The 41531-nt window shown below is 65.3% G+C and carries 38 protein-coding genes and 1 pseudogene; 16 read left to right on the top strand and 23 right to left on the bottom strand.

What is annotated here, in order from left to right:
* Together I0Q12_RS17070 and I0Q12_RS17065 are read left to right on the top strand one after the other, a co-directional pair.
* On the top strand, positions 1-649 hold a 649-nt coding region (locus tag I0Q12_RS17070; RefSeq protein WP_307846301.1), incomplete at its 5' end, for a TRCF domain-containing protein.
* On the top strand, positions 646-1536 hold the full coding sequence (locus I0Q12_RS17065) for a MazG family protein (RefSeq protein WP_197253027.1): 891 nt from the start codon (positions 646-648) through the stop codon (positions 1534-1536). The genes I0Q12_RS17070 and I0Q12_RS17065, both read left to right, overlap by 4 nt.
* A gap of 21 nt (positions 1537-1557) precedes the next feature.
* Here I0Q12_RS17065 and I0Q12_RS17060 read toward each other — a convergent pair whose 3' ends face one another.
* The 3 genes from I0Q12_RS17060 to I0Q12_RS17050 all read right to left on the bottom strand — a co-directional run bounded on the left by I0Q12_RS17060 (position 1558) and on the right by I0Q12_RS17050 (position 4129).
* Positions 1558-2457, bottom strand: coding sequence for a glycosyltransferase family 2 protein (locus I0Q12_RS17060; protein WP_197253026.1), 900 nt, complete (start codon positions 2455-2457; stop codon positions 1558-1560).
* Between the two features lie 4 nt (positions 2458-2461).
* Positions 2462-3448 (bottom strand): hypothetical protein, encoded by a 987-nt coding sequence (locus I0Q12_RS17055; protein ID WP_197253025.1) that lies wholly within the window; start codon positions 3446-3448, stop codon positions 2462-2464.
* Positions 3449-3529: 81 nt separating this feature from the next.
* Positions 3530-4129 (bottom strand): methyltransferase type 11, encoded by a 600-nt coding sequence (locus I0Q12_RS17050; protein ID WP_231610854.1) that lies wholly within the window; start codon positions 4127-4129, stop codon positions 3530-3532.
* A 195-nt stretch (positions 4130-4324) separates the two neighbouring features.
* Between I0Q12_RS17050 and I0Q12_RS17045 the strand changes: the two genes are divergently transcribed.
* Positions 4325-5578 carry a glycosyltransferase family 4 protein gene (locus I0Q12_RS17045; protein ID WP_197253023.1) on the top strand — a complete coding sequence of 418 codons (1254 nt, stop codon included), beginning with the start codon at positions 4325-4327 and terminating at the stop codon, positions 5576-5578.
* Positions 5578-6615, top strand: a complete 1038-nt coding sequence (gene gmd / locus I0Q12_RS17040) for a GDP-mannose 4,6-dehydratase (protein ID WP_197253022.1) — start codon at positions 5578-5580, stop codon at positions 6613-6615. The genes I0Q12_RS17045 and gmd overlap by 1 nt, the downstream gene beginning before the upstream one ends.
* Before the next feature lie 11 nt (positions 6616-6626).
* On the opposite strand, the gene I0Q12_RS17035 is transcribed toward gmd, so the two are convergent.
* Positions 6627-7568 (bottom strand): GDP-L-fucose synthase, encoded by a 942-nt coding sequence (locus I0Q12_RS17035; protein ID WP_197253052.1) that lies wholly within the window; start codon positions 7566-7568, stop codon positions 6627-6629.
* On the opposite strand from I0Q12_RS17035, the gene I0Q12_RS17030 reads away from it, so the two are divergent.
* Positions 7533-9551 (top strand): WecB/TagA/CpsF family glycosyltransferase, encoded by a 2019-nt coding sequence (locus I0Q12_RS17030; protein ID WP_307846299.1) that lies wholly within the window; start codon positions 7533-7535, stop codon positions 9549-9551. The two genes, I0Q12_RS17035 and I0Q12_RS17030, sit on opposite strands and share 36 nt — an antisense overlap.
* Entirely contained in the window at positions 9544-10395 is an 852-nt protein-coding gene (locus I0Q12_RS17025; RefSeq protein ID WP_197253020.1) for a glycosyltransferase family 2 protein, read from the top strand. The genes I0Q12_RS17030 and I0Q12_RS17025 overlap by 8 nt, the downstream gene beginning before the upstream one ends.
* Before the next feature lie 24 nt (positions 10396-10419).
* Here the strand turns inward: I0Q12_RS17025 and I0Q12_RS17020 are convergent, their stop codons facing one another.
* From I0Q12_RS17020 to I0Q12_RS16980, 9 genes are all read right to left on the bottom strand, one after another.
* The gene (locus I0Q12_RS17020) at positions 10420-12132 is read right to left on the bottom strand and encodes a DUF4082 domain-containing protein (RefSeq protein ID WP_197253019.1); all 1713 of its coding nucleotides are present in this window, start codon (positions 12130-12132) and stop codon (positions 10420-10422) included.
* 58 nt (positions 12133-12190) lie between these two features.
* Positions 12191-13588, bottom strand: a complete 1398-nt coding sequence (locus I0Q12_RS17015) for an O-antigen ligase (RefSeq protein WP_197253018.1) — start codon at positions 13586-13588, stop codon at positions 12191-12193.
* The gene (locus I0Q12_RS17010; protein WP_197253017.1) at positions 13585-14340 is read right to left on the bottom strand and encodes a hypothetical protein; all 756 of its coding nucleotides are present in this window, start codon (positions 14338-14340) and stop codon (positions 13585-13587) included. Before I0Q12_RS17010 ends, I0Q12_RS17015 begins: the two co-directional genes overlap by 4 nt.
* Positions 14341-14481: 141 nt before the next feature.
* Positions 14482-15705: a hypothetical protein gene (locus tag I0Q12_RS17005; RefSeq protein WP_197253016.1), complete on the bottom strand. Its 1224-nt coding sequence runs from the start codon at positions 15703-15705 to the stop codon at positions 14482-14484.
* Positions 15702-17003, bottom strand: a complete 1302-nt coding sequence (locus tag I0Q12_RS17000) for a Wzz/FepE/Etk N-terminal domain-containing protein (protein ID WP_197253015.1) — start codon at positions 17001-17003, stop codon at positions 15702-15704. The genes I0Q12_RS17005 and I0Q12_RS17000 overlap by 4 nt, the downstream gene beginning before the upstream one ends.
* Entirely contained in the window at positions 17000-17689 is a 690-nt protein-coding gene (locus I0Q12_RS16995; protein ID WP_248674951.1) for an SGNH/GDSL hydrolase family protein, read from the bottom strand. Before I0Q12_RS16995 ends, I0Q12_RS17000 begins: the two co-directional genes overlap by 4 nt.
* 302 nt (positions 17690-17991) lie before the next feature.
* A complete protein-coding gene (locus I0Q12_RS16990; RefSeq protein ID WP_197253013.1) occupies positions 17992-18648 on the bottom strand; it encodes an SGNH/GDSL hydrolase family protein in 657 nt (218 codons plus the stop codon).
* The gene (locus I0Q12_RS34925; protein ID WP_197253012.1) at positions 18645-19796 is read right to left on the bottom strand and encodes a glycosyltransferase; all 1152 of its coding nucleotides are present in this window, start codon (positions 19794-19796) and stop codon (positions 18645-18647) included. Before I0Q12_RS34925 ends, I0Q12_RS16990 begins: the two co-directional genes overlap by 4 nt.
* 3 nt (positions 19797-19799) lie before the next feature.
* Complete coding sequence (locus tag I0Q12_RS16980; RefSeq protein WP_197253011.1) at positions 19800-20348, bottom strand: WcaF family extracellular polysaccharide biosynthesis acetyltransferase; 549 nt, start codon at positions 20346-20348, stop codon at positions 19800-19802.
* Between the two features lie 73 nt (positions 20349-20421).
* Here I0Q12_RS16980 and I0Q12_RS16975 point away from each other — a divergent pair, with 73 nt between their 5' ends.
* From I0Q12_RS16975 to I0Q12_RS33055, 3 genes and pseudogenes are all read left to right on the top strand, one after another.
* A complete protein-coding gene (locus tag I0Q12_RS16975) occupies positions 20422-21690 on the top strand; it encodes a hypothetical protein (RefSeq protein ID WP_248676281.1) in 1269 nt (422 codons plus the stop codon).
* Positions 21687-22595, top strand: coding sequence for a glycosyltransferase family A protein (locus tag I0Q12_RS16970; protein WP_197253010.1), 909 nt, complete (start codon positions 21687-21689; stop codon positions 22593-22595). The genes I0Q12_RS16975 and I0Q12_RS16970 overlap by 4 nt, the downstream gene beginning before the upstream one ends.
* Positions 22592-23482 (top strand): annotated as a pseudogene (locus tag I0Q12_RS33055) (oligosaccharide flippase family protein); the annotation flags it as partial. The gene I0Q12_RS16970 and the pseudogene I0Q12_RS33055, both read left to right, overlap by 4 nt.
* Positions 23483-23882: 400 nt before the next feature.
* On the opposite strand, the gene I0Q12_RS16960 reads toward I0Q12_RS33055, so the two are convergent.
* Positions 23883-24497, bottom strand: coding sequence for a serine acetyltransferase (locus tag I0Q12_RS16960; protein WP_197253009.1), 615 nt, complete (start codon positions 24495-24497; stop codon positions 23883-23885).
* A 10-nt stretch (positions 24498-24507) separates the two neighbouring features.
* Positions 24508-25005: a YdcF family protein gene (locus I0Q12_RS16955; protein WP_248676282.1), complete on the bottom strand. Its 498-nt coding sequence runs from the start codon at positions 25003-25005 to the stop codon at positions 24508-24510.
* A 229-nt stretch (positions 25006-25234) separates the two neighbouring features.
* On the opposite strand from I0Q12_RS16955, the gene I0Q12_RS16950 reads away from it, so the two are divergent.
* Positions 25235-26407: a glycosyltransferase gene (locus I0Q12_RS16950; RefSeq protein WP_197253008.1), complete on the top strand. Its 1173-nt coding sequence runs from the start codon at positions 25235-25237 to the stop codon at positions 26405-26407.
* Here the strand turns inward: I0Q12_RS16950 and I0Q12_RS16945 are convergent.
* Genes I0Q12_RS16945 through I0Q12_RS16930 form a run of 4 tightly spaced genes read right to left on the bottom strand, consistent with a single transcriptional unit; the run spans position 26404 to position 30924 of the window.
* Entirely contained in the window at positions 26404-27885 is a 1482-nt protein-coding gene (locus tag I0Q12_RS16945) for a lipopolysaccharide biosynthesis protein (RefSeq protein ID WP_231610859.1), read from the bottom strand. The two genes, I0Q12_RS16950 and I0Q12_RS16945, sit on opposite strands and share 4 nt — an antisense overlap.
* Positions 27886-27930: 45 nt before the next feature.
* Complete coding sequence (locus I0Q12_RS16940; RefSeq protein WP_197253006.1) at positions 27931-28866, bottom strand: TIGR03621 family F420-dependent LLM class oxidoreductase; 936 nt, start codon at positions 28864-28866, stop codon at positions 27931-27933.
* Positions 28867-28909: 43 nt separating this feature from the next.
* Positions 28910-29815, bottom strand: coding sequence for a hypothetical protein (locus I0Q12_RS16935; protein WP_197253005.1), 906 nt, complete (start codon positions 29813-29815; stop codon positions 28910-28912).
* Positions 29812-30924: a methyltransferase domain-containing protein gene (locus I0Q12_RS16930; protein WP_197253004.1), complete on the bottom strand. Its 1113-nt coding sequence runs from the start codon at positions 30922-30924 to the stop codon at positions 29812-29814. Before I0Q12_RS16930 ends, I0Q12_RS16935 begins: the two co-directional genes overlap by 4 nt.
* 14 nt (positions 30925-30938) lie before the next feature.
* Between I0Q12_RS16930 and rfbC the strand changes: the two genes are divergently transcribed.
* Positions 30939-31493: a dTDP-4-dehydrorhamnose 3,5-epimerase gene (gene rfbC, locus I0Q12_RS16925; RefSeq protein ID WP_197253003.1), complete on the top strand. Its 555-nt coding sequence runs from the start codon at positions 30939-30941 to the stop codon at positions 31491-31493.
* On the opposite strand, the gene I0Q12_RS16920 is transcribed toward rfbC, so the two are convergent.
* From I0Q12_RS16920 to I0Q12_RS16905, 4 genes are read right to left on the bottom strand one after another with little or no spacing between them, the layout of a single operon-like run.
* Positions 31477-32505 (bottom strand): NAD(P)-dependent oxidoreductase, encoded by a 1029-nt coding sequence (locus I0Q12_RS16920; protein ID WP_197253002.1) that lies wholly within the window; start codon positions 32503-32505, stop codon positions 31477-31479. The two genes, rfbC and I0Q12_RS16920, sit on opposite strands and share 17 nt — an antisense overlap.
* A gap of 3 nt (positions 32506-32508) precedes the next feature.
* The gene (locus tag I0Q12_RS16915; protein ID WP_197253001.1) at positions 32509-33162 is read right to left on the bottom strand and encodes a PIG-L deacetylase family protein; all 654 of its coding nucleotides are present in this window, start codon (positions 33160-33162) and stop codon (positions 32509-32511) included.
* The gene (locus I0Q12_RS16910; RefSeq protein ID WP_197253000.1) at positions 33159-33953 is read right to left on the bottom strand and encodes a glucose-1-phosphate cytidylyltransferase; all 795 of its coding nucleotides are present in this window, start codon (positions 33951-33953) and stop codon (positions 33159-33161) included. The genes I0Q12_RS16915 and I0Q12_RS16910 overlap by 4 nt, the downstream gene beginning before the upstream one ends.
* Positions 33950-35206, bottom strand: a complete 1257-nt coding sequence (locus I0Q12_RS16905) for a class I SAM-dependent methyltransferase (RefSeq protein WP_197252999.1) — start codon at positions 35204-35206, stop codon at positions 33950-33952. Before I0Q12_RS16905 ends, I0Q12_RS16910 begins: the two co-directional genes overlap by 4 nt.
* 248 nt (positions 35207-35454) lie before the next feature.
* Here I0Q12_RS16905 and I0Q12_RS16900 point away from each other — a divergent pair, with 248 nt between their 5' ends.
* The 5 genes from I0Q12_RS16900 to I0Q12_RS16880 all read left to right on the top strand — a co-directional run bounded on the left by I0Q12_RS16900 (position 35455) and on the right by I0Q12_RS16880 (position 41311).
* Positions 35455-35934 (top strand): GyrI-like domain-containing protein, encoded by a 480-nt coding sequence (locus tag I0Q12_RS16900; protein WP_197252998.1) that lies wholly within the window; start codon positions 35455-35457, stop codon positions 35932-35934.
* A 56-nt stretch (positions 35935-35990) separates the two neighbouring features.
* On the top strand, positions 35991-36356 hold the full coding sequence (locus I0Q12_RS16895; protein ID WP_231610852.1) for a hypothetical protein: 366 nt from the start codon (positions 35991-35993) through the stop codon (positions 36354-36356).
* A 234-nt stretch (positions 36357-36590) separates the two neighbouring features.
* A complete protein-coding gene (locus I0Q12_RS16890) occupies positions 36591-37202 on the top strand; it encodes a hypothetical protein (RefSeq protein WP_248676286.1) in 612 nt (203 codons plus the stop codon).
* Entirely contained in the window at positions 37199-39328 is a 2130-nt protein-coding gene (locus I0Q12_RS16885) for an Rv1355c family protein (RefSeq protein ID WP_197252996.1), read from the top strand. The genes I0Q12_RS16890 and I0Q12_RS16885 overlap by 4 nt, the downstream gene beginning before the upstream one ends.
* A 96-nt stretch (positions 39329-39424) precedes the next feature.
* Positions 39425-41311, top strand: a complete 1887-nt coding sequence (locus tag I0Q12_RS16880; RefSeq protein WP_197252995.1) for an EAL domain-containing protein — start codon at positions 39425-39427, stop codon at positions 41309-41311.
* Positions 41312-41531: the final 220 nt, after the last annotated feature.

The following is a 41531-nucleotide window of genomic DNA, read 5'->3' as shown; positions in this document are numbered from 1 at the left end:
CCGCGGCGCCGGAAACGTTCTCGGAGCCGAACAGTCCGGTCACGTCGCCGGCGTCGGCTTCGACCTGTACGTGCGCCTGGTCGGCGAGGCCGTCGAGGCGTACCGCGCCGCGGCCGACGGCACCCCCATCACCACCGAGGAGACGCCCAAGGAGGTAAGGGTCGACCTGCCCGTCGACGCGCACATCCCCGCCGACTACGTCACCTCCGACCGGCTGCGCCTCGAGGCCTACCGCAAGCTCGCCGCCGCACAGGACGACGCGGCGATCGCCGCCGTCGTCGAGGAACTCGTCGACCGGTACGGCCCGCTGCCCGAAGAGGTCGGCCGGCTCGTGTCCGTCGCGAAGCTGCGGCTGCTGTGCCGCGAATACGGGCTCGAGGAGGTCGCGGTCGTCGGCACCCAGCTCAAGATCTCCCCGATGGAACTGCCCGACTCGAAGCAGATGCGACTCAAGCGGATCTTCCCGGCCGCCCAGTACCGCGCCACCAGCGGCATCGTGCAACTGCCGCTGCCGCGCACCGGCGGGGTCGGCTCCGACCGGGTCCGCGACGTCGAACTGCTCCAGTACATCGCGGACTTCCTGCTGGCCATGGACGGCAAGGCGCAGGGGTCGGTGGACGTGCGGGTCGCGGCGGGGGTGAGCGCGTGAGCGTCGTCCTCCTCGACCCGCGCCGGCCAGGGGTCGTGCCCGCGGCCGCGGTGCGCCTGCTGCGCGGGCCGGTCGAGTACGGCGACGAGGTCCCCGACGAGGTGCGCGCTGCGCTCGGTCTCGACCACGAACCGGGAGCCGACGTGCTCGTGGTTCTCGACGCAGGCAGCGACGCCGTGGCGGCACGGACCGCGCGCGGGGAGACCGTGGTCGCGGCGGACCCGGTGCCCGGCGACCGGTTGCTCGAGGCGGTCGACGTCATGGACCGGCTGTGGGGGTTCGGCGGCTGGGAGGTCACCCAGACCCACGATTCGCTGCGGCGCTACCTGCTCGAGGAAACCTACGAGCTTCTCGACGCCATCGACGAGGACGACCGGGCCGGGCTGCGCGAGGAACTCGGCGACCTGCTGCTGCAGGTGCTGTTCCACTCCCGGATCGCCCAGGAATCACCGACCGACCCGTTCGACGTCGACGACGTCGCCGGCACCCTTGTCACCAAACTGGCGCAGCGGAGCCCGCACCTGACCAACGGTCACACCGGCCCGCTCGACGTCGCCGAGCAGGAGGCGGCGTGGCAGGCGGCCAAGGCGGCGGAGAAGGCGCGGGAGTCGTGCCTCGACGGCATCGCGATGGCGCAGCCGGCGTTGGCACTGGCGGAGAAGGTGGTGTCCAGGAGCGCGGAGGCGGGGTTGCCGGAGGATCTGGTACCCGACTCGCTCGGGACGATCCGGATCGGCGGACAGTCCAGCGCCGAGCATCGGCTGCGGAAGGCCGTGATCGAATTCGCCGGCCGTATCCGCGAAGCCGAGAACGCCGCCGAAGCGAATCGTGGTGAACGCCGGTCGCTGTCGCCCGACGACTGGCACAGGTTCTGGCCACGAGGCTGAGAATCCCGGCGGCCGGTCGTCTCACCGACTCCGGCGACCTGTCGCTTCGCCGAGCATCCGGGCGAGTCGGCGGCCGACCCGGACGACCAGATCCTGTTGCCGCTGTACGTACAATCCTGCCACCGCAAGCCGGGCCGCACGCCGCTGCTCCGAGTCGAGGTGGTGCTCGGCCAGGGCACGCAACATCTCCCGGCACTCGAGGGTGGTGGCGCAGTGCGCCTGCCAGGACGGCACATCGAGCTTGCGTGCCAGTGCCGTGGGCGTCGCGTGTGTCAGGTTCCTCCGCCCGAGTACTTCGGGAACGTGTGCCCACGGTCCCGTCAGTGCCAGTTTCGCGGCGAACACCTCGTCCTCACGCAGCATGTTCCTGCGTTCTATCCGGAGCGCCGGTTCACGACGGATAAGGCTGTACACGGGATCGACGAGGGGAACGTTCTCGTTCAGCATGCCCAAGAATGCGGCAAACCGGGTGACGGGATCACACGAACCGAGGGCAGTGTCGTTGTATCGGGCACTTCGGATGAGGCCCTCGGGAGTGAGGTAGTCCATCCGGTGGGTCACCAGCACGAGCCGGTCGTCCGCGGCGAACGCAGCCAGACTCCGTGAGATGCAATGCGGTGCGAGCCAGTCGTCGTCTCCGACCCACCGAAAGAACGTCCCGGTGGCCAGCCCCAGCACACTGATGTAGTTGTTGAGCACGCCGACATTCACGGGATGCCGGTGGTAGACGATCCGGCGGTGACGCTCGCGGAGATCGCGGCATACTTGTTCGGTGTTGTCCGTGGAGGCGTTGTCGCAGATCACCAGTTCGAGATTCTCGTGATCCTGCGCCAAGACGGACCGCACCACGTCCTCGATACGATCTGCACCGTTGCGCACAGGTAACCCGACCGAGACCAGCGTGCCGGACGCCGATGTCATGGGGTCACACCCGTTCGAGCCAGATCTCCCGCCAGAACGGTACGAACTCGCGCGGGCAACTGACGTTGTGCGAACCGTTGCAGGTGATTCCTTCGAGGATGATGCAGGGATTCTTCATCGTCAGCAGCTCCCCGGTTCTCTCGTCGATGCATCGGGTCACGCGTGCCTGCACCCGGGCGGTGCGGCCGCAGTGGCGTGCCATTTCCTCCTCGAAGCCCATGCCCCGGTTCAACCGATCTTCGTTGAGGGTCTCCATGATCTCGCTCTTGGTCTTGATCCGGACCGTTTCGCCGGGTTGCAGCTTCAGGTGGGCGGTCGGTGTCCTGCCCACCGCCCGGCCCTGCACGAAGCCCCACGGCAGTCCGTTGCGAAACCACAGTTTGCGCGGGAGGAGTCGCCGACTGATGTCCTGTATCCGGTTGAACAGGCCTACGAGGAAAGCTTCGGCGGACTCGACGGGTCGGACGTTTCCGGTTTTCACGTCCGTCACATACTGCCCGAGATCGCGGAACGGAAGGCATGTCGGCGCGGCGCGAAGCAGTTCGGTGGCTTGGCACGAATAACGTGACGTGCCGTCCGGGCCGGGCTCCTTGCGGGTGTTGGCATCGAGCAGTGGAATGTCGACGCATGACGATCGGGGCGGGTTCGGCATTCCCGGCTCCACGCGTTTGAGCCATGCCTCCTTCCAATACAGCGAACACGAAGTCTGGCAACCTCCGTGAGCAGATCCGTCGCAACGTGAGTCGGTCAGGTGGACGGCGTGCTCCATGCGGTGGATGCCGGTTCCGGAGATCGTGTCGCAGAGCTTGTACGCAACCTTGTGCACGGTCAGCCGACGACCACAGAACCGGAGCATTTCCGGCATGAACGGAAGGTTCTCGAGCTCTCCGTTCTCATCCAGGGTTGCGAGAATCTCTTCGGCGCTTCGCACCTCGACGAGGTCACCGACGCGCAAACTCGGAACAGGTGTCCTGGCCACGGACTTCGTCATAGGGATGCCTCCTTCCCCGGTGGCCGCAGGTGCTGTGGAATTGTGGTCGGCCCGGGTCCCGGGCTCCTCGTCGGTATGCCGCTACGAGTCCGTCGCAATGATCGATTTCGTGAGACCGAATATGCGTTCGTGCAAGATCATTGCGTTCGGGAAGTAGTCCCGCATCTCCGTGATGCCGATCAGTTCGGTCCACAGAACCTCGTGGCGCGCCTCTTCGGTGCTTTCAGGACGTGTGTGTACCAGCGGCCAGTGTTCGGCGATGGCGACTCGGGCAGCGGCCGGCATGAACTGCATTCCGGGAAAAAGCCAGTGCGGTTCGACCGGAAAATACCGGTACGGCGTCTGGACCCAATAGCGTGGTGCGAGCTCTCGGACCTGACGAGCCAACTCCGTTCTCCGCGCGTGTCCGCCCACGTGCTCGATGAGCGAATTGGAGAACACGACGTCGAAATGGGTGTCGGTCTTCGCGTCTGCGAGAACTCGTGCGGCATCGCATGCGTCACCGAGGACCGGGGTGATCCACCCGTCGTCGGACTCACCGGGCTCGAAGAGATTGAGTACGGTGACGCGGCCCGGCCTGATCGGGGCGCGGCGCCAGGTCTCCACCGTGCCACCGAGGTCGAGAACGTGTGCCTTCTCGATCTCAGGGAACGCCTCGGTGAACATCTGCCAACGCCGCATCCTCGCCTTCGCACCGAGAGATGTCGGAGAATCCACGACCATGCGTCGTATCCGGGTGCCGTTCACGCGATCCCTCCGGCGGTGTGGCTCTCGAGGTTCGTGAAGGACCACACTATCACCGTCGGGTGAGTAGGAGACCGATCTCGACACCGTTCGAGGGGGACGTCCCCGGCCGGGGGTATTACTCTCGAATTCATGACCCGACAAAGGGTTCGTATCGCAATCGTGGGTATCAACTATGCCCCCGAGTCGATCGGGATCGCGCCGTACACGACTCTTCTCGCATCCGGACTGGCTGCCCGTGGACACGACGTTCGGGTGTTGACCGGCTTCCCGCACTATCCGGAGTGGATCCGCCGCGAGGGGCGCTTCCGTCTTCGATCCGAGGAATTCGCGAATCACGTTCGTATCGGCCGTTTCGGTCACTACGTTCCGCGGCGAGCGACGGCGTTCGGGCGTGCCGTGATGGAAACCACCTTCGGGTTGCAGGTTCTGCTGGCACGATGGAACGACCCCGAGGTCGTTCTGTTCGTGAGTCCGCCATTGCTTGCCGCAGGGATGTCGGCGTTGCGAGCGCGATTGTCGCGGTCGCGGCCGGCGGTCGGAGTCATCGTTCACGACATCTACAGCCGCGGGGTCGCGGAGACCGCGGCGATCGAAGGGAGGTCGGCTCTGGCGGTTCAAGCGCTGGAGGCGGCAGTCGTCCGGCTGGCGGACGAGGTCGTGGTGATCCACGAGGGGTTCACGGAGATCCTGGAGCACCTCGGTATCGAGCGCGGCCGGATCCGCACCATCCGGAACTGGAACCACGTCGCGCCACCGGATCCTGCGGCGAGCGCGGTGTTCCGCGTGGAATCGGGATGGGACCCCGACGAGGTGGTGGTCCTGCACTCGGGGAACATGGGGGCCAAGCAGGGCTTGGAGAACGTGCTGGCGGCTGCGCGACTGGCGAGTCTCCAACGACTCCGCGTCCGGTTCGTTCTGCTCGGCGACGGAAATCAGCGCGCCCGTCTGGAGTCGGAGGGTGCGGGTATCGATACCCTGCAGTTCCTGGATCCGGTCGGTGACGAGGTCTTCCCTTCGGTCCTGGGAGCTGCGGATGTGCTTCTGGTGAACGAACGTCCCGGTGTGGCGCAGATGGCGGTTCCCAGCAAGCTGACCTCCTATCTCAATTCCGGGAAGCCCGTCCTTGCCGCGACGGACGAGGACAGCTTCGCCGCGACGGAGGTTGCCGCGTCGGGCGCGGGTGTCCGGGTTCCGGCCGACCGGCCGGACCTACTGCTTCGTGAAGCGGTGCGGCTGGGTACGGACAGCGTGCTCGCAGCTCGGCTTGCGGAGTCGGGACGGCGCTACTGCGCCGGCACGCTGTCCGAGCACGAGGCCCTGGATCGCTACGAGGAATGGATCCTGGATCTCGTGCGTGCCCCCCACGGGTTGGGAGCACGTTGATGCCGAAGCGGGCATTCGTGACCGGCATAACCGGGCAGGACGGGTCCTATCTCGCCGAGTTCCTGTTGGACAAGGGCTACGAGGTGCACGGAGTCATTCGCCGCGCGTCGACGTTCAACACGCACCGCATCGACCACCTGTATGTGGACCCTCACCAGCCCGGCGCAAGGCTCTTCCTGCACTACGGAGACCTCGTGGACGGGGCGCGGCTCGCAACATTGCTTTCGACGATCCGTCCTGACGAGGTGTATCACCTGGCGGCGCAATCTCATGTCCGGGTCAGCTTCGACGAGCCGGAATACACCGCCGAGACAACAGCATTCGGAACTCTCAGATTGCTGGAGACCATTCGTCGGATCGGCCTCGACTGCCGCTTCTATCAGGCCTCGAGTTCCGAGATGTTCGGGCCGTCGCCGCTGCCGCAGAGCGAAACCACTCCGTTCCATCCGCGTTCACCGTACGGCTCGGCGAAGGTCTTCGCTTTCTGGACGGCGTGCAACTACCGGGAGGCGTACGGACAGTTCGCCGTCAACGGCATCCTGTTCAACCACGAATCGCCCAGGCGAGGAGAAACCTTCGTCACGAGGAAGATCACGCGCGCGGTCGCGCGTATCCGGGCTGGGCTCGACCGTTATCTGTATCTGGGCAACATCGACGTGATCCGTGACTGGGGATACGCGCCCGAATACATCGAGGGAATGTGGCGGATGTTGCAGGCCGACACCCCCGACGACTACGTCCTCGCGACGGGAACGGGATATTCCGTGCGCGAGTTCCTCGCTCTCGCCTTCGATCACGTCGGACTCGATTGGGAGAAGTACGTGCGATTCGATGACCGGTATCTTCGTCCTGCCGAGATCGATGCGTTGGTCGGCGACGCGGCGAAGGCCAGATCCTGCCTCGGCTGGGATCCTCGGGTGCGGACCCCGGAACTTGTGAAACTGATGGTCGATGCCGATATCTCGGCGCTCGAGGCCGGGGAGCGGCACTGGATCGACAGGCCTGCGCTTCCGGGTTGGAGCACTGCACCGAGTTGACCACGGTCGGGTCAGCGGCGATACGTGTCCTGGTGTGCGAGAAACCACTCGTAGGTCGTTCTGATTCCTTCTGCGAGAGGAATCTTCGCGGACCACCCGAGGTCTGTGAGGCGCTTGGTGTCGAGCAGTTTGCGGGGGGTCCCATCGGGTTTGGATGCATCCCACCGAATCTCCCCGTGATAACCGACGGTGTCGGCGATGATGCGTGCGATCTCCGCGATCGTGACATCGGAACCCGAGCCCACATTGATCGGGCGCTCTCCGTCGTAGTGATCCAGCAGGAAGTGGAACGCGTCAGCGGCGTCGTCGACATGCATGAGATCGCGCCGAGGCAGTCCTGTGCCCCAACAGGTCACGTGTGGAACATCCGCGAGCATCGCTTCGTGGAAGCGCCGGATCATCGCGGGTACGACGTGGCCGTCGTGCGGAGAGAAGTTGTCGCCCGGACCGTAGAGGTTCGTCGGCATGGCGCTGATATAGGGCAGCCCGTGTTGCCTACGGATCGCGGTGACCTGCGCGACCCCGCCAAGCTTGGCCACCGCATAGCCTTCGTTCGTCTCCTCCAGTGGGCCGGTGAACAGGGCCTCTTCACGGATCGGCTGCGCTGTCAACTTCGGATAGATGCAACTCGAACCCAGGAAGAGGAATCGCTCCACCCCGTTCGAGACCGCGCTGTCCAACAGGTTGAGCTGTAGCCGCAGATTGTCGGAGAGGAAGTCCGCAGGTCGAGCGGCATTCGCCGCGATTCCGCCGACCCGCGCCGCCGCGTCGACCACGACCTCCGGGCGGACATCGCGGAAGAAGGCTGCGGTCGCGTGGGCGTCGCGAAGATCCAATTCCGATGAATCGAGTCCGATGAGGTTCTCGAATCCACACGCAGCGAAGTGGCGCCACAGGGCTGAGCCGACGAGACCCTGATGCCCGGCGATATAGATCCGGGTGCTCGGCGACATCGATGGGAAGCTGGTCACGGTACGACCGTATTCGACGCAGCGCGGCGCATTCGGCGATTCACCATGCACAGCGCGCTTTCGTTCCCGAGCGAAGGCCGATCAGGCGTGCGCACAGCACTCCTTCGATACAATTCCGAGAACGGAGAAGCCCTGAGATGCACGGATTGGGCAGAAGCAATGCCGCTCACAAAATCCGAGAATCGACGCGATCCGCCTCGGCCGCATCCTGCGCCGTGGCCCCGTATGGTCGTGGACGCAGTCCCGATCGACCTGATCGATCGCGAACTGGCGATGTCACTGATCATCGATGCACTCACCGCACCGGCTCCGCTGGTCGTCGCCTCGGCGAATCTCGACCATCTTCATCATTTCGGGGGCGACGAGTCCTGGGCCGCGAGGCCACCCGCCGTATCCGTGGGGGCGGCACCGGAGGGGTTGCGTTGGCTCACGCTCCTCGACGGGGTGCCTCTCGTCCGGAAGGCCGAGGCGCTCAGTGGCCGGGACTGGCCGAAACTGTCGGGTAGCGACTTGATCGGCCCGATTCTCGAGTATGCGGCGAGGCAGGGTACGCGCGTCGGTTTTCTGGGTGGAACCGCCGGAACACACGAGCGTCTCCGTGCGGCGCTCAGCACACGTCTTCCGACCTTGAACATCGTCGGTACCTGGTCACCGGCGAGATCCGAACTGCAGGATCCTGCCAGTTCGGCGGCGATCGCCGGACAGATCCGTTCCGCCGGCGTGGAGATCCTGGTGACCGGACTCGGAAAGCCCCTGCAGGAGAATTGGATTGCGCAATTCGGTAAGGAAACGGGCGCTCGGGTGCTTCTCGCCTTCGGCGCAGTTGTGGACTTCCTTGCCGGCAGGGTGCGCAGGGCGCCGAGGTGGATTGCCGACAGCGGGCTCGAGTGGGCATGGCGGCTGATGCTGGAACCTCGCCGGTTGAGTCATCGCTATCTCGTCGAAGATCCACCGGAGTTGCTGAGGCTGATGCGCAAAGCCCGGACTGTGCAGCGTGGATCGATGATGTTGATCCACGACGCGAGCGCAGCGCGCGGGACGTTCGTCGCGCCCGGGCGAAGGGCCGTCGTCACCGTTGTGGTGGTGACGCACAACAGTGCTGACGATATCTCCAGGTTGATCGACGACCTGAGCCTCGCGGCTCACGAGCTGTCCATCCGGGTGGTCGTCGTCGACAATCGCTCCTCGGACGGCACACCCGCGTTGGTGCGCCTGCACCCCGATGTCACACTCGTCGAAACCGGGGGCAACCTCGGTTATGCCGGTGGAATCAATGCGGCTCTCCCGTTCGTCGATCCTTGTGACGCCGTGTTGATCCTGAACCCCGATCTGACACTGGCGGTCGACACCGTGACACGTCTGATGGCCTCGCTCCGCTGCGACGATCGTATCGGTGCGGTGGTGCCACTCATCTTGGACGAGAACGGTGAGCTCTATCCCTCGATTCGTCGCGAGCCGTCGCTCATGGGTGCGGTCGGTGACGCATTGTTCGGCGGCAGGTTGCGCAAGAGGCCGCGGTTTCTGTCCGAGATCGTCTACAACCCAGAAGATTACCTCGACGCACACGATGTCGACTGGGCGACGGGAGCAGCGGTGCTGATCCGGGCGTGGGTCGCGCGAGAGGTCGGCCCCTGGAACGAAGAGTTCTTCCTCTACTCGGAGGAAACGGACTACTTTCGCCGCATCCGAAAGGGAGGACACCTGGTTCGGTTCGAACCGTCCGCGATCGTGCAACACCGGCAGGGGGGATCGGGCACATCGCCCGCCCTCACGCGACTCATGACCGTGAACCGCGTTCGCTACGTGGAGCGTCATCACGGCGGCACGTACTCGATGCTGTTCCGATCTGTAGTTGCACTCTCCGAAGCGCTGCGCGCCTACGATCCGGAGCACCGGCGCACACTGTCCACCGTTCTGAGGCGCAGGAAATGGCGAGAACTACCTCACGCAACCACAGATGACTGAATCACTTTCCGGCCACACTCGACGCGGCGCTGTGATCGTTCCTGCATACAACGAGGCAGGGGTGATCCAACGGACGCTCGTGCCGCTCGGCCCGCCCGCAGCGGAGGGATACTTCGAACTCGTCGTGGTGTGCAACGGCTGTACCGACGACACCGCCGCGATCGCCCGAAGAATCCCGGGCGCGCGGGTGGTCGAGTTGGCGGAAGGATCGAAACCAGCAGCTTTGAATATCGGCGACCAGGTTGCTTCGCTCTGGCCTCGACTCTATCTGGATGCCGACATCCGGATTTCGGCTGCTGCCGTGCTGGACGTCCTCGATCGTCTCGCCCGCGGTGACGTTCTTGCCGCACGTCCGCCGTTCCGCTACGACTTCGGCGGCGCCGATCCGCTGGTCTGCAGTTACTATCGTGCCCGACAACGGATTCGACGGAAACCTGTGTTGTGGGGGGCCGGCGTGTACGCCCTCACCGAAGCAGGACACTCGAGATTCGGGTCGTTCCCGAACCTGATCGGAGACGACCTCTTCGTGGACGAGCAGTTCGATCCGGACGAGAAGGCCGTCGTCGATACGGAACCTGCGGTGGTGAAGACTCCGAACGACATCACGAGTTTGCTCGCGATTCTGCGGCGCAGCCGGCGCGGCACAGCCGAGGCCCGTCCGGGTGTCGGCAGCGCGGGTGGCACGGGTACGGCCACCGCGCTCGCGGTGTTGCGGTCGGTCCACGGTCCGAAATCTGCCGCAGATACATTGGCGTACATTGCTTTTGCGCTCGCCGCTCGATGGGGTGCGCGCCGAAGGACCGTCGGCTGGGAACGCGACGAAAGTAGTCGGTCTCTCGGCTGATGCCTCGTCACTGCTGGTGCCTCGTCATTCGAAGGCGCAGCCGGCTCCGTCGAGGCGGTAGAGATGAACTGCGTTTCCGTCGACGAAGAAATCGCGAAAGGTCTTGTCGACGACGGGGATCGTGCGGCCTTCGTCCAGGACCTCCACCTGGGTCGCATCGCCGCACGAGAGTGTAATCGTGGCGTCGCCGCCCGAGTTTCGGGTGGATCCGGCGAGGATGTACAGATTGCCGTCGTGATATTTCGTAGCCGCGTCGACGGGCCCGTCGGTCTTGGCGAATCCGTCGACGAACGGCGCATTGAGCACTGGGGCGAGACTCGTGATCTGATTGTTGACCGCCGATACCTCGCCGCGGATGGCATCTCCGCACCGGTCCCGGAAAAGGTTGTACGACAGGCAAGGACCTCCGAAGTTGTGGGCGAAGTAGATGATGCCCCGTGCGCCGTTGATGATGCTGCTCCAGACCGCGGCTCTGATCTGTGGGCCGGTGATCCCGGCCTCCGCGCTCTCCGAGAAGGGCTGCCCCACTTCGACGAAGTTCCACACCGGCATGGCCGCGCGTGGCTGGACCAACGAACGAACGTGTCGCGTCGTCACGCCGTAGTTCGCAGCCAGTTGGCATTCCGAAGGGGGGAGATCGGTCTGTCCGTTCGTTCTGAGGACACCACCCTCGTTCGCCTGACAGATGCTCTCGTCGGTGAACCAGTAGTTGTCCGCGGAAACGACATCCTGGAAATCGTTGACGAACCGCTGGGCCGCATCCCGGGTATCCCAGAATGTAACGCCCTTACCGTAATTCGTGAACGCAAGGATGTCCGGAGGTATCCTGTCTCTGAAGGCCGACATCACCGTGTAGCCGCACTCGGCGTCCTCGGGCATGCAGATCGGCCCTTCCCCCGGCAATCGGCCTGTCCACGGTGCCTCGCCGGCTCCTGCCCACATGTCCGCCTCGTCCGTGGTGAACTGACCGGCCATCAGGGGGTCGGCCCGACTGGGCAGCGCGAACATTCCGGCGTCGCGTATTGCGCGAACGTTGCTGTCCTCGGTCAATTCCACATAGGTGTTCAGACCGAGTGCGCGATCGCTGCCGGCCTCCTCGGGAGAGGTCACCTTGGCGAACCAGATTGCGAGCGGAAAGAAGTCCGAGGACGCCGGTAGTGAATTGTCGAACATGTCGTAGTAGTTGTCGCCGCCGTCGACCGGACGTAACGACGGACCCGATGGTTCGAAGACGACATCGACGAAATAGGCGGTGCCGCCGTCCGACTGATCGGGGATACCGCTGCCGTATGTGAACAGCCCTCGGAGTGCGGTCAGCCAGCCGGTTCCTACGGTTGCACCCCCATCGAATGCGTCGGGATCGGCCGAATGGTTTCCCTGCGAGGCGCGATAGGAGATCACGTAGTTCCTGTCCGCCTGTATCGGAATCGGAGTGTCGAAAGGAATCTCTCGCCAACCGTCCGGCCCGGCGGGTATGGGTGTGGTTCCCAGGACGGTGCCGTCGGTCGACCACAGGGTCGCCGTGACCGGGGCAGTGTTCGCGGACCCTTGGAAAAACCTTGCTGCCGTGACGGTTCCGTTGCTGGATGCGGAGAACTCGGTGCCGAGCTCGATCGATCGACTGTTCGGATCTGCGATTACCGGCGGTACGGATCCGTCGGGCCACATGCTTTCCGCCGCCGTATCGACGACTCGAGGCTCCTCGGACGGGATGCGCGTGCAGGAGGCGCAGATCATCGCGACGAGAATCGGAGCCACGAGCAATCGTGCGATCGATCGTCGGTCGAACACTGTTCTAGCCTTCCGGCGGCCCGGCGGTATCGTGCCCGACGAAGTGGCGGCCGGGCGTGGCAGGTTCCGGTACCGCAATGTTGTAGGTCGACCAGAGCAGGCCGAACACGATGAAGAACGTCAAAGTCGCCTGTTGGTAGTAGAACAGGTCGAAGGTGGTGCTGGAGACGAGGATTCCGACCATCACCGACCCCATCATGTAGGCCTGATCGCGTTCCCGAGTCGAGTCGGCGCGGCGTAGGCCCGCCGAGATGGCGAAGATCGCACCACCGGTCAGCAGGATCATCGCAGTGAGGCCTACGGCGCCGCCCTGGACGAGCATCCGCAGCCATTCGTTGTCCAGGAGCGGGTATGCACTCGGGGGCGCGCCCCCGAGACCGAGGCCGAAGATGGGATGTTCACGAAAGGTCTGCGACACTGCGGCATAGTCGGCCGTACGTGTCAGAATACTGTCGTCTTGTACCGATCCGGTGATCGTTCTCCACAAGGCATCGAACGTCTCCGGGAAGTACGCGATGTAGCCGAATATTGCGATAGTTCCGGCGACGACGGCAACGAGGAGTTGGCGCACCCGGAACGCGAACATGTAGACGAGCAGGCACGCGAGCAGAGTAAGCACCCCGGTGCGGGAGATGGCGGCAGGCATGGAAACCAGTGCCACACAGCAGGCGACCGCCGAAGCCCAGCGCAGCGTACGGTTCGTGGCAAAGCGCGCAAAATGAATCGTCATCGGCACGGTCACGGCAGCGAGAACGGAGAACTCGATCGCGTGCTCGGACGTTCCGAGCACGCGGACGGTGCCCATCCGCTCCGTGAGAGAGAGGTACTCGGACTCGAGGTTCGCCACGAAGCCCGGTGGCATCAGCAGAAAGCGAAGATCGAGCGAGAGCATGCTCTGGAGCAAACCGACAGAGCACGCGAAAGTGAGCCCGGCGGTGAGACAACCGAGGATGATGGTGCGCTGGCGAACAGTGTGGACTCGCACGAGGACGAACAGGGCAACCCCGACGTTTGCGATGAGGCCGATGATGGCCCGAGTCTTGTTCGCCTCCACGAGGGCGTCGCCGGTGCGGAGCAGTCCGACCCCGTAGACCAGTGTCAGCAGCAGGAAGAAGAGGAGTACGACGATCACGCCGGGATTGACGGTGCGGTGATCCGTATTGCGCCGCAGCGTGAGGAAGCCGAGAACAGCGAGTCCGAAGAGCATCACGGCGATCACGCGGGCGGGTGAGCCGTTGCTCTTGAGCGGCCCCGGCGGAACTGCATAGGCAGGCAGAGCAGGGATGAGGAGGCACAGGAAGCAGAGCAACCAAGGAGTGCGTTCCCGCTGCCCGGATGTGCCGGCCACGTCCGCGTAGCCGCCGGTATGCCGACCGAGTGCAGCGAACGAGGTGGTTTTCATCGGGCATCGACCGCGTCGTCGTCCGGAGCTGCACGCCCGCGCTCCGCGTCGGGGTCGTATGGGGTCGCACCGTCACCCGGTGTCTCGGAGATCGGCGGTCTCGGTGTTGTCGACGCGGCCGATCTCCGCCGGGTGATCAGGACGTCGACAAGCACGGTAACCAGGATCGAGAGGCCGGTACCGGCACCGAGGATCGCGACGGTCGACCGCGTGCGGGTGGGCATCGCAGCGGCCGGCGTTCCCGGTGGTGTGACGACGAACGGCGTCACCATTTGATCCTCGGGTACACGCGCCTGCTGCTGCAGGGTCCGCAGCGTCACTTCGGCCTGCGCCGCCACCAATTCGAGGGTCTTCGTCACTTCGGCGGGGTCCGACGAGGTCTGCTCGACGAAGACCATGGGTAGTTGGGGATTCGGGGGTGGGGTTGGAAAAGCTTTCGCGGTGTAGTCGGGTGAGCCTCCGGCTGCCACAACGCGGTCCACCACAGCCGGCTCTCTCAACCCCAATGCTGTCAAATTGGCCACCAGTGAGGCTCCGCCGACATCGAGCAGGCCGTTCCGCCGGACCTCACCGCCGGCCGTGGGCGCGTCCTGCCTGACACTCGGGGGAGCCAGACCGATAATCGTGTTCGCGTAGTAGACGGGCTGCACGGAACTGTAGACGCTGTAGCTGTACCACGCCGTGATTGCCAGTAGCGGAAGCAGGACATACCACCGCCGGAAGCACGACCGCGCGACATCGAACAGGTCCACGTCAATGCTCCCTCGTCATCGGTTCAGCCACCACGTGATACGCACGCAACGTCGAACCGCACTCGACGACTCGGCCACCCTCAGGGCTCCGACCAGCATCAACCCTACCGAACAGAGCCCTGTGTGCATGTCGATTCCGTCCTAGTCGACTCCGCTTCGGTCGACTAGGACGACACCCACCGGAGAAATCCCACAGTCGCGGAGACTTTCGGTCGCTCGGGCCAGGTCCCGTCTGCGGGTCTCGGCCGGTACGACGATCAGCAGCACTCCATCGGCGTACCCACCGACTATCGATGCCGTGCAGGTTGACAGGACAGGGCTCACCGCGACGACGACGGTTGTTCCGTCGATACGCAGATCTTCGATCATCGATTCGGGATCGGCACCCCGGAAGCCGCTTTCACCGGAGGGAGGAGAATCGGACAATCCGCGTGCAGAGGGTCCTCTCGACTGTTCTTGTAGGGGGGACCGATCTCGAATCGCGCTCTCGTCGTAGTCGAGAACGACCGCACGGTCACCGGCCGAGATCATGACCTGACCGAGATTCGACGCGACCACTGCCGTATCGGCCTCGCCGTTCGGGGACGCCAGGACCCAGACCGCCGACCGGTCGTCCGGCCCGGCACGTCGCCGGGTGAAGGAGCGCAGACGCAACCGCAGTCGGCGATACTCGTCGAGTTCGTCGTCCGTCGGCGTACCGGTACCTTGGACGCGTACGAGCACCGGAGCGCCGGATACTTCGGCGGCGCAGCGCGCGGTTCGTACGAGCGGGTCGGTTCGAGCCCGGATCCATGCCGCGACGCTACCGAGTAACAGACCGAAGAGCACTACTGCGGTGGCGAGACCTGCGCGTTCGGTCCACGACTGTCGTGGCTCCGATGCTGTCGAAACGATCGTGGTTTCGACTTTCTGATCGTCTTCACCGGTGGGTGTCTCCAGAACATCGACGTATCGGACGAACTCACGTGTGACCGTGTCGGCCAGAAGGCGCGCTCGTTCGGGGTCTTCGTCGGTGACCGCGACGTCGATGAGGGAGGTCTTCGGTGGGACGATCGTTGCGCTGACCTTGCCGGCCACCTGCTGAGCGCTCATCGGCACAGCGAGCGCGTCGACGACGAGATTGCTTACGACTTCGCTGGTCAGCAGAGCGACATAGGAATTCACTCTTCCGGAGACGACCTCGTCGTTCTGGTAGGCAGTTGCCGTCGTGGAACCTTCGATCGACACCATCAGCCTGGCGGTCGATACGTATCGGCTCGGGGTCAGCAACAGCCACACGGCACCGATGGCGATCACGACTATCGTGACGACGACGAACGTCCTCCGGTAGGGCCTCGTTTCGGCGAGGAATGCATTCGATCTCAATCTGTGGCCTCGATCCGCTTGTCGGCCTCGGATTTACGGATCGAATTCGACCGAGCCCGCGCGTCGAACAGCACGACCGTATTCGCCGGCAGTAGTGGTGAGACCTGCCGGAGCTGTTCCTCCGTGGTGGCATTCTCTCTTACCGCGAGCACTGCCACATCGGATTCGGCCTCGATCGTCGCGGCGGTCGTCACCGAAGGACAGGCCAGCACCACGAACGCGTACAGCTCACGAAGCTCGTGGAGCGTACTGCGAAGCGCGGCGGACGCCGCAGGACTCCCGAGATCGCCCGGTGTGGTGCCCACGCCCACGAAGTCGCCGGCCGGTGTTCGGACAACGGCGTTCGACGCTGCCGCGTCCCCACGCGCGAGGTCGGAAATTCCCGGCACATCGAGCCCGGACAGCAGCGAGGTCGAGTCGGCGTCTCGGAAGTCGAGATCGACCAGGACCACCGAATCACCGTGCGCGGTGAATACCGACGCCAGGGCGACGGCCGAATCCGACGTGGTCGGGCCTGGGCCGGCGCCGACCACCGTGATCACCCCGCGTCCGGGCTGCGGTAGGGCGGCGAGCAAACGATGCAGGATCGCCCGCACCTCCGGCGTGAGTTCGTCGGCGGGACCACCGCGGATCGAGCCGATCAACGGCCGCCCGGAGATTCGTGCGGCATCGAGCGGGTCTCGGATCGAACGGTCGAAAAGCGAACGTAGCACCGCTGCGGTCGCGCCGAGAACCAGACCGGCCACAGCCGCCGCGAGCAGGGTGACCGGGACCGTCGCCCCGAGGAACACAACGCGGGCGGCGGGCGTCGGCGTGTCGACCACCACCAATTCGGCTCGGGGAACCAGTGATCCGGGAACCGACTCCAACGTGCGAACGGTTGCCGCCAGTTCGGAAAGTAGTACCGTCGCGATCCGATCGGCCTCGGTGGGGGAGCGGGCTCCGAATTCGAAATCGATGAGCGCGGTCCCGGACGGATTGTGTGCCGTCACCCGCTCCGACAGCTCCGTAGGGGTGACCTCGAGTCCGAGATCGGCGACCACGCGGGCCGCGAGGTCATTGCTGCGGGCCAACGCGGCATAGGTGCGGGCGCGTCCCTGGGCATAGGAGTCGCCTCCGTCGAGAACCCGGCTCACGTCTCCGGGTGTGCGAACGAAAACGGTTGCGTCGTAACGGTACAGAGGAGGTCGGATGAACAGGAACAGGGTGGTCGCGGCCAGTGCGAGCAGCGCACCCCACACGAGCCAGCGCCATCGCTCGCGTAGTACCCGGACGTATTCGGCGATCGGTCCTGTCATGGCCGGACCTGCTGTTCGAGAGGTTCGAGCGATTCGGTCAGTGCCGCGCCTATCGCCTGGGATCCCAGCGCGTTCGGGTGCCTACGGTCTTCGGCGAGCAATCTCGACGTGTCCCGATCGATCATCGATGCGATGGGATCGACGAACAGCACGTCCTGGGCGGCAGGTTCGGTGGCGAGCCGAGCGATGAATGCGTCGTCGAATCCGAGATCGTCCGCGGGATCGGTGAGGAAGCGGGGCCTGACGAAGACCACCGCGGCCTCGGGCCATGTCCGCCGGACGTCCTCGATGGTCGCCACCATTTCCCGGTAGACGTCCTCCGAAGGCGGAAAGAGATCGTTTCGACCACCGTCGAGCACGACGACATCGGGATCGTGGACGGTGGCCAGCCGGGGGATACGTTCGGTGAACGAGGTCGATCGGCCCGAGTACTCGTCGACGACGAATCTGTTGGCCGGACCGCCGCTGATGTACCCGGTTCCCGGTACGGCGGAGAGATTGCACAACCAGCCCATCTCGACCGCGGTGGTACACGCGTAGGACATCTCGGCGAGCCCGTTCCCTGCAGTGTACGAATCGCCGATGAACAGTGCGGAGGGACGGTTGTACTCTGCGACCTGTTGCCGGGTGACGTCCGTGGACGCGGCTGTGGCATCGGTCGTGACCGTCGGTCCCGCGACGATCACGACGCCGACGGCGATCGCAGCTGCCGAGACGAGCGCGGCCAGGTCCCAACGATTGAGCCGGCCCGTGGTCCGGCCATTTCCGGAAACCGGTCGTCGTCCGGAAACCGCCCGTGGTCCGGAAACCGCCCGTGGTCCGGAAACCGCCCGTGGTCCGGAAACCGCCCGTGGTCCGGAAACCGGTCGTCGTCCGGAATCCGGTCGCCGCACGCGTCGGGCATCGGCTCGGCGGCGGACCAGGACGATGCCGAGCAGGATCACTACAGCGAGCACAGTTGCGGCCACCGCCGTCCGCCGGCTGCGGGTCATCGGGAGACCTCCGTACGCACCCACGCGGCGATACTGTCGGCGAGCTCGGACTGCCCGGCGTCCGTGGGACCACTGAGATCGGGCCACATCCGATCCTCGGTCAGCAATGGGGGATCGAGCGCATCGAAGTAGGGGACCCCTGCCTGCTCGGCGGTGGCCCGCAGGGCCTCGGACACCCGGATCACCGATTCCGGAGGCGGCGACTCGAACCACGATGGCCCGACGACGAGCGTTCGCTTGCCTGCGAGAATGCTCTTGTTGATCGCGTCGATCGCCCCCACGGATATCGCATCCGTCTCCGGGAGGCCGGTATCCGCGAGTCCGCCGACGATCAGGACGACGTCCGGGTCGTCACGTAGCGCTCGGTCGACCTGGTAGGTGAAGGCGTGCCCACCCTGCCCGTCGGCGACGTAGCCGGAGTCGGGAAGAGCGAAGTTGGCGACCGACCATCCCGTTCGTTCGGCCATGAGCGTCGGCCACACCACCCGGTTGCGGAACCCGGCCGACCAGTCGTCCCCGACCACCGCGACCCTGAGCGGGGAACGGTCCGCGTCGCTGCGCGTCGCGAGCCCCGACGCGGCGAGGAGACCACCTATCAGGACGACGGCGACGACTGTCGCCAGAATGCGGGGGAGGGTGACGACGTGTTTCATCGCGTGCCCACCAGGTTGTCGTACGTGTCGAGCAGTCTGTCGGCGACTGCGGGCATGCCCTGGTGAACCTGCACGGTACGGCGTCCGTTCTCGCCCATCGCGCGTGCCAGGGAGTCGTTCGTGAGCAGGGTTGCAACTGCTTCGACCAGGGCTGGAACCGCAGGGTCCGCGACGATACCGCTACCGGTTCGCTCGATCAGGGGTGCCAGTCCGCAGTCGCGTGTCACCACGACGGGAAGGCCGACGGACATCGCCTCCAGCACCGACATCGGGTACGGCTCGCGGACCGCGGGCAGTACGTACACGCTCGCCTCGGCCATTCTGCGGGGAACATCGGCAGGGTCGAGAGCTCCTTCCCACGAGATTCGGGCATCCGGCGCGGCCGCGAGTGCGGTGCGCAACGCCCGGCCGTCGCCTCCGTCGGGCCCGATGAGGGTGAACCGCGCGTCGACTCCCGAGGACAGCAGCGCTCTCGCAGTCTCCACGAACGCCGTCGGGCGCTTGCGTGCATGGATGCGCGCAACGAAGAGGACCTCGGGAGGTTTCGTGTTCGATCGGGGAGGGGTGTTCGATGGGCGCGGCGGATAGATGGGGACGCCGTTTCCGAGTTCCACGAACCGGGGGCGGGCGGGAACGGACCTGGTTCGCGTCACGGCGTCCAACTGGTCCTTCTCCAGCGGCGTCAGGTGGAACACCGCCCCGGCGGCCAGCAGCACCTTGCGCGTCCACACGGCGTCGAGCGGACCGGCGAGCGGATGGCGGGACGGAATGATCATGCCGTGGGTCTGGACCGCATAGGGGATTTCGTGACGTCGCGCGCACACCGCCACGGGAAGAACCACGAGATCACGACCGAGGTGGATGTGGACGACATCGAAGCCGGTCCGGTTGTGGTGGAACCATCGTTGCAGACCGGGCGCGCCGACACCTGCGAACCCCGTTCCGGGAACGAGGGTTCGAGCAGTGAAGAGGCGTACCGGAACGCCGTCGACCCGGTTCGGTGGCACCCGGTAGCCGCGGGTGCCGGCGGCGACCGTCACTTCGTGGCCCCGGTCGATCAGTTCCGCACTCTGGTTGAGCGCGACGCGGGCCGGTCCCCCGTATGCGCCGTCGGGATCGAGAAGCGTGACAACCTGGAGGATGCGCACGAATCATCCCGGGGTGACGATCGCACGAGGAGCACGCACGAGTGAATCGGGAGGAACGTCCGACGTCACGAGTGCCCTTGCGCCCACGACCGAATTCGCGCCGACGGTCACTCCCCGCAGGACGGTGGCACCGGCGCACAGCCAGACCCCGTCCTCGATGACAATCGGACCGTTGTCGAATTCGAAGGTCGGCGATTGCCGGTCGTGGCTTCCGGTACACAGATATGCGTACTGCGAAACGCAGACATCCGAGCCGATGACGATCTCGTCGAGGTTGTAGAGGTCGGCGTTCGTTCCGATCCACGAATCGTTGCCGATCGTAAGCTTCCAGGGCCATTGGACATTCACGCGATGCCTGATGAGCACGCCGGTACCGATCTCGGCGCCGAACAAGCGCAGCAGGGTGCACCGCAGGCGGGCCGGACACCACACCTGGGTGAAGATCAGCGTCGATACCACGACCCAGAGGGCCTGGGCCGCGAAACCGCGGCCCTTGTCGTAGGAGTGACCTCGCCGGGATCGCAACGATCGCTTCGATTGTGCAGCGGACACACACACCTCCGCAGGGCACGGCACTACACTTCGAGAGGGTACGCCGTGTTCGGCTCCGAGCGAGGGGCATTACGTGACAGTTCTCGCGAGAGCATCCGTCCGCACCGTGGCGGAACGGCGGACCGCCCACATCCGGGTGCTGGCCCGGGTACTGCTGTTGGCCGCCGGTGCCACGTCGGGCATTCAGCTGGCGAACTTCACCGTCACCGGATTGTCGCTGGTCTGTCTCCTGCTCGCACCCGGATTCCTGCTGATGAAGCATCGGGGAGTCGATCTGCTCCCGATCGTTCTGGCTCTCGTGGGATCGTTGTCGTTTCTCGTCTCGTGTGCTGTCAACGACGTAAGCCTGCTGTGGCCGAATGCAACTGCGTTTCCGGCAATTCTGCTCTACCTCGTCGGCCTGACGGTTCTCACCGCGCGTTCGATCGATGCGATCGCCACGGTCCTCGCCGGAATCGCCACCGGCACAATGATTTTCTTTCTCACTCAGGGCATCGAACTGACCCGGACCGGAAGCATTCCGGACCTGTGGAAATACGGTATCGCTCATGCGGTGACGATTCTGGTGCTCTTCGGGATGACGACCGCCCGCGTACCTCCCTTGCTGCAGGGGGCGGCACTCATGGTGCTCGGGCTGGCGAGCCTGGGGCTGAATTTCCGGTCCCACGCCCTCGTGTGTCTGCTCGCGGGCGCAACGGTCTGCACTCGGCAGATCCTCGGCTCCCGGATCGGCCGCGTCTGGCAGTTCCTGGGAATCGGAGCGTTCGGGCTCGTCTTCGCCCAGGTGATGCCGATCGCCGCTCGAGCGGGGCTTTTCGGAGCCGCCTTGCAGCAGAAGACACTGGAGCAGGAAGCCACGAACCTGCCGTTGCTGTTGGCCGGACGCACCGAACTGCCGATGAACATCACGGCGATTCTCGAGCGACCGTTCCTGGGATGGGGCAGTGCGTTCAACCTGACTCCGGACTTGTACACACAGGCCGAGCACCTGGCGATCAGGATGGGCTTCGACCCCGGGTTTCCGTTCGACCTCTACTGGCGTCTACCGCCGAGCGACTACTCGGCAACGCATTCGATCCTGCTGGGTTCGTGGGTGGAGGGCGGCGTCCTTGCGGTTCTGCTGCCGCTGTGGCTGCTGGTCGCCTGCCTCGGCGTGGTGTGGAACAGCTCCCGCTTCGGACGGTGGACACCGCTCGTGGTGACAGTAGCCTTCCAGGGAATCTGGGATCTGCTCTATGCGCCCTGGACATACAACATGATCGCGGAGTTCGCGTGCATCGCGCTCTTCTACTGCGCTGTGCACTTCCGCCGGTCCGTATCCGTCGCACCGGATTCGTCGTGAGACCGACTGTGAGCGTCGTGATTCCCACCTTGTCCCGGCCTTCTCTGGACCGGGCGGTGCGATCCGTCCTCGAGCAGACATATCCGGTCGACGAGATCATCGTCGTGGCCGATACCGAACTGCCGGTGACGGTGCCTCCCGACGATCGCATTGTGCTGCTCCGCAGCGGGGGTAATGCGGGACCCGCCCGGTGCCGGCAAATCGGTATCGCCGCCACCCACGGTGAAGTCATCGCGCTACTCGACGACGACGACGAGTGGTGCCGGGTCAAGCTCGAACGCCAGTTGGCAGCCGTCGCGAACGATGTGGGGGCGGGGACACCCTGGATCGCATCGTCACGGATGGTTGTGGTCGGTCCCGGAGACCGGCGGCGCATCTGGCCGCGTCGCCTGGCGTCATCGGACCAATCGATAGCGGAGTACCTGTACCGGTTCACCGGATTCACGATGGGTGGCGCCGCTCTGCAGACCTCGACCCTGTGCTTTCCCAAAGAGCTCGTGCACTTCGTGCCGTGGGACGTGGATCCGGACGCGCCGCACGAAGAGGCGAGCTGGCTGCTGCGGATCCGGCGCGCTGTCCCCGATGTGCGCCTGATTCATCATCCCGAAGTGCTGAGCACCTACAACGTGGGCGACCCGTCCTTCTCCCGGGCTTCGACGGACCGCACCGACGAGTATCTGGCCTGGGGATTGAGGTATCTGGGCGGGGAATCAGCGCGTGTGCGCGGTGACTATCTCAGCACGAGTCCGGTGAGTGCAGCGGTGTCGGCGCGATCGTTTGCCGGAGTGGGACGCTCGACGTGGTCGGCGATCCGATACGGGAGACCCGGGCCGTTCGCTGTCTCGTATGCGATCCTCGGTGCCGCACGCACACTCGTGCGCGCCGTCCTCGCGCCGGTTCGATGATGGCGACGGGCAGCGACCGTCTCACGCACGACGAACGCCGTGCCCTCGTTCGCGGAACGCTCTACCGCATCGTGGGTACTCCGGTGGTCGCCGTTCTGGGGCTGGCCAACACGGCCGTGATCGCGCACGAAACCGGGTCGGCGGTCTTCGGATTGGTGTCACTCGTCGCCACGATCACGTTGCTGGTGCCGTTCGCCGACCTCGGTATCGGCGCGACGGTGCTGAGTGCCGGTTCGAGACTTCAGGACAACGGTGACGATCCGGGTGCGGCCGATGTGATCAGGCGTGCCTACCGCGTCCTGTTCGCCGTTGCGGGCGCGACGGTGGCCGTCGCCCTGATCGTGATGGCACTCGACGGTTGGACGGTATTGGTGGGCATCTCCAGCGGCCCGGCGGATCGCTGGGCGATCACGGTCGCCGCATGTCTGTTCGCCTTCACGATTCCTGCCGGTCTCGGGTTGCGGATCCTGATCGGCATCGGCCGGATTCCTTCGGCGACAGTGATCCAGATGAGCTGCCCGGCCGCTGCTCTGGTCATCACCCTGACGCTGTACGCGATCCGAGCGGACGAAATCTGGTATGCGGTCTCGGCATTGGGCGGCCTGCTAGCTGGGCAGATCCTTGGAACCGTACTGGCGCTGCGCGCGAGCGGCCTGGGATGGTCGGCCTTTGCGCGGGTCTCTGCATCGAACACCGGAACCCGGTTGCTTGCGGGGAGTGGATGGCTGTTCGTCGTCGGGGTCGGTACGGCGGTCGGATTACAAACAGGTCGGGTGCTTCTGGCGCATCTGTCCACGCCGGCGGACCTGTCGGAGTACGCGGTGATGGCGCAGATCTACGGTGTGGTCTGGTCGGTGATCTCGACGGCCGGACTGGCCTATTGGCCGGTCTTCGTGAAGCGGCAGGGCGCCGCCGAGGGGACGATCCGGATGTGGTGGCGGCTCACGGCAGTTTTCGCCGTGGGCGCCGCGGGCGCAACCATCGGACTGACGCTGCTCGGTCCGTGGGCGGCGGACGTCCTCTCCGGCGGGCAGATAGACGTGCCGGCGATGCTCGCGTTGGCATTCGGCCTGTTACTGGTGGCGCAGGCCGTGCATTTTCCGGCGAGTGTACTGCTGGTCATCCCGGGGGAAGCCCGGTGGCAGGCGTTGTGGACGGTCGTGATGGCGGCGATCGGCGTGGGTCTGGGGTGCATGCTCGCGGGGCCGTTCGGCGCTGTGGGAGTCGTGTGCGCCGCGGCGCTGGGCGTCTACCTCGCGCAGGTGCTTCCGGATCTCTTGTGGGTCCCTAGGCTTGTTCGTCGTCGAATGACCGACGGTGCAGATCGAGCGGGGTGGCAGGTGGGGCCACGACGGTCGTACCGGGAGGCACGTCGTGAATCACGGTCGCGTTCGCACCCACAACTGCCCCGTCGTGCAGGGTGACGGGCCCGATCACGATCGCGCCCGCACCGACCCGCACATCGTTGCCGAGAGTGGGTCGTCCCCGTGCGTCGTGGCCGATGGTGACTTGCTGGTTGATCCAGCAATGACGTCCGATCGACTCGGCGGTCACGATCGTGCCGACGCCGTGCTGGATGAACAGGCCCGGCCCGATCCGGTTCGCCTCGAGGGTGAGAGTCGGTGCGGGGCGGTACACCGCGCGCATCACCATCTGCACCAGTAGTGGTGTGGACCGAAGACGGAAATGGACGAGCGTTCGGAACTCGGTGAGCGCGCCGGACAGATAGGCGAACCGCGAGTAATCGTCGAGCCTCAGCAGATCGTCGTTGTCGATGCAGCGCATCCACCAGTCGACGTCCTCGGCGATGGTGTCGGCCGCGTCGGAGTGGGCACCGACCCACCACAGCGGGTATGCCCAGATTCGTGCACACCGTATGAGCAGCGCCCGGTTCCGTCGCATCGTCCGGCCCTCAGCATCCCGGCTCGAGTTCGGCCTTGAGGAATCCCGCTGTCTGATACACGTACTCGGATGCCCATCGCCAGGGCGGCAGATCCGCCGGGCTCGCGATCATGATCAGCTCACCGTCGAAGCATCGCTCGAGGATGAATCTGGCGCGGGAGATGTGCGGTACGAACGTCACCACGATCACCCGATCCCAGCCGTACTGCTCGGCCATACGGCCCAGTTCGCGTGCTTCGCCGCGCGTCGTCGGTGGATCGGGAAGGAAGCAGTCCAGTTCGAAGCCGGGAAACTCCTTTCCGCAGTTCTCGGCGGCCCAGTCTTCGCCGGGTCCGTCGGGATGGGACAGAACGACTCTCGGGGCCCATCCTTCCATTCCGAGTTCGACACCGAGAGTGTGGCGGCGCCAGTCGTCTCCGCCGAGGACGAAGATCGCGTCGGCGGGCCGCAGCGAATCGATCTGCGGTCGTACATAGACCGGCAACCCGGCGATCAGTGAGGCGATCACCAGGAAGCAGATCGATGCCGCCGCAAGTCGGAGGCGAGACCGTGTGTTTCGAAGCGTCACCCACGTGTTCTCCGTTCCGAGCCGAGGTCGGTGACTCCCGGCCAGTCTAACGACCCCGAACAGCCGATTACTTCGGATGCGCGTCGAAACCGGAACGCACAGGCTCGCTCTCGCGGTCGCGGCACGATCTGCGACCGTCCCGGACGCGATCGACCTATCATCGGAGGGTATGGAGCCAAGCCATGAGGCGTCTCCTCGGCCGGATGTGTTCTTCGGGTTCTCGTACGAGATGTTCGACGACGCGGTCGGTCGTGAATTCTGCCGGCCACCGGACCAGACGCTGCTGGCGCTTGCTCACGATTCGCGGATCGGACGATTGATGGTCGCCGATCCCTGGCGTTCCTACGTGGTGTCGGCGGCGCGGCGGCGGCCGGTTCGGCTCATCGAGGACATTTCGGTCGCGGGGCGGGACGCGATTCGTGTTCGGCCCCACCGGCTGCGGACCGATGACGCATCCGATATCGGCACCGTCGAGCGTTCCTATCGACGTTACGGTGAGGTGCTCGGCCGTGCCCTGGCCCGCAGTCGCGGTGAGCGGGAGCCCGCCCCCGATTCGGCGGCCCTGGTCACCTATCACCCGTTCGCGGCGGCGTTCTGTGACTCCGCGTGGATCAGTCGGATCGTGTACTTCGGACAGGACGACTGGGCGACCGGGGAGGGGGTGGCCAAATGGTGGGACGTCTATCGGGAGGCCTACCGGCGCATCGATCGTCGTTGCGCTGCGATCTTCGCGGTATCCGAGGAACTGGCGGACCGTCTGTCGCCGCGAACGGAGGTCGTCCCCAACGGGGTCATAGCCGATGTCTGGCGCCCGAGGCGCCCTGCCGCCGATCGCATCGCGTCATTGCCTCGGCCTCGCGTGGTCTACACGGGCACGATCGACGACCGCCTCGACCGTGCCCTCGTGGAATCGACGGCGAGCATGGTGGGTTCCGTTGTCATGATCGGGTATCCCGGGGATACGCAGACCATCGAGTGGTTGCGTTCCCTCGATCGTGTGCACGTGTTCGACCCGGTGGGTCAGGACGAACTGGCTGCGATGGTGCAGGCCTGCGACGTCGGAATGATCCCGCACCGCGACGACCCCTGTATCCGGGCGATGTCCCCGCTCAAGCTCTACGAATACCTGGCCGCGGGTCTGCCCGTACTGTCGGTCGATCTCCCGCCTGTCCACGGCGTCGACGATGAACGGGTGCGCATCTGCCGGCGGGAAGACTGGGCGAAGAGCCTGACACAGGTCCTCGGAATGGGCAGCGCGACGGAGCAACATCGCCAGGCGTTCATCGACGCAGTGTCGTGGGAACGGCGGATGCGACCGGTGGTGGACGCCGCTGTCGGCTAGCTGCGCGTCGACTGTTGCGGCACCGGTGCGGGACGGTCTTCGACGCCCAGCACCCGTCCGATGATGTGTCGAAGCTCGGCGTACTGCGCCGGATGGGCAAGGCGCAGAGTAACTCCACCTGCGGCTGCGGCCGCGAGTGATCCGAACCCGAGCACCACGAGTTCATGGCCGGGTACAGCGATGGCGATCAACAGGTACGTCGCGCCGACCCACGTGGCCGTGTGGGCGCCCGGAATCAGTAGTCCGATCTGATCCCGCAGGCCGACAGCGAGAAGCCGCCGCCGGATCAACCACTCGACCGGGACGAGAAACGCGGTGGCGAGACTGTATCCGGCGGCGACTCCGAACGGGCCGAACGGCAGTCCCGCCACGATCCCCGCCGTGGACACCGCGGTGGTGAGCCACGCGTATCGAAGGTTGAGGGTGGCGTGTCCGAGTCCGAGCATCAGCGGCGCGGTCGACGGCTGATAGATCGCCTGCATCGCTCCGGCGAGAGCGAGAACCTGGACGATGGATACCGCCGGGTTCCACTGCGGACCGAAGAGCACGAGCACCAGTTGGGGCGCAGCCACGGCCGCGAATGTCATGACGGGCAATGCCAGGGTGGCGTCGGTACGGGTCGCTCGTGCCAATTCCTTTCGCAGTGCAGCGAGATCGTCTGCGAGCCGGGAGAAGACGGGAAACAGCACGGCGCCGACGGTGATGGAGGCGAGCTGGACCGGCAGCAGGAGCAGTCGATATGCCAAGCCGTAGAAGGCGAGTGCCTGAGGTCCGTGGAACCGCCCGACCAGCAGATTGTCGATGTTGCGGGACACGGAATTGATCAGAATTCCGGCCGCGAAGGCTCGCAGGGAAAATGCGGCAATCTCGCGGAGGCGACGAAAGTGAAGGTTCGGCCACCGCCCGGCACCCACCAGGAGGAATACCACGAACAGCACGATATCGGTGATGAGGATCTGCACCACGAGCGCCCAATAGCTTCCCCCGGCAAGCGCGACGCACAATCCGGCCGCGCCGCCGGCCATTGCTGCTGTGATGTCGGCGATGCCGATCCTGCGAAACTCCATGTCGCGTTGAAGCATCGCCCGCGGGGTGATGGAGGCCGCGCGGATGATCAGGCACGGCGCCAGTGTCGCGAGAACTACAGCGAGCTCCGGGGTCTGCATGAAGGACGCCCACCAGGGGGCAATGGCGATGGTGAGGAGTGTGAAGGCCGCTCCGACCCCCAGGTTGACCGTGACGACAGCACCCGGCATGTCGGGTTCCACGTGCTCACGCTGGATCAGTGCGCTGGAGAAGCCCTGATCCAGGAGCAACCCGATCACTCCGATGTACACCAGCGCCTGGGCGACGATGCCGAAAGCCTCCGGACCGATCAGCCGGGCGAGCAGAATCGCGAACACCATCCGCGAAACTTCCCGCCCCACCATCGAGATGCCGCTCCAACGGATTCCCCAGGACAGACCACCGTCGGCCATGGTCACCTCCCGAAGGGTCGTGAGCACGAACGTCGGCTCGACACGTCAAGTCGAGGCGAGCTCGTTCGACCGGTCGAGCTGTTCGATGATCCGGGCTGCGGCACCGTCACTCCTCCCGAGGTTCCAGTAGGTGATACCGAATCGGTCGCGCCACTCCCGCAGCTGATCCGCGCACCGGGCAGCTGTGCCGGTGAGGACGGCCGGAGAGCCTTTCAACAACTCGGCGTGAGCCTCGACGCGGGCCGCCCACGACGACCGAGGGGTGGAGGGGGAGGGGAAATCCGTGACATCGACGTGGTAGCAGCTGAACTGAAATGTGGGAGGGGGACGACCCGCTGCGGCGGCGGCAGATCGGACTCGGTCGACCTTCTCCGTGATCCGGACCGCAGTGAGATCTGTGACCGCTGCGTCGTCGATCGCATTGTCGTCCATTCGCGCATGCAGTCCGACGATGTCGGCGGTCCGGCCTGCCAGGTCGAGCATCCGAGGCCCTCCTGCGCCGACGAGTATGGGAGGGCTCGGCTGCTGGACACATCGTGGAAGTGCCTCCATGTGGTCGATTCGGTAGTGTTCCCCGACGAAATCGACGGTGTCCGTGGTGAAGTACCGGCGGATGATCTCCAACGATTCCGCCAGCCGCGCGACTCGGGTTCCGCCGCTGTAGAAGGGGTGGCCCAGCGTCGTGCAATCGGCGGGTTCCCAGCCGGCACCGATGCCGAGTTCGACACGTCCCCCCGAGAGAACATCCACGGTCGCCACTTCTTTCGCGAGCAGTGCGGGGTGGTGGAGGTCGTTCGGCACCGTGAGGGACAGGACCCTCAGTCGAGTGGTACTCGCCGCTGCGTAGGCCATTGCCACGAGTGGGGACAGTTGCCAGCCCCGGGTTACATGCTCGGAAACGGAGACGGTGTCGAAGCCCATGGATTCGAGCCTGCGGACTTCGGACACCCAGGTATCGCCGTTGCCTCGGAACCGAGGCATCGGCGCGATCATTCTGATCGAGTCGGACATGTTCCTCCTGCACTCACGTGAGGGTCTCGCGCACAGGGGTGAACCGATCTTCGTAGGCACTCGCGATGTCGTCGCCGATGGGTTCGAAATCCTTGATCCGGAGGAAATCTCGCAAGGAGGTCCCCGTGCAGGCCGAATCGATGTTCGGAGCCTCTCGCCGGCGAACGACGTCGTCGAGGTGGACTGTACGGAAATCGATACTGAACCGGGTCCGGCCGGACGTGTTCGGCACGGTCGAATGCAGCTGATTGGCCGAGAACAACATGACCCCGCCTGCTTCCGGAACTACACGTACCTGGGGATCGAGTTCGATCGGCTCCTCCGGCCTGGGCTGGTCCCGTGTGTCGCTGGTGATGTGCTGCGCGGCCGTGTGCCGCGACACCCGGTTCCACTCGTAGTAGTCGTAGCGGGACGAACCGTTACGAACAGGCGTGTCCCAGTAGCGGGGATGGAACGCCATGACGTTCTCCGGCACGACCGGGTAGATGGGGATCCACCAGTTGAGCTGGCTGAACGGAGCCGAATACCAGGTATCGCGATGGGGGTGGAAGGCGTACGAGATCCCGGAATCGAGGTAGCCGTTCGAGGTCGAGGTGCGCAACCGGGGAACATCGAAGTACGTCTTGTCACTGTCGCAGTGGTATTCGGTGAGCAGATCCTGGATCAGCCGCTTCGACTCCGGATGGTGGATGAACCGAGGTTTCAACTCGGCGAGCAGTTGAGCGAAGTGCTCGACCGTCATCCGGTGTTGTGCGGTCTGTGGATCGAGTGCGCCGAAGGCTTCTTCGATCATGGAGCGCGCGTGCGCAATCAGCGCCACGGACGCCCGGCTTGCCGGATACACCAGTACCTCACCGCGGTACAGGCGTTCACGCCGCTCGTCGTCGGTGAAGGCGGGGTTGGAGAGAACGGTTGTCATATCGAGTCCTGCCTTTCGCGCTGGAGCTGCGACCACGCTCCCGGACCGTCGACCCTCCACGATCCGGCCAGAGTGGGATACCGCTGTTCGACTTCGGGCCGTAGGTCGGCAAGTGTCAGCACCACCCGGTCCGGTTCGACGGTAACGAGTTCCTCCGGCGAGATGATCGGCACGTCGGTGCCCGGCATCCGGCGGCCCTGCTTGGCGGGCGAGGCATCGGCGACCGCTGTCACGAGCCTGCGATCGATTCCGGCCAGGTGAAACAGCGCCACCGCGCGGGACGCCGCGCCGTACGCGTATACACGTTTACCGGAGCGGGTTTCGTCCTCGAGCCAGGTGCGTAGGGAACGAACGTGGTTGTCGGCCGCATGCTGCAGGCGCCCGACGACATACGGATCGGTCGTCCCGGATTCGGCGTCGACGACTCGTTGCACGGACTCGCCGGGTGTCCCGCGCCCGTGCGCGGCCGCCAGCAGAACCGTTCCCCCGTAGAGGTCGAAGGTCCACGCGTCTGTGGCTCGCATTCCGACGTCGTCGAGCAACCGGATCAGCGCTGCTGTCGAGTAGTACGCGAAGTGGCCGTGGCGCAGTGCGTTCCACTGACCGAGCCGCACGATCGTGGCCAGTGAATGGAATTGCAGCAGCAACAGTCCGTTCGGTGCAGTGGCCGCTGCTCGTTCTGCGAACGCAGCTCGCTGATCCGGGTAGTGCATGATGCCGAAGCTGTCGATCACGACGTCCGCCGGTCCGTCGCACGGGGTAAAACCGTGTTCGGCGAGCAGTGGCAACCACGTCCCGCCGTGCGGGCTTCCGAATTCGCGAACCGTCGTGCCGCGGAGTCGGCCCGACTCGCGGACTCGTGCCACGGCGTCCGCTGCCTGTTCTTTCAGCGCCTGTGGCTCGATGCCACGAGGTTCGGCCGTAGTGGTGTCGTCGTCGGCCAGCTGAGCGAGCCCGCAGGTCGCACACAGGTCCATCGCGAGGGGATGTGAGACCTCGTGTTCGCCGATGGCTTCGGAGACAGGTGGAAAGTGATCGGCGGCAGGAACCTTACCGAGGTCGAGTACTCGATCCGGATCGGACATTCCACATGCTCGGCACGCACTCATGGGACCATGTCCTCGTGCGCATCGAGGAGACCGATCTGGCCGACGTCGTCGTGCTGGTGCCGCAGCCCCACCGCGACGACCGTGGATTCTTCACCCGCACGTTCGACGCGTCGATCTTCGACGAATACCTCGGCAGACCGGGTGCGTCCGCATCGTTCGTTCAGGATTCCCAATCCCGTTCCGGCCGTGGCGTTGTCCGGGGTATGCACGGACGCGCGGGTCGCGGGGAAGCGAAGCTCGTGCGGTGCGCCCACGGTGCGATTCACGACGTGCTGGTCGATATCCGGCCCGCTTCGCCGACTTTCGGGACGAAGCAGACATTCGTGCTCGACGACGACGAGTTCCGCCACCTGTACGTTCCGCCGGGATTCCTGCACGGTTTCCAGGCGCTGACGCCGACCGCGGACGTCTGCTACCGGATCGACCGGCCGCACGATCCCGCTGAGGACCTCGCCGTCGCCTACGACGATGCCGATCTGGCGATCGAATGGCCGCTGCCCGTGACGGTCGTGTCCGAGCGCGATGCGAACGCCGGGAGTTGGCAGGAATTGCTCACGCTGCTGAGGTGACACGGCGCATCGAGTCATCGAGAACTCCCGTTCTCCTGAGCATTTCGAGTCGAGCCAGCCGGGTGAATCGTTCGTCGAAGTCCTCCGCGGTGAGTCCGGCGAGCGTGTACTGCTCGTACAACTCCGCGGCTCCGTCGGCGACACTCCATGTCGCCTCGAACTCCAGTTTCGTGCGAGCAGCACCGAAGTCCACCCGGTACGAACGCGGATCGGATCCGTACTCACCGGTGATCATCAGTGTCGAATCGGGAACGGTATCGACCACAGCCTGTGCGATCTCCGCGACGGTCTGGTTGTTCATTTCGGAGCCGACGTTGAACGCGTTGCAGTGGATCGTCTCGGCGGGCACCTCCAGACACCGCGCGAAGGCCTGCGCGATATCCCGGGCGTGGACGAGCGGCCGCCAGGGCGTGCCGTCGGACAGGACCTTGACCTTGCCGGTGAGCACCGCGTGTCCCACCAGGTTGTTGAGCACGATGTCCGCGCGCAACCGTGGAGAGAACCCGAAGGCCGTCGCATTGCGCAGGAACACCGGGGAGAATCCGGAGTCCGCCATCGCCGCGACATCGTCCTCGACGCGCACCTTGCTCTCGGCGTAGGGCGTGAGGGGACGCAGGGGCGCGTTCTCGTCGACCGGATCCGACCCGGCCGCACCGTACACCGAACACGTCGACGCATAGAGGAAGCGGCGTACACCTGCCGCCTTCGCGCACCGTGCGAGCCGGACGGAGGCCTCGTGGTTGATCTCGTAGGTGATCCGCGGCTCGAGGTAGCCGAGCGGATCGTTCGACAGTGCCGCGAGGTGGATCACCGCGTCGAAGCCCGCGAGGTGAGAGGCTGTGACGTCACGGAGATCGAGGCGCAGCGTCGGAGGGTCGTCCGGTTCGGTGCCGAGGACGCAATCGGCGAAGAGACCGGAGTCCAGACCCGTGACATCGTGGCCGTGTGCCCGGAGTACCGGCACCATGACCGATCCGAGATAGCCCTGATGGCCGGTGACGAGAACGCGCATGATTCATGCCTTTCCGAAGGCGACGGTGGCCTTCTCCACGACGAACGCCTCGGCGTGCGGTCGCCGGCACTGCACGCCGCGGAGCCGCGACAATCCGAGGAACGCGTCTTCGTCGAACCAGTCGTGATCGCTCTGGGACGGGTAGTGCTTGAGCAGGATCCGTGCCTTCTCCTCGGCGATCTTGCGCGTCAGCGGGTGATAGATCGTCGTTCGAGGGGTGTCGGACTCCCATTTGAGGATTTCGTATCCGAGGATCAGGTGATCGCGGAACGCCGTCGGCACCAGTTCCGCGAGCAGGCGGTGGTCCTGATGAGCGTCCTCACGTTGCGGCGCGAAGACCACGTCCGGTTCGCACATGCGCCGGAACGCTTCGAGAGCGGTCTTGATGGCCTCCCAGTATCCCGGGGCGCGACCGTCCGGGACGTCGAGGATGGTGAACTCGATCTCGGCGCCGGGGCACAACGCCGCGAGCGCGTGCCGTTCCTCGATCTCACGCCGGGAATCCTCCCCGGCGATGACGAAGACGTGGACGCGTGTGGGTGCGGTCGCTCGTGCCGTCAGGGTGAGCAGTGTGCCACCGACCCCGATCGCGATGTCGTCGCAGTGCGCACCGATCGCGGCGATCTCGCGTACGCCCGAGGCCAGGAGTTCGATCACGACTGCACCCCCGCGGGTTCCGATTCCCACACCGTCCACGGATGGATACCGCGCGCATAGTTGTCGTCGAGTTCGGCACGTTCCTTGAAGGTGTCCGCCGGCTTCCAGAAGCCGTCGTGGCGGTACCCGAACAGTCGCCCCTGGCCCGCGAGGGTCCCGCAGACGTCGGTGACCAGGTCGCCGCCCGGCGGCAGGAGGTCGAAGATCTCCTGACTCAGCACGAAGTACCCACCGTTCTCGAAGATCGGCAGGTTGCCGACGGGGATGATCTCCTTGATCTCGCCGTTCTCGGCGACGTTGACGCAGTGGAACGACGATTGGGGTGGAACGACGAGCATCGAGGCCGCAGCCCCGGATTTGTGGTAGCACTCGATCATGTGGTCGAGGGGGGCGTCGGTCAGTACGTCGGCGTAGTTGGCGAGGAAGTACCGGTCGCCGCCGAGATGAGCGCGGACACGACGCAGTCGCTCGCCGATCGCGGATTCGAGCCCGGTATCGACGAAGGTGATCGACCAGTCGCTGATGTCGGTGTGGAGCATCTCGATCCGGTTGTCGTGCATGACGAAGTCGTTGGACTGTTCCTCGTGATAGTCGAGGAAGAACTCCTTGATCTTGGTCGCGCCGTAACCGAGGCAGAGGATGAAGTCGGTATGGCCGTAGTGGGCGTAGTACTTCATGATGTGCCACAGCAGGGGCCGGGGCCCCACCATCTGCATGGGCTTGGGAATCTCGTCGTGGCGATCGTTGCGCATGCGCATGCCGTATCCGCCACAGAAGAGTACGACCTTCATGACCTGACGCTCCTTACGAAGTCGCTGGGACCGATAGCGGTGTGCAGGGTCGGTAGGGGGAAGACCAGACGGCCACCCCACGCGTCGATGGTTCGGAGTTGTTCCGTCAGTTCCGGCTCGAGGTTCCACGGCAGCGCGACGACGACATCGGGCCGATCCTTCTGGAGGTCCTCCGGTGGGTGGATCGGAAGCCGGACGCCGGGGGTGTAGCGGCCGTGTTTGTACGGGTTGCGGTCGACGGTGTACCGCATCAGGTCGGGGCGGATGCCGCAATAGTTCAGGAGGGTGTTGCCTTTGCCCGGGGCGCCGTAGCCGACGACCGTCAGGTCGCGGTCGCGGCAGTCCAGCAGGAACCGCAGGAGTTCCCTCCGGATCGCTTGCGCACGGGGCTCGAGATCCGTGTACCCCTCCGTCGCATGTAACCCGGCTTCCCGTTCCTGTTCGAGAACAGCTTCGACCCGGGGGCCTGGGGGGCTGGCGGACTCCTCGGGTCGCACCCACAGCCGAATGGATCCCCCGTGGGTGTTCAGTTGTTCGACGTCGACGACCTCCAGGCCGGCGGTCGCAAGCGCGCGCATCGCCGATAGAACCGTGTAGTACTGGAAGTGCTCGTGGTAGATGGTGTCGAACTGGGCCGCGCGGACCAGGTTCAGCGCGTGGTGGACCTCGATGCTGAGCCATCCCTCGTCGGCAACGAGGATGCGGAGTGCCCGCGTGAACTCGAGCAGGTCGGGGACATGGGCATAGACATTGTTCGCGACGACCAGATCGGCCGGACCGTACTCCCGGCGGATGTCCTCGGCGGTGCCCTCGTCGAGGAACGCGGTGAGCGTGGGCACCCCGATCCCGCGGGCGGCGGCCCCGACGTTGACCGACGGTTCGATGCCGAGGCACGGGATGCCGGCGGAGACGACGTGGCGGAGCAGGTATCCGTCGTTGCTGGCGACTTCGACGATCGACGAGTGCGGGCCCAGTTCGAGGTCGTGGACGGCCCTCTCGACGAAACGGCGTGCGTGCTCCACCCAGGAGTCGGAGTACGACGCGAAGTATGCATAGTCCGAGAACGTGTCCTCGGGCGTGATGAGCGCGGGAATCTGCAGGAGGAGGCAGTCTTCGCAGAGGCGGAGGTGGAGGGGATAGGTGGTTTCGGGGAGGTCGAGTTCCTCCTCGAGGAGGAATCGCTCGCAGGGCGGGGTGGCGCCGAGGTCCAGCACGCTCAGCAGGTGTTCGGAATCGCAGAGACGGCATCTCATCGCTTAACCCCTCGGGCGCTGAGGATCCGCACCGACACTCAAATGGCGACGCAGAGTCCGACAAGCCCAGCTAACCATACTTGAAGGCTGTAGGAAAGACGAAAAGAGACTTCGAGATTGTTTTTGGAGGTTGTGGAGAAACCGCCGGAAAGCGGCCCTAGACTCGATGTAACTCACATCGTTCGCATTCGTCGGGGGACCACGCGGGATGTGTGCTGTTCGGAACCAGAGGGTTGGGAGGTTGCCCGATGTCGTTCCATATCGTCCAGCGAAAACGAACCCTGGTGGCGGGGTTGCCGGTCCGCAGCCCCCGCCGGCCGCTGGGAAAGCTGCGTGATCGAGACCTCGAGCGAGCATGGCATGCCGTCCTCAAGCAGGAGCTCGGCGGACCGCTCGCGTCCGCGTACACCGATCCTGCGGAGGAAGTCGGCTCGTACTACACGCAAACCGTGGGATACCAATGTGATTCGCTCGACCAGGTGACACCGGGTCATATCGTGTCCTGGGTGCCTGCGGGCACGTATGCAAAGTTCTCGTCGACCGGTTCGTTCCCGGGTGTGGTCGCCGATCTGTGGGAGCAGATCCACGACGCGGAAAGTTCGGGTGCGATCGTCCGATCCTTCGTGGGCGATTTCGAGTTCTATCCGCACGCGTACGCGATCGATCTCTACGTGTCGATCAGTCTTCCGGACCACGTCGGATCGTCGAAAGACGTTGGTGTGCAGTGAGTTTCGAGGTTGTGAAACTTCACTCGTTCGGAGTGGGAGGACTGGTTCTCCCGGGAATGGCACCCGGTGCAGCGGCCCAGCGTTCGGAACTGATGGCGTTCACCGAGGACCGCATACGGGCACGTGGCATCGACGAGGTCGTCGTGGCGTACGTGTGCAATCCCGAGGTGGGCTGGTCCGCGGTGGTCGGGTACCGCTGCAATGGTGTGGACGACCTCCCGGTCGGGGACTCGATGGTGACGGTACCGACCGCATATTTTGCTCATTTCACGAACGATGCCGACGACGGCGATCCGGTCGAGGACGTCTGGGATCAGGTCGAACTCGCGGAGAAGGAGGGACGAATCGAACGCGCCTACGGCGGTGAGGTGGCGACCATCCGATCGGACGGTGAAACGGACCTGTTCATCCGGTTGGTCTGATCAATCTGATCAAAAAGAGAGGGATTGAGCCGTAAACGTCTCATCCCTCCAATCCGTACGCGATGATTGTTACGAGTCGGTCGTTGCAGCGGACGTGTGCACGCCGGCCGGGGGAGTGACACGTTCGGAGGGTGAACAATGAACCGAGCCGTGCGGCTTGCGTCGAAACCGGTGGCGGAAACGACGCAGTCGCAGGTTTCTGTTCACCGGGACCATGCGTCGGGATATCACTTCGTGGCCGCCCCGCCGCGCGCTGTGCCGGATCTGTGGCGCGAGTACATTTCGGGTGCGTTGCGCGCCTACCGGCGCTTCGGGGTGGAATCCGCCCTGGACTACGAGCGGGTGCGCAGCGGTGAGACGACGGCCCTGTTCCACGCGGCACTCGATTCGCGGGGCGTCGTGGTGGGCGGGTTGCGTGCCCAGGGGCCGTACACCCGGGCCGAGGAGTCCCATGCTCTTCACGAGTGGACGACGCCGCAGGACGTCGACCGGATCCGGAGGATGATCGAGGCCCGGATCCCGGCCGGAGTCATCGAGGCGAAGGCGGCCTGGGTCGCCGAGGGACTGCCGCATCGGCGTGAACTGACACTCGCGCTGGCGCAGATGGGTGCGATGTTCATGGACCTGCTCGACGTCCGGTTCATGATGGCCACGGCGGCGGACAACGTGCTCGAACTGTGGAAGACCTGCGGTGGCGTGGTGGACCACCGTATCCGCGCGACTCCCTACCCGGACGCGCGATACCGGACACGCCTGATGTGGTGGGACAGGCATCGCAACCGTCCCCAGGCTCCGGTCGTCGTCGCCGAGATGCGGGTGCCGCCGAGCGGCGGGGACGCGAGGTGACTGCGCTCGGGCGTTCGACCTGGGAAGCGTCCGTGCTCGTGGAAGGCCGGGCAACGGACATGGAGACCCTGCATGCCCTGCGCGCGGATCCAGGCGTTGCGGTCGTCGATCGTCTGGCCGATCAGCTGAAGGAAATGCGGGGGATACTGCCCTCCCCGGATTCCGACCTGCTCGACGAGGCTCCGCGGTGGGTGCACTATCCGTGGCGGCGGACCGTGGTGCGGGTGCTCGGTCCCCGATCGTTCCGGCGACTCCGATTCGATCGGAACCGGAACAAGCTCACGGTGCAGGAGCAGGACCGGTTGCGCGAGCAGACGGTGGGTGTGGTGGGGCTCAGTGCCGGTTCCGCGGTCGCGCAGGCGCTGGTGCTCGACGGTCTGTGTGGGACGCTGCGGCTTGCCGATTTCGATGCGATCGAACTGTCGAACCTCAACCGCGTGCCCGGTTCGCTGGTGGACCTCGGTGTCAACAAAGCCGTCGTCGTGGCCCGGCGCCTCGCGGAGCTGGACCCCTATCTCGAGCTCTGCGTGTGGCCGGACGGAGTCCGGCCGGACACCGCGGCCGCGTTCGTCGACGGGCTCGACGTGCTCGTCGACGAGTGCGATTCGTTCGACACCAAGATCGGATTGCGGATCGAGGCCGCGAAGCGTGGAGTGCCCGTCGTCATGGCGACGAGCGACCGGGGGCTGATCGACGTCGAGCGTTTCGATCAGGATGCCGCAACGCCCTTCCACGGACTGTTCGAGGACGTCCGGCCGGAGCGGCTGGCAACCCTGTCCGCCCGCGAGAAGATCCTGTTCGCACTCCGGCTGCTCGGTGCCGATCGGCTCTCCTCCCGGATGGGCGCCTCGCTCCTCGAGATCGATCGATCACTGACGACCTGGCCTCAGCTGGGCAGTGAGGTGATGCTGGGGGGAGCGGCGGTCGCAGCCGCGGTGCGACGGATCGGTTTGGGTATGTCCCTGAAGTCCGGGCGGTCCGGCGTGGACATCGACGATCTCCTCGACGGGCTCGTTCCTCCGGCCGGCCGGGTGACGGCACCCGATCGGCCCGTCGACCTCGGCGGCCCTCCCGACGACCCGGTGGACCGGGTGTTGTACGCGGCTTCCCGAGCCCCCTCCGGGGGGAACAGCCAGCCCTGGTCGATCACTGCGGACGACGATTGCCTCACCGTCACACTCGCGGCCGATTTCGTTCCCACCGCCATCGATATCCGATGTCGGGGCACGTATGTGGCGCTCGGCGCTGCACTGCAGAACGCCCGCATCGCCGCAGCCGCCCACGGCATTCTCGGACCGGTGCGGTGGGCCGCCGACGGCCTCGGCCGAGTCGGGGAGCCGTTCGCGACGATGGAGTTCGCCGCCGGCGCCGACCCCTCCCTGGCCGCCCGGTACGACGCGACGCTCGCCCGCTGCACCAATCGGCGACCGTGTGACGGGACGTCGCTGTCGGAGACCGAAATCGAGGCGTTGCACGCCGCGGCCCGGCAGGAAGGCGGCGACATCCGCGTCGTCGAGGGCGCCGAGAATCTGGCCGCCGTCGCCGAAATCCTCGCCGAATCGGACCGGATCCGCTATCTGACCGAGTCGTTGCGACGCGAGATGGTGGCCGAGCTGCGCTGGCCCGCCTCCGGTGGCCTCGAGAGCGGGATCGATGTCGACGCGCTCGGTCTGGACGACGTCGAGCGCACCATGCTCGAAGTGGCACTGCGAAACGACGTGCTCGAACAGTTGGAGGAGTGGGACCTCGGCCAGGGCCTCGGGCGCATCACCGGTGAGCGCATACGCCACAGTGCTGCGGTGATCGCCGTGACTGCGCCGGGACCGGATCCGGTCGACTACATGCGTGCCGGGATGGTCACCGAAAACGTGTGGATCTGCGCGCAGGAGCTCGGGCTGTCGGTCCAGCCGACGTCGCCGGTCTTCCTCTACGCGGAGGACGACGAGGATCTGGTCCGCCTCTGCGCGCCTCGGGTACCCACGATCCGCCGGCTGCGTTCCGCGCTCGATGACGTGCTCGGATCGAAACCGGGGGACCGGCATGCGATTCTGCTCCGGGTCGGTCACGGAACGCCGGAACCGATCCGTAGCGCTCGACGCTCGGATAGGGTACGAAGATCGTCCTGAATTCGGCGTCGTACGCGGTCGGGCGGAGTCGTGCGCGGGGGACGCAGGATTCCGGTGACGCAGGATTCCGGTGACGCAGATTTTCGGTGGTGACAGATGGCTGTCGGAAGTGTCGAGAACATCGTCACACGTGTGGCCTCGTTCCTGATGCCGGTGGACGCGGTCACCCATCGGTCCGCGATCGAGCAGGTCTTGCGCACACTCGTCGAGTACTTCGGCGTGGACACCTCGTTCCTCCGGTACAACGACCACGACATCCACGCGACCGTCCTGGTGGCGGAGTGGCCCCCGCGACCGTTCGTCCCGGATCCGGACCCGTTGGGGGTCGTGTATTTCCGCGACGCCGACCCGATCTTCGCGATGACCGAGGACATGAAGGAACCCGCGGTCAGCAGTCCGTCGAAATCCGGCTCGGGTTACGCCGACCGGGTCTTCGCCGGGTCCGGCGTGCCCGCGGTCTCCGTCGCCGCGGTCCCGTTGATCTCGGGCACGGTCACGACCGGCACGCTCGGATTCATCAAGGCGGGCGAGCGGGACTGGAGCGAGGAGGAGATCAACACACTCACGATGATCGCGGCGCTGCTCGCGCAGGTGCAGGCGCGGGTGCGCGCCGAACAGGAACTGCGTGACGCGGCGTATCACGACGAACTGACCGGACTTGCCAGCCGTCGGGCACTGCTCGAACACCTCGAGCAGCGACTGCGGCCGGGGCAACCGGGACCGGTGGCGGTGCTGTTCCTGGACCTGGATCGGCTCAAACCGCTGAACGACTTCCTGGGGCACGCGGCCGTCGATGTGTTTCTCTACCGCACTGCTCAGCGCCTGCTCCGCGTGTGCGATCCGGGTGATCTGGTGGCGCGGCTGGGCGGCGACGAGTTCGTCATCGTTCTCGACGGTCCGGTGTCCCTCGAAGACGCTCAGCAGCGCGCCGACGCGTTGCGCTGGGCGGTCGGGATGTCGGTTCAGCTCGGAAGTCAGGTGGTCGGACGCGGGGGCAGCCTCGGCGTGGCGGTCGGAGAACCGGGTCGCATCACGCCGGTGGCGCTGTTGGGGCGCGTCGACGAGGCGATGCTGATGGCCAAGAGCAAAGGTGGCAACAGTGTCGTCGCATACACCGAGGACATGCGGGGGGCGAGCGAACGCCGCAACCTGATCGAGCTCAGTCTGCGGACGTCCATCGACAGCGAACATCTCACCCTGGAGTATCAGCCCGAAGTCGATCTCGTCGACGGCACGATCGTCGGGGTCGAGGCCTTGGTCCGCTGGAACCATCCGGTGCTCGGGAGACTGCAGCCGACGGAGTTCATCGAGGTGGCGGAGTCGACCAACCTGGCCGGTGAGCTGGGCGCCTGGGTTCTGCACGAGGCGTGCGCACAGCTGGCCCAGTGGAAGAAGGAGATCCCCGGCCTGAATCTCCGGATGAACGTCAACGTCTCGCCGGTGCAGCTGGTGAGCCTCGATTTCGTCGAGACGGTGGAGAGCACCCTCGAGGAATTCGGCCTCGACAGCTCGTCGCTGGGCATCGAGATCACCGAGTACGTGGTGGTCAGCGATCTGGAACGCTCGCGCATGACGCTGCGCCGCCTCGACCGGCTGGGTGTCCGTTGCGCGATCGACGACTTCGGTACCGGGTACAGCTCGCTCGCGCATCTGAAATCGCTTCCGGTGCAGACACTCAAGATCGACAAGGTGTTCGTGCTGAACCTGCAGCGCAGCAAGAGCGATCGGGTCATCGTCGAATCGATCATGGGTCTGGCGTCGGCGTTCGGTCTGGACGTGGTTGCCGAGGGGCTCGAGTCCGAGGTGGCTGCCGCAGAACTGCTCGCGCTCGGGTGCACTCGCGCGCAGGGTTTCCTGCTGAGCCGGCCCCGGCCTGCCGAGGTGATCGGCGAGATGCTCCGACGGGGCCGGATCGATCTGCCGTGGCGGCGTGAGGGGAAGCGCGAGTCGAACTGGGCCGAGCGCATCGAGAACCCGCGGTAGCCACGAGACTTCTGGGCGTGGGGTCGACTACCTGTACTGGAGTGGCTCGGCGCATCGGTGAGGTGCGGCTCGATTCGAGCGCACGAAGTGGCGTAGGTGAGTACCCGCAGTTCGTTATTGCGCCAAAAACAATCCTCAGGTAGGTTTTGAGGGAACTGGAGCCATTCATCCCCGGAATGGGGGTCCTTTTCCATGTACAAGAATGACAGGGGCACGGGGG

Source organism: Rhodococcus sp. CX (assembly GCF_015865005.1).
Lineage (GTDB): Bacteria > Actinomycetota > Actinomycetes > Mycobacteriales > Mycobacteriaceae > Rhodococcus.
The sequence above is the reverse complement of the archived record's forward strand: the minus strand, read 5'-3'. Positions and strand labels throughout refer to the sequence as shown.

What these genes read in the sequence shown, in the direction of transcription:
- I0Q12_RS17025 (WP_197253020.1), top strand. Translation starts at nt 9,544, where the DNA reads ATGACTGAATCACTTTCCGGCCACACTCGACGCGGCGCTGTGATCGTT.
- I0Q12_RS16880 (WP_197252995.1), top strand. Translation starts at nt 39,425, where the DNA reads ATGGCTGTCGGAAGTGTCGAGAACATCGTCACACGTGTGGCCTCGTTC.
- I0Q12_RS17055 (WP_197253025.1), bottom strand. Translation starts at nt 3,448, where the DNA reads ATGACGAAGTCCGTGGCCAGGACACCTGTTCCGAGTTTGCGCGTCGGT.
- I0Q12_RS17020 (WP_197253019.1), bottom strand. Translation starts at nt 12,132, where the DNA reads ATGATCTGCGCCTCCTGCACGCGCATCCCGTCCGAGGAGCCTCGAGTC.
- I0Q12_RS17050 (WP_231610854.1), bottom strand. Translation starts at nt 4,129, where the DNA reads ATGCGGCGTTGGCAGATGTTCACCGAGGCGTTCCCTGAGATCGAGAAG.
- I0Q12_RS16905 (WP_197252999.1), bottom strand. Translation starts at nt 35,206, where the DNA reads ATGAGATGCCGTCTCTGCGATTCCGAACACCTGCTGAGCGTGCTGGAC.
- I0Q12_RS16895 (WP_231610852.1), top strand. Translation starts at nt 35,991, where the DNA reads ATGGCACCCGGTGCAGCGGCCCAGCGTTCGGAACTGATGGCGTTCACC.
- I0Q12_RS16960 (WP_197253009.1), bottom strand. Translation starts at nt 24,497, where the DNA reads ATGCGACGGAACCGGGCGCTGCTCATACGGTGTGCACGAATCTGGGCA.
- I0Q12_RS16930 (WP_197253004.1), bottom strand. Translation starts at nt 30,924, where the DNA reads ATGAGTGCGTGCCGAGCATGTGGAATGTCCGATCCGGATCGAGTACTC.
- I0Q12_RS17015 (WP_197253018.1), bottom strand. Translation starts at nt 13,588, where the DNA reads ATGAAAACCACCTCGTTCGCTGCACTCGGTCGGCATACCGGCGGCTAC.
- I0Q12_RS17060 (WP_197253026.1), bottom strand. Translation starts at nt 2,457, where the DNA reads ATGACATCGGCGTCCGGCACGCTGGTCTCGGTCGGGTTACCTGTGCGC.
- I0Q12_RS16900 (WP_197252998.1), top strand. Translation starts at nt 35,455, where the DNA reads ATGTCGTTCCATATCGTCCAGCGAAAACGAACCCTGGTGGCGGGGTTG.
- I0Q12_RS17030 (WP_307846299.1), top strand. Translation starts at nt 7,533, where the DNA reads ATGCCCGGCGATATAGATCCGGGTGCTCGGCGACATCGATGGGAAGCT.
- I0Q12_RS16935 (WP_197253005.1), bottom strand. Translation starts at nt 29,815, where the DNA reads ATGACAACCGTTCTCTCCAACCCCGCCTTCACCGACGACGAGCGGCGT.
- I0Q12_RS17035 (WP_197253052.1), bottom strand. Translation starts at nt 7,568, where the DNA reads ATGTCGCCGAGCACCCGGATCTATATCGCCGGGCATCAGGGTCTCGTC.
- I0Q12_RS16910 (WP_197253000.1), bottom strand. Translation starts at nt 33,953, where the DNA reads ATGAAGGTCGTACTCTTCTGTGGCGGATACGGCATGCGCATGCGCAAC.
- I0Q12_RS16940 (WP_197253006.1), bottom strand. Translation starts at nt 28,866, where the DNA reads ATGCCTCGGTTCCGAGGCAACGGCGATACCTGGGTGTCCGAAGTCCGC.
- I0Q12_RS17045 (WP_197253023.1), top strand. Translation starts at nt 4,325, where the DNA reads ATGACCCGACAAAGGGTTCGTATCGCAATCGTGGGTATCAACTATGCC.
- gmd (WP_197253022.1), top strand. Translation starts at nt 5,578, where the DNA reads ATGCCGAAGCGGGCATTCGTGACCGGCATAACCGGGCAGGACGGGTCC.
- I0Q12_RS16950 (WP_197253008.1), top strand. Translation starts at nt 25,235, where the DNA reads ATGGAGCCAAGCCATGAGGCGTCTCCTCGGCCGGATGTGTTCTTCGGG.
- I0Q12_RS16920 (WP_197253002.1), bottom strand. Translation starts at nt 32,505, where the DNA reads ATGCGCGTTCTCGTCACCGGCCATCAGGGCTATCTCGGATCGGTCATG.
- I0Q12_RS17000 (WP_197253015.1), bottom strand. Translation starts at nt 17,003, where the DNA reads ATGACAGGACCGATCGCCGAATACGTCCGGGTACTACGCGAGCGATGG.
- I0Q12_RS16990 (WP_197253013.1), bottom strand. Translation starts at nt 18,648, where the DNA reads ATGAAACACGTCGTCACCCTCCCCCGCATTCTGGCGACAGTCGTCGCC.
- I0Q12_RS16945 (WP_231610859.1), bottom strand. Translation starts at nt 27,885, where the DNA reads ATGGCCGACGGTGGTCTGTCCTGGGGAATCCGTTGGAGCGGCATCTCG.